This is a genomic window from Acidobacteriota bacterium (genome assembly GCA_012729555.1).
Classification (GTDB): domain Bacteria; phylum Acidobacteriota; class UBA6911; order UBA6911; family UBA6911; genus UBA6911.
In genome coordinates, this window is record JAAYCX010000051.1 from 1 (window position 1) to 56,563 (window position 56,563).

At 66.9% G+C, this 56,563-nt stretch carries 50 protein-coding genes, 1 tRNA gene and 1 pseudogene (1 of these 52 cut by a window edge); 29 read left to right on the forward strand and 23 right to left on the reverse strand.

Annotation, left to right across the window (positions count from 1 at the left end):
- Positions 1-242 (forward strand): hypothetical protein (locus GXY47_09915; GenBank protein NLV31459.1); only part of this gene is annotated, 242 nt, incomplete at its 5' end.
- Between the two features lie 24 nt (positions 243-266).
- Here the strand turns inward: GXY47_09915 and GXY47_09920 are convergent.
- A complete protein-coding gene (locus GXY47_09920) occupies positions 267-959 on the reverse strand; it encodes a hypothetical protein (protein ID NLV31460.1) in 693 nt (230 codons plus the stop codon).
- 543 nt (positions 960-1,502) lie between these two features.
- Here GXY47_09920 and GXY47_09925 point away from each other — a divergent pair.
- The 3 genes from GXY47_09925 (at position 1,503) to GXY47_09935 (ending at position 3,275) form a co-directional block, all read left to right on the forward strand.
- Positions 1,503-1,925, forward strand: coding sequence for a hypothetical protein (locus GXY47_09925; protein NLV31461.1), 423 nt, complete (start codon positions 1,503-1,505; stop codon positions 1,923-1,925).
- 30 nt (positions 1,926-1,955) lie between these two features.
- Positions 1,956-2,216 (forward strand): hypothetical protein, encoded by a 261-nt coding sequence (locus tag GXY47_09930; protein NLV31462.1) that lies wholly within the window; start codon positions 1,956-1,958, stop codon positions 2,214-2,216.
- Positions 2,217-2,390: 174 nt separating this feature from the next.
- Complete coding sequence (locus GXY47_09935) at positions 2,391-3,275, forward strand: hypothetical protein (GenBank protein NLV31463.1); 885 nt, start codon at positions 2,391-2,393, stop codon at positions 3,273-3,275.
- Between the two features lie 44 nt (positions 3,276-3,319).
- Here GXY47_09935 and GXY47_09940 read toward each other — a convergent pair whose 3' ends face one another.
- Positions 3,320-4,009, reverse strand: coding sequence for a twin-arginine translocation signal domain-containing protein (locus GXY47_09940; GenBank protein ID NLV31464.1), 690 nt, complete (start codon positions 4,007-4,009; stop codon positions 3,320-3,322).
- A gap of 85 nt (positions 4,010-4,094) precedes the next feature.
- Here GXY47_09940 and GXY47_09945 point away from each other — a divergent pair, with 85 nt between their 5' ends.
- On the forward strand, positions 4,095-5,030 hold the full coding sequence (locus GXY47_09945; GenBank protein ID NLV31465.1) for a hypothetical protein: 936 nt from the start codon (positions 4,095-4,097) through the stop codon (positions 5,028-5,030).
- 2 nt (positions 5,031-5,032) lie between these two features.
- Here GXY47_09945 and GXY47_09950 read toward each other — a convergent pair whose 3' ends face one another.
- Positions 5,033-6,061, reverse strand: a complete 1,029-nt coding sequence (locus GXY47_09950; protein NLV31466.1) for a 6-phosphogluconolactonase — start codon at positions 6,059-6,061, stop codon at positions 5,033-5,035.
- Between the two features lie 21 nt (positions 6,062-6,082).
- Positions 6,083-7,438: a phosphoglucosamine mutase gene (locus GXY47_09955; protein ID NLV31467.1), complete on the reverse strand. Its 1,356-nt coding sequence runs from the start codon at positions 7,436-7,438 to the stop codon at positions 6,083-6,085.
- Positions 7,439-7,512: 74 nt separating this feature from the next.
- On the opposite strand from GXY47_09955, the pseudogene GXY47_09960 reads away from it, so the two are divergent.
- Positions 7,513-7,590 (forward strand): annotated as a pseudogene (locus tag GXY47_09960) (RDD family protein).
- Positions 7,591-8,713: 1,123 nt separating this feature from the next.
- Here GXY47_09960 and GXY47_09965 read toward each other — a convergent pair.
- Entirely contained in the window at positions 8,714-10,045 is a 1,332-nt protein-coding gene (locus GXY47_09965) for a family 43 glycosylhydrolase (protein NLV31468.1), read from the reverse strand.
- A 286-nt stretch (positions 10,046-10,331) separates the two neighbouring features.
- On the opposite strand from GXY47_09965, the gene GXY47_09970 reads away from it, so the two are divergent.
- The gene (locus tag GXY47_09970; protein NLV31469.1) at positions 10,332-10,811 is read left to right on the forward strand and encodes a hypothetical protein; all 480 of its coding nucleotides are present in this window, start codon (positions 10,332-10,334) and stop codon (positions 10,809-10,811) included.
- A gap of 17 nt (positions 10,812-10,828) precedes the next feature.
- Complete coding sequence (locus tag GXY47_09975) at positions 10,829-13,540, forward strand: AMP-binding protein (protein NLV31470.1); 2,712 nt, start codon at positions 10,829-10,831, stop codon at positions 13,538-13,540.
- Between the two features lie 4 nt (positions 13,541-13,544).
- On the opposite strand, the gene GXY47_09980 is transcribed toward GXY47_09975, so the two are convergent.
- Genes GXY47_09980 through GXY47_09995 form a run of 4 tightly spaced genes read right to left on the reverse strand, consistent with a single transcriptional unit; the run spans position 13,545 to position 17,112 of the window.
- Positions 13,545-14,627, reverse strand: a complete 1,083-nt coding sequence (locus tag GXY47_09980) for an NADH-quinone oxidoreductase subunit H (GenBank protein ID NLV31471.1) — start codon at positions 14,625-14,627, stop codon at positions 13,545-13,547.
- A complete protein-coding gene (locus tag GXY47_09985; GenBank protein ID NLV31472.1) occupies positions 14,617-16,248 on the reverse strand; it encodes a molybdopterin-dependent oxidoreductase in 1,632 nt (543 codons plus the stop codon). The genes GXY47_09980 and GXY47_09985 overlap by 11 nt, the downstream gene beginning before the upstream one ends.
- A gap of 7 nt (positions 16,249-16,255) precedes the next feature.
- On the reverse strand, positions 16,256-16,795 hold the full coding sequence (locus tag GXY47_09990) for an NADH-quinone oxidoreductase subunit C (protein ID NLV31473.1): 540 nt from the start codon (positions 16,793-16,795) through the stop codon (positions 16,256-16,258).
- On the reverse strand, positions 16,786-17,112 hold the full coding sequence (locus tag GXY47_09995; GenBank protein NLV31474.1) for an NADH-quinone oxidoreductase subunit A: 327 nt from the start codon (positions 17,110-17,112) through the stop codon (positions 16,786-16,788). Before GXY47_09995 ends, GXY47_09990 begins: the two co-directional genes overlap by 10 nt.
- Before the next feature lie 145 nt (positions 17,113-17,257).
- Here GXY47_09995 and GXY47_10000 point away from each other — a divergent pair, with 145 nt between their 5' ends.
- Positions 17,258-18,508, forward strand: a complete 1,251-nt coding sequence (locus GXY47_10000; protein ID NLV31475.1) for a hypothetical protein — start codon at positions 17,258-17,260, stop codon at positions 18,506-18,508.
- A 9-nt stretch (positions 18,509-18,517) separates the two neighbouring features.
- Here GXY47_10000 and GXY47_10005 read toward each other — a convergent pair whose 3' ends face one another.
- Positions 18,518-19,546, reverse strand: a complete 1,029-nt coding sequence (locus GXY47_10005; protein NLV31476.1) for an RDD family protein — start codon at positions 19,544-19,546, stop codon at positions 18,518-18,520.
- Positions 19,547-19,697: 151 nt separating this feature from the next.
- On the opposite strand from GXY47_10005, the gene GXY47_10010 reads away from it, so the two are divergent.
- From GXY47_10010 to GXY47_10020, 3 genes are read left to right on the forward strand one after another with little or no spacing between them, the layout of a single operon-like run.
- Complete coding sequence (locus tag GXY47_10010) at positions 19,698-20,027, forward strand: hypothetical protein (protein ID NLV31477.1); 330 nt, start codon at positions 19,698-19,700, stop codon at positions 20,025-20,027.
- A 45-nt stretch (positions 20,028-20,072) separates the two neighbouring features.
- A complete protein-coding gene (locus tag GXY47_10015) occupies positions 20,073-20,723 on the forward strand; it encodes a sigma-70 family RNA polymerase sigma factor (protein NLV31478.1) in 651 nt (216 codons plus the stop codon).
- Positions 20,724-20,759: 36 nt separating this feature from the next.
- Positions 20,760-21,530 (forward strand): hypothetical protein, encoded by a 771-nt coding sequence (locus tag GXY47_10020; GenBank protein NLV31479.1) that lies wholly within the window; start codon positions 20,760-20,762, stop codon positions 21,528-21,530.
- Here the strand turns inward: GXY47_10020 and GXY47_10025 are convergent.
- The gene (locus GXY47_10025; GenBank protein ID NLV31480.1) at positions 21,527-22,339 is read right to left on the reverse strand and encodes an rRNA pseudouridine synthase; all 813 of its coding nucleotides are present in this window, start codon (positions 22,337-22,339) and stop codon (positions 21,527-21,529) included. The genes GXY47_10020 and GXY47_10025 overlap by 4 nt on opposite strands.
- Before the next feature lie 103 nt (positions 22,340-22,442).
- On the opposite strand from GXY47_10025, the gene GXY47_10030 reads away from it, so the two are divergent.
- Positions 22,443-23,747 carry a mechanosensitive ion channel family protein gene (locus GXY47_10030; protein NLV31481.1) on the forward strand — a complete coding sequence of 435 codons (1,305 nt, stop codon included), beginning with the start codon at positions 22,443-22,445 and terminating at the stop codon, positions 23,745-23,747.
- Between the two features lie 18 nt (positions 23,748-23,765).
- Here the strand turns inward: GXY47_10030 and GXY47_10035 are convergent, their stop codons facing one another.
- Positions 23,766-24,695 (reverse strand): serine acetyltransferase, encoded by a 930-nt coding sequence (locus GXY47_10035; GenBank protein ID NLV31482.1) that lies wholly within the window; start codon positions 24,693-24,695, stop codon positions 23,766-23,768.
- 124 nt (positions 24,696-24,819) lie between these two features.
- On the opposite strand from GXY47_10035, the gene GXY47_10040 reads away from it, so the two are divergent.
- Both GXY47_10040 and GXY47_10045 read left to right on the forward strand, forming a co-directional pair.
- Positions 24,820-27,453 carry a glycosyltransferase family 1 protein gene (locus GXY47_10040; GenBank protein ID NLV31483.1) on the forward strand — a complete coding sequence of 878 codons (2,634 nt, stop codon included), beginning with the start codon at positions 24,820-24,822 and terminating at the stop codon, positions 27,451-27,453.
- 25 nt (positions 27,454-27,478) lie between these two features.
- Complete coding sequence (locus GXY47_10045) at positions 27,479-27,877, forward strand: YjbQ family protein (GenBank protein ID NLV31484.1); 399 nt, start codon at positions 27,479-27,481, stop codon at positions 27,875-27,877.
- Here the strand turns inward: GXY47_10045 and GXY47_10050 are convergent.
- The gene (locus GXY47_10050) at positions 27,855-28,952 is read right to left on the reverse strand and encodes a sensor histidine kinase (protein NLV31485.1); all 1,098 of its coding nucleotides are present in this window, start codon (positions 28,950-28,952) and stop codon (positions 27,855-27,857) included. The genes GXY47_10045 and GXY47_10050 overlap by 23 nt on opposite strands.
- Complete coding sequence (locus tag GXY47_10055; protein ID NLV31486.1) at positions 28,949-30,352, reverse strand: sigma-54-dependent Fis family transcriptional regulator; 1,404 nt, start codon at positions 30,350-30,352, stop codon at positions 28,949-28,951. Before GXY47_10055 ends, GXY47_10050 begins: the two co-directional genes overlap by 4 nt.
- A 310-nt stretch (positions 30,353-30,662) precedes the next feature.
- On the opposite strand from GXY47_10055, the gene GXY47_10060 reads away from it, so the two are divergent.
- From GXY47_10060 to GXY47_10070, 3 genes are all read left to right on the forward strand, one after another.
- Positions 30,663-31,430, forward strand: coding sequence for a 4Fe-4S dicluster domain-containing protein (locus GXY47_10060; protein ID NLV31487.1), 768 nt, complete (start codon positions 30,663-30,665; stop codon positions 31,428-31,430).
- 17 nt (positions 31,431-31,447) lie between these two features.
- Entirely contained in the window at positions 31,448-33,502 is a 2,055-nt protein-coding gene (locus GXY47_10065; GenBank protein NLV31488.1) for a hypothetical protein, read from the forward strand.
- Between the two features lie 168 nt (positions 33,503-33,670).
- Positions 33,671-35,494: a hypothetical protein gene (locus GXY47_10070; protein NLV31489.1), complete on the forward strand. Its 1,824-nt coding sequence runs from the start codon at positions 33,671-33,673 to the stop codon at positions 35,492-35,494.
- A gap of 67 nt (positions 35,495-35,561) precedes the next feature.
- Here GXY47_10070 and GXY47_10075 read toward each other — a convergent pair whose 3' ends face one another.
- Genes GXY47_10075 through GXY47_10085 form a run of 3 tightly spaced genes read right to left on the reverse strand, consistent with a single transcriptional unit; the run spans position 35,562 to position 38,787 of the window.
- Positions 35,562-36,893 carry a hypothetical protein gene (locus tag GXY47_10075; protein NLV31490.1) on the reverse strand — a complete coding sequence of 444 codons (1,332 nt, stop codon included), beginning with the start codon at positions 36,891-36,893 and terminating at the stop codon, positions 35,562-35,564.
- Positions 36,890-38,182: a hypothetical protein gene (locus GXY47_10080; GenBank protein ID NLV31491.1), complete on the reverse strand. Its 1,293-nt coding sequence runs from the start codon at positions 38,180-38,182 to the stop codon at positions 36,890-36,892. The genes GXY47_10075 and GXY47_10080 overlap by 4 nt, the downstream gene beginning before the upstream one ends.
- Complete coding sequence (locus GXY47_10085; GenBank protein NLV31492.1) at positions 38,179-38,787, reverse strand: hypothetical protein; 609 nt, start codon at positions 38,785-38,787, stop codon at positions 38,179-38,181. The genes GXY47_10080 and GXY47_10085 overlap by 4 nt, the downstream gene beginning before the upstream one ends.
- 140 nt (positions 38,788-38,927) lie before the next feature.
- Here GXY47_10085 and pgi point away from each other — a divergent pair, with 140 nt between their 5' ends.
- Positions 38,928-40,547 (forward strand): glucose-6-phosphate isomerase, encoded by a 1,620-nt coding sequence (gene pgi / locus GXY47_10090; protein ID NLV31493.1) that lies wholly within the window; start codon positions 38,928-38,930, stop codon positions 40,545-40,547.
- 3 nt (positions 40,548-40,550) lie between these two features.
- Here pgi and GXY47_10095 read toward each other — a convergent pair whose 3' ends face one another.
- A complete protein-coding gene (locus tag GXY47_10095; GenBank protein ID NLV31494.1) occupies positions 40,551-42,143 on the reverse strand; it encodes an MFS transporter in 1,593 nt (530 codons plus the stop codon).
- Between the two features lie 98 nt (positions 42,144-42,241).
- Here GXY47_10095 and GXY47_10100 point away from each other — a divergent pair, with 98 nt between their 5' ends.
- From GXY47_10100 to GXY47_10110, 3 genes are all read left to right on the forward strand, one after another.
- On the forward strand, positions 42,242-42,631 hold the full coding sequence (locus tag GXY47_10100) for a hypothetical protein (protein NLV31495.1): 390 nt from the start codon (positions 42,242-42,244) through the stop codon (positions 42,629-42,631).
- A 123-nt stretch (positions 42,632-42,754) separates the two neighbouring features.
- Positions 42,755-43,939 (forward strand): hypothetical protein, encoded by a 1,185-nt coding sequence (locus GXY47_10105; GenBank protein NLV31496.1) that lies wholly within the window; start codon positions 42,755-42,757, stop codon positions 43,937-43,939.
- A gap of 135 nt (positions 43,940-44,074) precedes the next feature.
- Positions 44,075-44,151, forward strand: a tRNA-Arg gene (locus GXY47_10110).
- An 81-nt stretch (positions 44,152-44,232) separates the two neighbouring features.
- Here GXY47_10110 and GXY47_10115 read toward each other — a convergent pair.
- The 3 genes from GXY47_10115 to GXY47_10125 form a co-directional block, all read right to left on the reverse strand.
- Entirely contained in the window at positions 44,233-44,523 is a 291-nt protein-coding gene (locus tag GXY47_10115; protein NLV31497.1) for a HigA family addiction module antidote protein, read from the reverse strand.
- 11 nt (positions 44,524-44,534) lie between these two features.
- On the reverse strand, positions 44,535-44,816 hold the full coding sequence (locus tag GXY47_10120) for a type II toxin-antitoxin system RelE/ParE family toxin (GenBank protein NLV31498.1): 282 nt from the start codon (positions 44,814-44,816) through the stop codon (positions 44,535-44,537).
- A 156-nt stretch (positions 44,817-44,972) separates the two neighbouring features.
- Positions 44,973-45,371 (reverse strand): hypothetical protein, encoded by a 399-nt coding sequence (locus GXY47_10125; GenBank protein ID NLV31499.1) that lies wholly within the window; start codon positions 45,369-45,371, stop codon positions 44,973-44,975.
- A 421-nt stretch (positions 45,372-45,792) separates the two neighbouring features.
- Here GXY47_10125 and GXY47_10130 point away from each other — a divergent pair, with 421 nt between their 5' ends.
- From GXY47_10130 to GXY47_10145, 4 genes are read left to right on the forward strand one after another with little or no spacing between them, the layout of a single operon-like run.
- Positions 45,793-47,109: a TolC family protein gene (locus GXY47_10130; protein ID NLV31500.1), complete on the forward strand. Its 1,317-nt coding sequence runs from the start codon at positions 45,793-45,795 to the stop codon at positions 47,107-47,109.
- Positions 47,106-48,443, forward strand: a complete 1,338-nt coding sequence (locus tag GXY47_10135) for an efflux RND transporter periplasmic adaptor subunit (protein NLV31501.1) — start codon at positions 47,106-47,108, stop codon at positions 48,441-48,443. Before GXY47_10130 ends, GXY47_10135 begins: the two co-directional genes overlap by 4 nt.
- Positions 48,444-48,470: 27 nt before the next feature.
- Positions 48,471-51,602: an efflux RND transporter permease subunit gene (locus GXY47_10140; protein ID NLV31502.1), complete on the forward strand. Its 3,132-nt coding sequence runs from the start codon at positions 48,471-48,473 to the stop codon at positions 51,600-51,602.
- A complete protein-coding gene (locus GXY47_10145; protein NLV31503.1) occupies positions 51,599-52,276 on the forward strand; it encodes a hypothetical protein in 678 nt (225 codons plus the stop codon). Before GXY47_10140 ends, GXY47_10145 begins: the two co-directional genes overlap by 4 nt.
- A 36-nt stretch (positions 52,277-52,312) precedes the next feature.
- On the opposite strand, the gene GXY47_10150 is transcribed toward GXY47_10145, so the two are convergent.
- Both GXY47_10150 and GXY47_10155 read right to left on the reverse strand, forming a co-directional pair.
- Entirely contained in the window at positions 52,313-52,672 is a 360-nt protein-coding gene (locus tag GXY47_10150; GenBank protein ID NLV31504.1) for a hypothetical protein, read from the reverse strand.
- Positions 52,606-53,397: a metalloregulator ArsR/SmtB family transcription factor gene (locus GXY47_10155; GenBank protein ID NLV31505.1), complete on the reverse strand. Its 792-nt coding sequence runs from the start codon at positions 53,395-53,397 to the stop codon at positions 52,606-52,608. The genes GXY47_10150 and GXY47_10155 overlap by 67 nt, the downstream gene beginning before the upstream one ends.
- A gap of 195 nt (positions 53,398-53,592) precedes the next feature.
- Between GXY47_10155 and GXY47_10160 the strand changes: the two genes are divergently transcribed.
- The 3 genes from GXY47_10160 to GXY47_10170 all read left to right on the forward strand — a co-directional run.
- Positions 53,593-55,305 (forward strand): hypothetical protein, encoded by a 1,713-nt coding sequence (locus GXY47_10160; GenBank protein NLV31506.1) that lies wholly within the window; start codon positions 53,593-53,595, stop codon positions 55,303-55,305.
- 29 nt (positions 55,306-55,334) lie between these two features.
- Entirely contained in the window at positions 55,335-56,267 is a 933-nt protein-coding gene (locus GXY47_10165; protein NLV31507.1) for a PDZ domain-containing protein, read from the forward strand.
- A gap of 153 nt (positions 56,268-56,420) precedes the next feature.
- Positions 56,421-56,563, forward strand: the 5' portion of a protein-coding gene (locus tag GXY47_10170) for a hypothetical protein (protein ID NLV31508.1). It continues 112 nt past the right edge of the window; only the first 143 of its 255 coding nucleotides appear in the window; it begins with the start codon at positions 56,421-56,423; its stop codon lies beyond the right edge, outside the window.

Genomic DNA, 56,563 nt, shown 5'->3' on the forward strand with positions numbered 1-56,563 from the left:
CGGTCTACGCGGGGAGCGCGGGGGGCATCATCGCCACCGTCCAGGTGCTGGGGGCCGTGGTCGTGCCGACGTTCATCATCACGCCGCTGGCGGGCACCAATACCACCATGCTTTTCGGCCTGGCGGCGATCTGCATGGTCCTGATGACGCTCCCCGTATTCTTTTTGCCCGAAGTGGGCGCCCGGGCCCTGGCCGCCCGCGCCGTCCCCGCGCCCGTACCCGCGCCCGCTCCGGTGGAATGACGATCCGGCACGGGGCCGTTCCGATCATTTCCACACCTTCACGACCCGCAGGAAGCCGGTTCCCGCGGGGGTGGTGAACTTTCCGACTTTCGTCAGGAAACCGGCCCAGTCCTGGTCGTTTTCATAGGCGTCGAGGTAGGAGACCAGGGCGGCGAGCGACGGCGCCGAAATCACCGTCAGGTGGCTGCTGTCGGTGCCGGCGCGGCCGGCCAGGAACTTCATCGCGCCGGGGCACCGTTTCCCGATCCCGGAGCGCATCAGTTCCCCGCTCGCCGCGACGTACTCGCGCTGGGGTCCGGCGACGTTCACGCTCACCGTGTAGCTGTAGTCCCCCGCCTTTTCGGTCCTGCCATTGTTGAGGAGCTGCGCGTAGAGGGCGTCCCCCCTCTGTGTCGCGACCGTGGAAGCGCGGCGCTCGAAGCGCGAGAATTCGGCCGACTTCGCCACGCCCTCCTGCGCGGCCTGGAAGCTCGCGTAGTCCGGGTAATTGATGACCAGGTAATGCGTCGTCGGGTCGGTGCCGTTGACCACCGCCGCCAGGAGCGTGGCCGTCTGGCCGAACCTGGAATCGCGGGTGGCGTACCAGGCGTCCAGAGCCTCCACCATCGTGGTTTCGTCGCTGACGACATAGGAGAGCACCTGCTCCACCTGCGCCGGAGCGCACACGCAGAACAGCAGAAAGACGGACAGCAGCAATGCAGGCATCGGTCTTTTCATTGGAATTCTCCCCGTTTCGGGACGGCCCGGAGCTGCCGCGGAAGGATGAGGATCGGCCCGCGGTCGCCGGCCGCCCGTTGATCAGCACAATCCAAGGCAAGGAGCTGGAGCGCCGGTGCATCCGGCTTCCACCTCCGGTTCGTGGCAAGAAACCTGATTGATTACATGATGGGCCCGCCGGGATGCCGAATCAAGCCGGATCACCGGGCGCCCCTGCCCCGGGATTCCACAAGGGGGGAAGGAAGTGTTCAGCCGGGGCGACCGCCCGATCCTCCCTTGCACTATAGGAATCAAATCCTGTTTTGCAGAGAAGAAAACCGGGCCGTGGCCGAATGGGTGCCACTGGACGGGGAGCAAAAACCCGGGCAAAGGATGCCGGGGACGCACTTGCCTGCGTTACTGCATGCCCGGATAGTGGTATGCTGGATTAGGAGCGGCTGCTTGATTCCGCGGCCCAACAGAACCGACAAATCCTGGCCGGGGGCCCCAACCGGGAAAGTGCCGATGAACGGAAACCGTGATTTCAGAGACCTGCTGCGGTGCCTGAACGAAGCGGACGCGCGCTACCTGATCGTCGGCGCCTATGCGGTGATCTATCACACGGAACCGCGCTATACCAAAGACATGGACATCTGGACGGACCCGGCACGGGACAATGCCGCCAAGGTCTGGGACGCTCTCGTGCGTTTTGGGGCGCCGCTGGCTGATTTGACTCCCGCCGATTTGAGCGATCCCGATGTGGTATTCCAGATAGGCATCGAACCCAACCGCGTTGACATTCTTCCGGCCGTCGAAGGACTCACTTTCCAGGAAGCGTGGGAGCGGCGCGCGATCGGAACCTATGAGGATCAGGAGATCTTTGTATTGGATTACGAATCCACGCTGCGCGCCAAGAAAGCCTCCGGGCGCGAGCAGGACTTGCTCGATGCCCGCAGGCTGGAAGCCATAAAGAAGAACCCGGTCTGAATGCAGTCGAACCCTGTGAACGGAAGGATCATGGACGAACCACCGACCAAGACCGATGACGGGCACCGCGTAATCATGTCGCGCGTGGTGCGGCGCAAGCAACAGGATGACAGGTCCTTCGACATCGAGTTCTGGGGGAAGGTGGGGGATGCGGGGCGTTTTGCGGCCGCCTGGCAGATGGTCAGGGAAGTTCGGCTCATGCGTGGCCAGAGCGGCGACCTGCCGGAAATGCAGAAAAGTGTAACGCGCATCCGGCGCCGATCCCTGGAACCGAAGCCATCAAATCCCTGAAATCGGGGGCATCCTGCCTTTCCCATTTCATGGCTCCTCCCTCCCGGGCGCAGGGCCGGGCCGAGGGATGCGTGTGCGACGTCCCCATTTTGATCCCTTTGTAGTACCATGGGCGGTATCGGCAGCCATTTTCGACACCTTTGTGGATGCAGGCAATATCTCGAGGAGACTTCCATGACGAGAAACGGATTTCGATGGGCGATGTCAGGGGGAGCGGTATGTCTTCTGCTCTTGGCCGGCGGGGCCGCGGCGGCGGCGCAGACGGCGGCGGACGCGTGCACGCGCGCCGATCTCTATGCCGCCACCGACGGGTTCTTCGCGGCCCTGGAGGCGCACGACCCGGCGCTCGCGCCCCTGGCCCCAGGCGTGAGATACACCGAAAACGGGCTGGAGGTGGCCGTCGGGAAGGGGGTGTGGGAAACCGCCGGCAAGGCGACGTTCAAGCGCCGGATGGCCGACACCCGCAAATGCGGGACGCACACCCAGGCCATCCTCGACGAGAAGGGGAACCCGCTGCTTTACGGCGTGCGGCTCAAGGTCGACGGGGGGAAGATCTCCGAGATCGAGGCGATCCTGGCCCGCGGGAAAGAGGTGCTCGACGTTCCGGCCATCCTCGCCACCGCGGACCATGACTGGGAAGCGGTCCTGCCGCCCGAAGAGCGGAGTTCGCGATTGTCGATGATCGCGGCCGCCGACGATTATTTCGAACTGTTCGTGAAGGAGCAGAAGCCGCACGTATCGGAGCTCGCCTACTCCGCCGCCTGCGACCGCTGGGAGAACGGTGCACAGACCACCAAGGGGGGGATGAACCAGGGGGTGGCCATGCCCGAGCACAACTGCTCCCCCAAAGGTTTTGCCGACATGAAGCACCCCTTCCGGCGCTTCCTGGTGGACGAGGAGACGGGGGTGGTGGTCGCCTACGTCCTGTTCAACAACGTCTGGCCCGACTTCCACATGTTCCGCATGCGTAACGGCCGGGTGGAGTGGATCCAGGCCTATTTCGAGTACGGCAAGACCTACAAGACGATCGGCTGGCCCTACGAGCCGCCGTGCGAATAGGCCCCGGGGGCCCGGATCCGGTCCGATCCGGGACCCCATCCCGGTTATCTCTTCTTGGGCGACTTGGACGGCCCGAACATCTTGAGGTTGACCGGCCCTCCCCAGTCGAAGGTGGTCAGGTCGAAGTTGGGAAGCCTTTCGGCGTCCAGGCTGGGCCCCAGGTAGAGCGCGTGGAAGAGCACCGGCTTGTGGATCGCCCGGAAATTGAGCGGGCTGTGCATCACCCCCTTGGGGATGTAGATGATGGTGGTGGAGGTGATGGTGTGCTTCTCGAACTCCTCCCCCATCCAGAAATCGATCTCCGCGTCGAAGCTCTTGCACAGGTCGGGCAGCTCGGCGCCGAGAAAGATGAGGAATTCGTCGTACTTGTGGGTATGGGGCGTCTCCCAGCAGACGGGGGCCTGGAACACCTGCCACCCGATCGTGGCGGTCGCGCCCGGCAGCGCGGAAGCGCCGCGGAAGTAGGTCTGCGGGCTGGCGATCTCCGGAAAGGGGGGAATGCTGTTGAGGGAGACGAAGTCGTTGGCCTTGGGCGGCTCCCCCTTGTCGCTGAGGAAGAATTTCCCGTACTTCGTCCCGTCGGTCGACGGGGCGTCGGCCGCGGCCAGGCCGGGCCGGGGCGCGAGCGCATCCAGCAGCAGCCCTCCGAGCGCCAGGCCTCCGGCGCCCGCGGTGATTTCCTTGACAAACCCCCTGCGCGTGGTTCCCTTTTCCCCGGTGCCGACAGGATCCATAATCTGTTCTCCCTTTCATGGATGATGGTGGACGAAATTGATCAAGCAATGGGGCCATCTTAGCACATTTGGGGTAGAGTACGGGATGCCGGAACGTAAAGGGGGGGTGAAGGTGGAAACGGACGGAATAGTCGGAATCCTGAGGCAGGCGGGGCCGCTGACGGGGTGGGAGCTGCTGGAACAATCGGGGATGGAGGCGCTCGCGCTCTGGCGCGGGTGCCGGGGCGCGGGCGGGATCCGGATGGAGTGCGCCGGCCGACGCTACCTCCGGCTCGACCGCGGCGTCGACGGCTACGCGCGCCTCTCCCCCTCCATCCGGAGGGAGTTTCTGACCTACACGGTCCTGGGGCCGGAAGAGCGGTCGGGCGAGGTCGCAGAGCGGGCGCGCCGGCTCCGGGCGGAGATCGCGGAGATCAGCCGGGCCAAGTTCGAGCTGGCGCGCGAAGCGGTCGCCGCGGTGACGGACGCCCTCCCGCCGTGGGAAGGGATCCGGGAGCGCGTCTGCTTCATCATCGCAGGGGACGTGACCTACGGGATGGCCCATGCCGTGCCGCGCCCCGAGATCAGCACCGGGAGGATGGTGCGGGGTTCGGACCTGGACATCATCGTCGTCGCCCGTGACGACGTGCCCGCCGAGGCCCTCTCGGCCCTGGACGAGGCGATCCTGCGCAAGAAGCACTACCTCCTCGTCCACCCCAACTACCAGGAGGAGATCGATTACCTGGTCAAGACCCTGTCCCGGGTGCGGGAGCAGCTCGAGTTCGACACCTTCCCCCATATGATCGCGGGCAAGATCCTCGACGAGGGGGAGTTTCTCTTCGGGAGCGAAGCGGTTTTCCGGGAGGTCAAGGACCTGGTCGGGGAAACGGGGATCCCGGCGAAGATCGCGGCGCTCGAGGCGCGCGCGGCCGAGAGCCGGCGGGAGGCGGAGGCCCGCCTGCTCGGGCCCGACGCGGCCCCCGGCGGGCGGGCCGACCTCGGCCTGTTCTACACCAGCGAGGAGGGGGACGAGATCTACTGACCTCAGCCCAGCCGGCCGGAGCCGGGATCGCGGAAAAATTTGAGGTCCTCGACCGGGACCGACGCCCGCGCCTCGCCCAGGTCCTCGAGTTCGATCCCCCGCCCGCGCAGCTCCGGCGCCCGGTCGAGGAAGCCGGCGGCGGCCAGGCGGTCGACGACGAAGATCATGTTCCCCCCGGAGCGGGCGAGGGTGTGCCCGTAGGAGATCGGGACCGAGCAGTCCGGCTCCATGAAGAGGGCGTCCGCGACGGCGTCCGCCTTGCGCCTGCCGCTCGCCAGCAGGAGCACCGTCCTCGCCCGGTAGACCAGTTCCGCCCCCATGGTCACGGCGTAGGCCGGGGACTCGGCCCGGCTCGCGAAATGCCCGTCGGCGACGGCGTTATGGACGGTGTTGTCGTCCAGCTTCACCAGGAGGACCTCGTTCCCCTCGAAGGGGATGCCCGCCTCGTGGAACCCGACGTGCCCCCGCCCCCCGACGCCGACGACATGCAGGTCGATGCCGCCCGAGCGGGCGATCTTCCCGGCGTAGGCGTCCAGGATCGTTTTCCTGACCCAGCGGAGATACTCCGAACCGGCGTCGGCCCGGATGACGACGGCCTTGCCCCGGTCGCTCCCCTCGAGCGTCCAGTCCCCGGGATGGGTGTTCAGTTCCGATTCGAGCCTGTCCTGGTCGATCAGGGCGGCGCAGGGGACGTTGACCTCGCGAAACTTGGTCGCGAGCAGCCCGAACAGTTCCTGGATCATGAAGAAGCCGTAGCTCTCCCGGTGCAGCGCCCTCTGCTGGGCGTTCTCCCCCGGCAGCCCGATGTATTCATCCAGGTTGAAGCTGGTGATCCGTGAAGGGTCGATCTCCCCGGCGTTCGCCGCCTTGGCCAGGTGCTTGTACAGCCCCGTGGGCGAATTGCCGGTGGCCAGCCCCAGAACGTAGGAGGACTGCGCGGCGAGGGTGCGGCGCACGTCGCCGATGACCAGGCCGGCGGCCACCTCGCTCATATGATCGAAATCCCGGGTGACGATGACCTTGAAGGGCATGTGGGTTTCCTCGGGCCGGGGTTACCGGCCGATGCACTGTTTGACGGCGTCCGCCAGGGCCAGGGTCAGCCGGCCCGTCATCTCCTCCGTGGGACCCTCCACCATGACGCGGCACATCGACTGGGTCCCGGAATAGCGGATGAGCACGCGTCCCCGCTCGCCCAGTTCCGCCTCCGCCTCCCTGACTTTCGCCTGCAGTTCGGGAAGGGTCTCGAGCGGGGGCTTGTCGCTGACGTCCACGTTGACGATCTTCTGCGGCGAGAGGCTCATGACCCCGGCCAGTTCCGACAGGGGCCGGCCGCTCCACCGCATGGCCCACAGCAGCTGCAGCGCCGAGATGATCCCGTCGCCGGTGGTGTGGTGGTTCAGGAAGATGATGTGGCCGGACTCCTCCCCGCCGAGGACGCCCCCCTTCTCCTGCATCATCTCCAGGACGTAGCGGTCCCCCACCTTGCTCACCCCCTCCCGGATCCCGAGCCGTTTCATGGCGGCGAAAAAGCCGAAGTTGCTCATCACCGTCGCCACGACGAGGTTGTTCCTGAGCAACCCCAGCTCCTTGTACATCCGGGCGCAGACGGCCATCACCTGGTCGCCCGTTATCTGGACGCCGCGCTCGTCCACCGCGATGAGCCGGTCGCCGTCGCCGTCGAACGCGAGCCCCACGTCCGCGCCGGTCTCGCGCACCCGGGCGGACAGGTCCCCGGTGTGCTGCGAACCGCAGTCACGGTTGATGTTGATCCCGTCGGGGGCGCAGTGGATGGCCGTCACGTCGGCCCCCAGCTCCGAGAAGACCGCCGGCGCCAGCCGGTAGGTGGCCCCGTTGGCGCAATCGAGCACGATCTTCATCCCCTCGAGGGTCTGGTCTTCGGGGAAGGTGTTCTTGCAGAAGACGATATAGCGGCCGCTCGCGTCCTCGATGCGCTTGGCCCGGCCGATCTCCTCCGCCGTCGGCCGGATGTCCCTGATCCGGCCGGAGGTGATCAGCTCCTCGATCTCGTCCTCCTCGGCGTCCGGGAGCTTGAAGCCGCTGCGCGAGAAGATCTTGATCCCGTTGTCCTGGTAGGGGTTGTGCGAGGCCGAGATCACCATCCCCGCGTCCGCCCTCATACTGCGGGTGAGAAAGGCGATGCCGGGGGTGCTCAGCGGCCCTACCTGCAGCACGTCCACCCCCATGGAGCAGATGCCGGCGGTCAGGGCCGATTCCAGCATGTAGCCGCTGACCCGGGTGTCCTTGCCGATCACGATCTTGTGCCGCTGTTTCGGGTGCTTCTTGCAGACATAGGCCGCGGCGCGCCCGATTTCGAGCGCCATCTCGGCCGTCATGGGGTGAACGTTCGCGATCCCCCTTACACCGTCCGTGCCAAACATGCGTCCCATTCATTCATCTCCGTTTTGGATGTTGCTCCAGAGGGCGCCGGCGCCCTCCACGATCTTCTCGAGCCACGCGCTCCCCTCCGCGCGCGCCCGCGGGGGGAGGCCGCCCACCGCCCGGCAGTGCCCGGGGGAGACGTCCGCCTCCTCCCATTCCTTAAGGAAAGAGTCCCGGTGCCGGGCCCCTTCCCCCTCCGCCGGACCCTGCTCGAGCCGCGCCTTCATTTCGGGCCACCGCCCGGCGAGCGCCTCCTGCTCCCTCCGGATCGCGGCCGGCAGTTCGGCCCCGGTATCGGCCCCGGCGTGCCCGAGGGAGTATGTCATCTTATCGGCCAGTTCCCCGAGTCTTTTCACCCGTTCCTGGAGCCCCTCCCCGATCCGGGCCAGGGCGCCGGCGTGGCACGCCTGCCGGAAGGGGTCGCCCCCCATGCTCCGGGAGCGCACGTGGAGGTACCACGCCCGGAGGGCCCAGAGGCTCCCGATATAGAGGAGGTTGTTGACCACGACGCGGCGGACCCCGCGATAGATCCCGGGGGCGAAAGGGCGCGCCCCCGCCGCCGCGGGGGGCGCCGCCGCGATCCTCCCCTCCTCCAGGATGTCCCCGCGCCAGACGGTGCCGGCCGGGATGACGCTCCCGTAGGCGATCCGGGCGGGCCCCACCAGCCCCCCCTGCCCCCCGAGGAAAATGGGGGCCCGGTCGAGGAAGACGCCGCGCGCGACGTCGCCGACGAGCGAAGGGGTGGCCTTGTCCTGGCGGGGGGTGAAGTTGAAGTGGATGTAGGAGGAACCGATCTCGCTGTGGTTCTTCCGGCTGGTGCCGCCCGCCATCAGGGCATCGCAGAAGTTTATCAGGCTCCCGGCGGTGACGTAGGGGAGAAAGATGGTCTGTTTCAGGCCCACCGCGTGGGCGCCCCCGGCCTCCTCCTCGAGGAGGGTCCCGGGGCGCACGTGGGCCCCGCTCCCCATGTTGGCCCCGTCGAGAAAGGTGGCGCCGGAGAAATACCCCCCCTTCAGCTCCACCCCGTGGCCGAGCTGGCACTCCTCGATCGTGACCGGGGCTTCCCGGCCGATTTCCGAGCCGGGGCCGATGGAGGTGGCGGCGCCCGAAACCCTGCACCCCGCATGGATCCGGACCCCGGCGGCGATCCGCTCCGGGATGACCGTCTCGTCGATCTCGACCGTGTGCGGGGAGGGGATCACCACCCCCCGCTCCAGGAGTTTCCTGACCGGCGGAGCCTGCTCTGCCGTTCGCGTCATCGGACCTTCCCCTCCACGTGGCGCCTATTCAAACCGGACCCAGTCGACTTCCACCCTGCCGGCCTCTTCGAGCGACAGCTCCAGCTCGCGGACTCCCGAGGGGGCCGTGGGGAGCGCGGCCTCGACCAGGCCCCATCCGGCCCCCTTCGGAACGGCCGCCCTCACCGTGAGGGGCGCTCCCCCCTTCCCGATACGGAGCGCCACGGCGGCGCCCGATTCCGACCTCGCCCGGATCTGCAGCGTCTTCACCTTCCGGCCGTCGAAATCGACGTCGGCGAAGCGGACGTACGCCCCCTTCTCCTCCAGCACCGTCTTCCACCCGTCAAATGGGTTCTTTTCATCCAGGAAGGCGATCGAGGCCCCCGACGCGCTGACGGCGCTCCAGCGGTCGAGCTGGATTTCGCGGTCGGCCGGGACGATGCCCACCCCCCGCAGGGTGGGGATCACCTTCCGGATCGTGCCGTCCCCGTTGAAGGAGAGGCGGTCGGCCCGGATAGAGCGGTTCTTGTCGAAGGAGGGGGACAGGTCGTTGTGGTGGTAGAACAGGAGCCACTCCCCCTTGTATTCGAGGATGGAATGATGGTTGGTCCAGCAACCGGACGGGTGCTCGTCCATGAGGACGCCCTTGTATTCGAAGGGGCCCAGGGGGCCGGGGCCCATGCCGTAGACGAGGGCCTCCGTCTTCTCGATCACATGGGGGAAGGTGAAGTAGTAGATGCCGTTGCGCTCGAAGAGGAAGGGCCCCTCCTTCATCCCCTCGGGGAACTTCCCGATCACCTGCGGCCTGCCGTCCAGCCCGAGCATGTCGGGCCTGAGCCTGGCCCCGAGCAGCCCCTGGCCGACGCCGGCCCAGTAGAGGTAGGCCTGCCCGTCCCGGTCGATGAAGACGTTGGGGTCGATGCCCGAAACCCCCGCGATCGGCTTCGGCTCGGGCGCGAAGGGCCCGTGGGGCCGGTCGGAGACCGCCACTCCGACCGTCATCCCCGCGGCCCCCTCCCCCCCCTTGGAGATGGCGGGAAAATAGAAGTAGTACTTCCCGTCCTTAAAATAACAGTCGGGCGCCCACATGCTGTTCTTGGAAGCGTCCACCCAGGGGACCGTTTCCTGGTCGACGATGACGCCGTGATCGGTCCAGTCGACCAGGTTCTCCGAGGAAAAGACGTGATAGTCCTTCATGCAGAACCACTCGGTGCCGCACTGGACGTCGTGGGACGGGTAGACGTAGACCCTCCCCTCGAACACCCTGGCGGTCGGGTCGGCGGTGAACTGGTCCCGGATGAGGGGGTTCTGCGCCATGGCGACCGCGGCGCCCAGGAGAAGGAAGCATGGGAAAAGACCCGGATCCGCTTTTTTCATCATCGGCCCTCTCTTGGAGTTGATTCGCCGCCTGGATGCCGGAGGGATCACGGTTCCTTCCGGCGCGGCAGGAGGATCTCAGTATACATTCCCCGGAATGGAGTTCCGATTGTTTTTCTCCCCCCCGCGTCCGGCCGGGCGGGACGCCCGTCCCCTCCCCCGGAGGCGGAACGGACCCGGTCCGGGTCCCATGACGGCGGCCGATTCTTTGCGGCTTTGAGTCTTTGCGTCTTCAGGGTACACTCGATAGAGCAGGCCGGCGCCTGCCAGGAGAGAAACCGATCCCATGAAACGCCCGATTCGACTCCGGATGCTCCTCCCCCTCCTTGCCGCGTTCCTCCTCGCGCCCGGGCCGCTGCCGGGCCAGAACGGGGGGGATGCGCGCCTCATCCGCGAGATCGAGGACACCCTGATCGCCCCCTGCTGCTGGAACCAGCCGATTTCGCAGCATTACTCGGAGGTGTCCGAGCAGATGCGGCAGGAGGTCCGCGCCATGGTGGCCGCGGGGAAATCGAAGCGCGAAATCCTCGATCACTATGTCGCCATCTACGGCGAACGGATCCTGGCCGCGCCGCGCGCGCGGGGGATCAACGCCCTGGCCTATCTCCTCCCCTGGGCCGCCCTGATCGCCGGCGGGGGGTATCTCCTGGCGCTGCTGCGGAAGCGGCGCCGGGCCGCCCTGGCCGCCCCGGCCGCGCCCCCCCCGCCGGCGGACGCCCGTTACGACGCGGTGATCGACAAGGAGCTCGAGGAACTGGACACCTAGGTCCGGGCACGACAGCCATGGCACAACTCCCCCGCACGGAACCCCACACATTCAACGAGCAGTTCGAAGCGATGGCGCGCCGCGTCCCGGACCGGACCGCCTTCCGGCTCAAGACTCCGGGGGGCTACACCTCCGTCTCCTACCGCGAAGCCTACTCCCGGGCCCGGGGGGTCGCCGTCGGCCTGGCCGGCCTCGGGCTGGAACCGTCGAGCCGCGTGGCCGTTCTCTCGGAAAACCGCCCGGAATGGGTGACGGCCTACCTCGGGGCCTATCTCTCCGGGATGGTCGCCGTCCCCCTCGACACCCAGATATCGCCCGAGGAATGGCGCCGGCTGATCGAGGACTCCGACTCGCGGGTGATTTTCGTGAGCGGGCTGCTGCGCGAGAGGCTCGAGCAGGCCCTCGAGGGAGGGGGGACGCACCGCGAGGTGATCTCTTTCGACCCGCTCCCGGAAAAGCAGGGAACGCGCCGGGAACTCGCGGGATTCCTCGAGTGGGCGTCGGCTCTCCCCGGCCCTCCCCCGCTTCCGCGGTGCGCCCCCTCGGATGTCGTCACCATCATCTACACCTCGGGGACCACCGGGACCCCGAAGGGGGTGTGCCTCACCCACGGGAACATCCTCTCCGAAATCGAGAGCGCCCTCGGCGTCATCCCCCTCCGGGACGACGAGGCGTTCCTCTGCCTGCTGCCGCTGCAGCACGTGCTGGCCTCGGTGATCAACGTCCTGATCCCCCTCTACCTCGGGGGGCAGGTGGTGTTCGCCGACACTCTCCGGCGGACGGAAATCCTCGCGGCGCTCGAGGAGGCCGGGATCACGATCCTGGTCACCGTGCCCCAGTTCTTCTATCTTTTCCACAACCGGATCCAGGAAGAGCTGGGAAAAAAGCCGGCGCTCGCGCGCCGCGCCTTCCGGGCTCTGCTCCGGCTGAACCGCTTCACGATGGGCGCGCTCGGCCTCAACCTGGGACCCCGCCTCTTCGCCCGCATCCACCGCGGTTTCGGCCCGACGCTGCGCCTCTTCATCAGCGGCGGCTCCGCCTTCGACCCGGCGGTGGCACGGGACTTTCACGACATGGGGTTTACCATTCTCCAGGGGTACGGCCTGACCGAGACGACGGGCGCCTGCGCGGTCACGCCGATCGAACGCAACGTGATCGGCTCGGTGGGCCCGGCGCTCCCGGGGACCGACGTGCGCATCGCCGACCCGGACGAGGCCGGCGTCGGCGAGATCCTGGTCCGCGGCCCCGTCGTCATGCGGGAGTACTACCACAACCCCGAGGCCACGCGCGAAGCCGTCCGCGACGGCTGGTTTCACACGGGGGACCTCGGGAGGCTCGACGAGCAGGGAAACCTCTTCGTCACCGGGCGCAGCAAGGAAGTCATCGTGCTCCCCAACGGGAAGAACATCTACCCGGACGAGCTGGAAACGTATTACGGGCGGTGCAGCGCGATCCAGGAGATCGCGGTCATCGGGGTGGTCTCCCCGCAGGAGCGCGGGGAACGGTTGCACGCGGTCATCGTCCCCGATTTCGATTACCTGAAATCGAAAAAAATGGCCAACACGCGCGAAATCCTGCGCGACGAAATCGCCGCGCTCTCCAACCGCCTTCCCAAATACAAGCGCCTGATGAGCTACCAGCTGCAGTCCGAGCCGCTGCCGCGCACCACGACACGCAAGATCAAGCGGATCGAACTGAAACGGCTGGTGGAGAGCGGGCAGCTGCGGGAGGGGGAAATCGCGGCGGAGCCGGCCGCGGCGAGCGCAGGGGACCGGGCCCTGATGGAATCGGCCGTCGGGCGGGAGGTCGCCCGCTGCCTCGGCGAGACCTATCACCGGGATGCGGCCCTCTCTCCCTCCATGAACCTCGAACTGGACCTGGGATTCGACTCCATGGAAAAGGTCGAGCTGCTCGCCAGCCTGGAGCAGAGGCTCGAGCTGCGCCTGCCGGAGGACTTCGGCGCGGAGATCTTCACCCTGGCCGACCTGATCCGGCGCCTGGAACAGGAGGCGGTCGCGGGCACGGGCGCGGGAGCCGCCTCCCGCCAGAGCTGGGAGACGATCCTCGCGGCCGGGTCCACGGAAGACTCCCTGCCCGTTTCGGGCCCGGTCGTCTCCCTGGTCAAATACCTGCTCGCCCGGCTCCTCTACTTCGTCCTGTTTCTCCCGCTCCTGCGGCTGGAAACACGGGGCCTGGGAAACCTGCCGGCGCGCGGGCCCTACCTCGTCTGCCCGAACCACCAGAGCTACCTCGACGCCTTCGTCCTGGTCTCCACCCTCCCCTACGGACTGTTCCGGAGGATGTTCTTCGTCGGCTACAGCTTCATGTTCACCTCCCGGCTGATGAAGCTGGCCGCCCGGCTCACCAACATCGTTCCCGTCGACCCCGACGCCCACCTCCTGCGCGCCATGAAGGCGGGGGCCGCCGGCCTCAGGCGGGGGCTGATCCTCTGCATCTTCCCCGAGGGGGGGCGCTCCTACGACGGGAAACTGCAGGACTTCAAGAAGGGGGCCGCCATCCTCGCGCGGGAACTGGGCGTCCCCATGGTCCCCGCCGCCATCGACGGGACCCACGCCGTCTGGCCCCGCGACAGCCTCCGCATCCGCCCGCACAAGGTCCGGATCACCTTCGGCGCCCCCATCCCGCCGCCCCCCCCGGCCGGAGACGACGCCTACGCGGAGGATACCGACAGGCTGCGCCGGGAGGTGGCCCTCCTGCTCGCGCAGTGAGTCCTCACCTCAAAAGGAGGAGGACGAGGGCGGTCACGAAGATGTTGAGGATCGAGGCCGGCAGCAGGAACTTCCACCCCAGCCGCATCAACTGGTCGTAACGGAAGCGGGGAAGGGTCCAGCGGATCAGCAGCAGGAACCAGCAGAAGAAGAGGACCTTCAGCCCCAGCGCCGCCGCCTGCAGGAGGACCACGGCCAGGTGCGGCAGCGCCCAGTGCGCCCCCCCCGGAAGGTGGAAACCGTCGGGCTGGAGGAAGGGGACCTGCCAGCCCCCGAAGAAGAGGGTGGCGATGAGGGCGGCGATGAGGATCGTCTCGATGAAGTCGGTCATGAAGAAGGCGCCGAACTTCATGCTGCTGTATTCGACGAAATAGCCGACGATCTCCGATTCCCCTTCCGGCAGGTCGAAGGGCACCCGCTTGGTCTCCGCCATCCCGGCGGTGACGAAGAGGAGGAATCCCAGCGGCTGCAGCACGATGCCCCATTTGGGCAGCCAGCCCCAGAGGAGTTCCCCCTGCACGCGGTTGATCGCCTGCAGGTCGAGGGTGCCGAAAATCATCAGGAGGCCGATGAGGGTGGCCCCCATGGTGATCTCGTAGCTGATCATCTGGCTCGAGGCCCGCAGCCCCCCGAGAAACGCGTACTTGTTGTTGGAGCTGATCCCCGCCAGGAAGGTGCCGTAGATCCCGAGCGACGTCATGGCGAGGACGAACAGGATGCCGGCGTGGAGCGGCAGCACCTGGAGCGGGATGTCGCGTCCGGCCAGGGTGAGGGTGTCGCCGAACGGGATGACGGCGAAACTCATCAGCGCGAAGAAGAGGGCGACGCAGGGGGCGACCGTGTGCAGCAGCCTGTCCCCGCCCGGCGGCACGTAATCCTCCTTGAAGAACATCTTGAGGGCGTCGGAAAAGATATGGGGGAGGCCGAAGGCGCGCACGCCCAGGATGGAGGCCCGGTTGGCGCCGAGGCGGTCCTGCATCACGGCCGACTGCTTGCGCTCCATCCAGGTCAGCAGCGACGTCAGCCCCAGCACGGCGCCCAGGAGGAGGAGGATCTTCACCAGTACCGCGGTCAGGTCAAACAGCATGGTCGTTTCCACGATTCGCGAGCCACCGCCCCGCGGGCCCCAGGGATTGCCAGCCGAGGGAGGCGAACTCGGACACCTGCGCCGCGATCTCCCCGAACAATTCGGCCGCCCCGGCCGCGGCGGGGACCGCCTCCGGCGCGGCCGCGAACCGGGCCAGGATCTCGAGATCGGCCAGCGCTCGGCCGATCGGCGCGACGGCGGGATGGAAGCGCTGGACCCTCCCCTGGAAATTGACGAAGGTCCCCTCCTTTTCCGCGTACACGGCCGCCGGGAGCACCACGTCGGCCAGCCGCGCCGTGGGGGAGTCCCAGGACCCCTCGAAAACCACGCAGTCCACTTCCCGGAGCGCCTCCCCCAGGCGCCCGGGATCGTACCAGCGCGAAAGATCGTGGCGGAAGATGTGGAGGTAGCGGATGCGCCCCTCGAGGCAGCTCTCGAGCAGGTCGCGGCAGTCTCCGGCGTCGGGAAAGAGGATGTCCATCCCCCGGGTGTTCGGGTTCTTGTCGGCCCTGATGAGGAAACCGTCCCCGGAGGCCCCCGGGGGGGCGGGGGCGCGCCCCGCGACGCGGTCGATCCCGAACCGGTCCCGGAACAGCCGCCGGGCGAGGAAGAGCTCTTCGTTGCTCATCTGCGGAGAAACCATGACCGCCGCGGCCCCGGGCCCGTTCTCCCCGAGCGCACCCTGGAGCGCGCCGGCCGCCTCCCCGAGCGCCTCCGCCCAGGAGACCTCGTGCAACCCGTCCCCCCGCCTGAGCGCCGGCGCCTTCAGCCGGTCGGGGGCGTCGATGGAGGGATAGGAATACCGGCCTTCGTCGCAGATCCAGAAGCCGTTCACCTCCGGGTTCGGGCGCGGTTTCAGGCGGTGAACCCTGCGGTCGTGGTAGCGCGGGTTGAAGCGCCGGTTGAAGTGGATCTCGATGTTGCACCCCCGGCTGCACCCGGGGCAGACCGAGGGCGCGCTCCCCAGGAACCAGACCCGGCACTGGAAGCGGAAATCGCGGTCGGTCAGGGCGCCGACGGGGCAGAGGTCGGCCACGTTCCCCGAGTAGGGATTGTCCAGCGTCGTCCCGGGGAAGACGTCGATCACGCTCCGGTGCCCCCGGGCGAGGACGCCCAGCTCCCCGGTGCGGGTGATGTCGCGCGTGAAGCGCACGCACCGGGTGCAGAGGATGCACCGCTCCTGGTCCAACATGATGTGCGGGCCGAGGGTGACCGCCTTTTTCCGCCTGGTCTTGTCCTCGTCGTGGCGCGCGTCGTACCGCCCGTGCTCCATGTAGTAATTCTGGAGTTCGCACTCGCCCGCCTGGTCGCATACGGGGCAGTCCAGGGGGTGGTTGGCCAGCAGGAACTCCAGCACCGAGCGGCGGTTTTCGAGGGCCTGGGGCGTGCGCGTCCGCACGATCATCCCTTCGGCCACCGGGGTGGCGCACGAGGGCTGCAGCTTGGGGACTTTCTCGATCTCCACCAGGCACAGCCGGCAGCTCCCCACGACCGGCAGCCCGGCGTGGTAGCAGTAGTGGGGGATCAGGATGCCGGCGGTCCTTGCCGCCTCGAGCACCATCGTCCCCTTCGGCGCCCGGATTTCCTGCCCGTCGATGGTCAGAGACACGGATTCCGGCATGCTCTCCTCAGATCTTGGGTCCGATAAGGGGCTGGCGTCGGTCGACCGGGTAGTCCTTGCGCAGCGGGTGCCCCTCGAACTCTTCGTACATCAGGATACGCCTCAGGTCGGGGTGCCCCCGGAAGCGGATGCCGAACATGTCCCACACCTCGCGCTCCAGCCAGTTGGCCGACCCCCACAGGGGGGTCAGGGAATCGACCACGGGTTCCGGCTCCCCCGCCGCGACCTCGAGGCGCAGGCGGCGCTTGTGGCGGAGGGAGAGGAACTGGTAGACGACGGTGAACCTCGCGGCCCCCTCCCCCCCCGCAGGGGCCCCCGCAGGGGCCCCCGCCGCCGGCGCCCCCCGGTCGACGGCCGTGATATCGACCAGGAAGTCGAATTCGAGGCGGGGATCCTTTTTCAGGAATTCGACCGTGCGGATCAGGAATTCGGGACGGACCACGGCGGTCGCTTCCCCGAGGGGCGCGCGGGTGCCGACAACGGCCTCGGGAAACCTTTCGGTCAGCAGCGTGAGGGCGATCTCCGGCGTTTCCCCTTTCATTCCCATTCGAGCGCGCCCATCTTCCAGGCGTAGGCGAAGCCCGCGCCGATCACCACGACAAAAAGGAGCATCTCGACGAAACCGAACCATCCCAGCCCCCGCAGGGCCGCGGCCCAGGGGAAGAGAAAAGCGAGTTCGACGTCGAAGACGACAAAGAGCATGGCCATGATGTAGAAGTGAACGGGCACGGCGCCGCCGGGATGCCCGTCGGAGGGGATGCCGCATTCGAAAGGCGTATCCTTGACGGGATGTCGCTTCCGGGGCCCGAGAAAAACGGACGCCAGGATGAACGCTGCGACGACGCCTGAAACCAGGAGCGCCATGAGGGCCAGGGGAATCAACGGATTCATGCCGATAAATGTAGCATCGCGCACGCCCGGAAATCAATCGATTCGGCCCCGCGGCGGGGAGGAGCCATTGACTGCCCCGCCCCGTGTCACTATGATCTGACCACTACGGGGGACGACGATGAAGATTCAGGGGGTCCTGGGCGTGGCGGTGATCCTGGTTTGCGGCGCGTTCGCGCCGGGAGAACCGCTTGGGGAAACGGCGGAGAGGCTCGTCGGCACGGTGGCGCGCCTGAGGGGTCTCACTCCCCGGGCTCCCATCCCGAAGGAACTCAAGACCCGGGAGGAGATCCGCGCCCTTCTGGGTGAACGCGCCCGGGCGGACATTGCCCCCGACCTCATGCTCCGGGAGGAAAGGATGCTGCGCCGGCTCGGCCTCATCCCCGAAGGGGTTCCCTACGGAGAGACGCTCGTCCGGCTGCGCTCGGAGCAGGTCGAGAGCCTCTACGACCCGGGGCGCGGGACGCTTTTCATCGCTTCCTGGCTGCCGGCGCCCGAGCAGGAACATGTCCTGGTGCACGAAATCGCCCTGGCGCTGCAGGACCAGCATTTCGGCGTGGCGGCCGCCCTCGCCGGGAGCGCGCGGGAGACGAACGGCGACCGTTCGCTGGCGCTCGAGGCCTTCATCGAGGGGGACAGCACCGCGGTGATGCTCCAGCACCTCGTGGCCCCGCAAAAGCGGCATTTCGCGGACCTGCCGAACCTCGCCTTCGTCATGCAGACGCAGATGGAGGCGATGAAGTCCCATTACGAGGTCCTGAAACTCGCCCCCCGGTTCCTGCAGGAGACCGTGATGTTCCCCTACGGCTACGGCCCCTCTTTCCTGCAGCAGGCCTGGAAACGGAAACCGTCGTGGGACGCCGTCAACGCCATCTATGCGGATCCGCCGGGGTCGACCGAACAGATCATGCACCCGGAAAAATATTTCGGGACCCGCGACATCCCCCGGCCGGTGGATGCCGGGCCCTGGGCCGCCGCCCTGGGGGAGGAATGGAAGGTGGCCCACGCGCGGGTGATGGGGGAATTCGGGCTGGGCCTGCTGCTCGGTCAGCACCTTACGGACGAGCGGGCGCGCAAGGGCGCCCGGGGCTGGGGGGGGGACCAGGCGCTGCTCGTGGAAAACAGGGCCGGGAAAACGGCCGTCCTGATCCTGACCGAATGGGATACGGAGGACGAAGCCGCCAAGTTTTACGAGGCGATGCAGGCCTGGTTCCACAGGCGCAGCCCCAAAGCCGTACCCGGGGGAAAGGATCCCGAAGGGTTCTCCCTGGTCCAGGACGGGGAGGTTCAGGCGCTCCGGCGCGAGGGTCTTTCGGTCCGGGTGATCGTGGGGCTCCCCGAATCCGAGGCTCCGAAACTCGACGTCTTCTGACCCGTCGAATCAGTTCCGGACGACGCGGGTCCCGGAGATCCGGTCGTGCAGGCAAAGGTTGTCGCGGCTCGCCAGGGCCCACAACAGCCCGAGTCCGATCCCGAACAGGGACAACAGATAACCGCCGCACCGGCCGAAAAACTGCCCCTTCGATGGCCGTTCCCCGTCCCTCCCCACCACGCGCAGGTCCGTGATCATCATTCCGATCGTCTGGCTGGAGGCGAAGAGGAAGAAAATGGAATAGACGAAATAGGCCAGCAGGAAAAGGCCCGAGAAGTGGACGACGCTCACGGCGTCCATCATGATGGCGCCCGTAAGGCCGTCCGCGGCGAACACCATTACCCCGACACAGGTCACGATGCAGATCAGGTCCACCAGCCCGGACAGGGTCCGGGAGAGGAGGATCAGCTTTCCTTCCGAATCCTCGAACTCCCCCGCGGCGGCCGCCGGCTCATAAACGGCCCGGGGTGGTGCGGGAGGAACGGGGAGCGGACCGGGGGACGCCGGACCGGCCGGCTTGCGGGAAACGGCCGTATCGATAAGACTCCGGATCTTTCGGGGATCCGCGGGGGCCGGCGGCACCGCCTTCAGGGGCTCGAGCTTTTTCTGCAACGGGACGGGGGCCGGCGGCCGGGGGGCTGGTTTGCGCGCCTTCATCCGCTCCATGATCTCGGCCCGCAACGCGGCGGCGGCGGCGTCGGGGGACGGGCCCCCGGGCGCCCCGGCCGGATCCAGGGGGGAACGGACCGGGGTGGCCGACGCGGCCGCCTCCTTTTTCTGCTTGATGGCGCGCAGGCGCTCGGAAAGCTCCTTGCGCCAACCGGGGATCTCCTCCGCCGCGGAGATCCCCGGGCCGTCCGCATCCCCGGGCTCCGGCACATCCTCCTGCTCCTCCCGGCCGGCATCGGCGCCGTCGGCCGGGGGCGCGCCGGGATCGGCCGGCCCGGGCTCCGGGGTCTCCACCGCGATACGGTGGCCGCAGCGCGGGCAGGAACCCGTCGCGTCGATCTCGATAACCAGACAGTGAGGACAATTCATAAGCCGCTCCCGCGCGCCCCGGAAAAGTGGGTCCCTCGCCGGCCGGAGGCTCGGCGCTCTCGGGCAGAATCGGGGTGATTATAGCACAGCGGGATCCTGTCGCCCCCCCCGCCCTTTTGCTATAATTGAAGGCGGGGAGGCCGCAGCCTTGATGACGTTGAGAAGGCGGTCGCTGGTGATGGTGGGGTTCCTGGCCTTCGCGGCGGCCGCCTACGGGATAGCCAGGCGTTCGGCTCCCGCCATGGTTCGTCACGTGGTGGAGCAGTCCCTGATCCAGAAAGCGCCCGCCGACGTCGGTGAAGAGTCGATCCGGCGGAGGCTCGACGAGCTCCTCCGGGCGGCTCCAAACGAGGAGGCACGCATGCGAACCCTGCTCCGCATTTCACAGGATCTGGAGAAGGTACAGGAATTGACCCGTGACGAGTGGGCCCGGCTGTGGCCGCAGCCCGAGTCCGGAGATCCCCCGGGAATTCGTCATTGAGGAACTTTTTCCCTCCGGAAGGCGTCTGATAGATAAGGACATGAAATGAGCCGAAGAGCATTCATGAACGGGGTGATGTATCCGGAAGAGCTCGTGCTGTCCGAGAACGCCGGCGGCGTCGCGCACGGGGCCGTCCTGGACCAGGCCGGGTCGGAAGCCGATCTCGGCTTCGACCAGATATTCGAGCGTTACCGGTCGATGGTCTACGGTCTCGCCGTGAACATCCTGGGTGACCGGGAGGAAGCGCTGGACGTGTCCCAGGAGGTTTTCCTCACGGTGTACCGCAAACTGGACACCTTCAGGGGGGAATCCTCCCTGAAGACCTGGATTTACCGCATCGCCGCCCGCCGGGCGGCCAACCGGTTCCGCTGGTGGAACCGGTTGAGGCGCAGGGGCACGGTTTCGCTGGAGGAGCACCTGGTCCAAAACCCCAACGACGAGCTCTTCTACAATCTGCGGGCCCAGGGCCGAACGCCCGAGGAGGCCCTGGCCTTCGAGGAGGAACATGCCGAGGTCGAGCGCCTGCTCCGGGACCTCCCCCTGCCGCAGAGGATGGCCGTGGTGATGCGCGACATCGAGGGGTTGTCGTACGAAGAGATCGCCGAAACGCTCGAGGTGTCGCTCGGCACGGTGAAATCCAGGATCGCACGGGGGAGAGAGGGGCTCAAGCGCCGGTTCAACGGAGCCGGGAGATAACCAGAGGCTGTCATGGAATGCAGGAAAGTAGTACCTTTGCTGTCGGAATTTCTGGATGAAACACTCGACGCGGGCGACGCCGTGGAAATCTCCAAGCACCTCGGCGGGTGCATGGGGTGCCGGAAGGAGTACGACGCGCTCGCGGCGGTGCGCGCCCGGCTCCGCTTGGCGGGGAGGATCCCGGAACCCGATTACCTGGGGGACCTGGTGCGGCTCCGGATCGCCGACGCGCGCAGAAACCGCTGGAGCGTCCAACTGCGGGAGGCCGTGGAGTTGCGCTGGTCCAGGATCCGCACGACGGGGAGGCTCTGGTATCTGAGCCGCGCCGCGGGCACGCTGATGACGGCCGTACTCTTCGCCCTGATCCCCTTTTCGATCGACCCGCCGGGGGTCCAGGCCGACGACCCCCTCCCCGTGCGGATCATGTTCACACCCCGGGAGCGGAGCCAGATGGCCGCGTCCTTCCAGGTCAAGATGGGAATGGCCCCCGGCGGCGCGCGTGAGGAAATCATCCGGCCGAAAAGGCCGGCCACCCGGCCCGCGATCAACGACCAGGTCCTGTCCGATTTCGGGGAACGCATCTCCCAGGACGGGGAGGATTACGTCTTTTCGGTGCTGACGACGGTCGACCGCACCGGGCAGGCCGAGGCGGAAATGGTGGTCGAACACCCCGACGACCGGACCTTCCTCGAGAGCTTCAACAAGGTCATCTCCTCCCGCCGCCTGGCCCCGGGCCGCGCGCGCGACGGTGAAACCATCGACTCCCGGATGCTGATGATCTTCAGCAAGATATCGGTGTACGACTAGTCCCCGCCCTCGGGCCGGCGCTTTTCCCGGCGCTCGCGCCGGCGGTCCCGCCCCCGGCGCCCTTTTCGGGGTGCCGCCTCCTGCGGCGGGGGGCCGAGCAGGGCAACCTCCCGCGCGCTCAGGTCGCGCCAGCGCCCCGTCGGCAATCCCTCCAGGGTGCAGGGGCCGATGCGGGTCCGGACCAGCTTGAGCACCACGAGCCCCACCGCCTCCAGCATCCGGCGCACCTCGCGGTTTTTCCCCTCGGTCAGCACGATCTCGAGCCAGCTGTATTTCCCCCGGTCTTCGATCCGGGCGACACTCTCCGGCCGCGCCCGTTCCCCCCGCCCGAGTTCCACCCCGGCCCGCATCCTCGAGATCGTCTCGTCGTCGACCAGGGCGCTGGCCTTGACCAGGTAGGTCTTCGGCACCCGGGAGGCCGGACTCCTGACGAAATCGGCGAAATCGGTGTCGTTGGTGAGGAGGATCAGCCCCGAGGAATCCTTGTCCAGGCGCCCCACGGGGGAGACCCAGGGGAGGCTTTCGTCGAGGCAGTCGTACACCGTCCTCCTCCCGCCCGGGTCCCCGTGGCTCGTGATCACCCCCTTGGGCTTGTTGAAGAGGAGATAGACCCGGTGCGCCGGGCGCAGGCGGTTTCCGTCGAGGTGCACCGCGTCCACGCGCGGGTCGAGCCAGGCGTCGGGGTCCCGGGCGGCGCGCCCGTTGACCTTGACTCGACCCGCGCGGATGGCCGCGCACGCGGCGCTCCGGGACGCGAACCCGAAGCGCGAGAGCACGCGGTCGAGCGTCATCTCCCTTTTCGATTCCATCCCGCCCCCCTGGACCCGCGGCGGACCGGACCGACTCCCGGAGGCGCGCGGGATGCTTTATGGTACCATCATCCCGAATCGAACCGAACTGGGGGTACATATGATGGCACACCTCTCCGTCCTGTTGGGCATCGACGCCCGCTACGTGGTCTACCCTCTGATCGCCGTGATCGCGGCCGGCATCCTCCGCTTCGGCCTTCTCCGGACCCTGCGCAGGAAAGCGGCGCGGACCGCGACCACCCTGGACGATCACGTCATCCGTTACCTGGAGTCGCTCGTCACCCCGCTCCTCACCGTTGCGGTCCTCTATTACGTCGCCCACCTGATCCCCGTCCCCTCGGCGGCTGCCCGATATATCCACAGGGGACTGGGAGTCGCCGCCATCCTGATCGCCGCGGTCCTTACGGCAAGACTGATCACCGTCCTGCTCGCCGATATCGGCGCCCGCAGGGAAAGCTGGAGCCGTTTCCTGCAGCCGCTCGCGACCCTGGCCAAAATCCTCCTGGGCCTCCTTGTCGTCGCCCTCTCCATCAGGACGCTCGGCCTCAACTTCTCCGGCGAGGGGGCGCGCCTGGTCCGCATCGTGGGGATCCTCGTGGGCGCCTACATCCTCCTCCGGATCATCGGCCTCGCCGCCCTCCACCTGGAGCGGTTGGTGGAGGGGACCGAGTCCGGGGTGCTTTCGGAAGCCCAGCGCCGGGCCAGGACGCTGGGGAAGATCATCAACAGCATCGGCTGCGTCCTGGTCATAGGGGTGTCCGCCATGCTGATCCTGGACCAGTTCGGGATCAACATCATGCCCATCATCACCGGGGCGGGGATCGCGGGATTGGCCGTGGGGTTCGGGGCCCAGAACCTCGTGCGCGACGTGATCAGCGGTTTCTTCCTCATCCTCGAGGACCAGATCCGCGTCGGCGACGTCGCCCGGATCAACGGCACCGGGGGGGCCGTGGAGGCCATCCGGCTGCGCACCACCATCCTGAGGGACATGGACGGGACGGTCCACATCTTCCCGAACGGGGAAATCAAGGCCGTCTCCAACCTGACCAAGGAATACGCCTATTACGTGGTCGACCTGGGGATCGCCTACAAGGAAAACGTGGACGAGGTGATGGAGGTGTTGCGCGGAATCGGGGCCGAACTGGCGGAGGACCCGGAGTACCGCCCCTACATCCTGGAGCCGCTGGAGGTCCTGGGGGTGGACGATTTCGGCGACTCCCAGGTGACGCTCAAGCTCCGGATCAAGACCCTCCCGCTCAAGCAGTGGGCGGTGGGGCGCGAACTGCGCCGGCGGATCAAGAACGGCTTCGACGGCAGGGGGATCGAGATCCCCTTCCCGCACCTGAGCGTCTACTGGGGCGAAGCCAGCCGCCCCTTCGAGGCATCTGTGAAGAAACAGGAGCCGTGACCACCCCCGGCCGAGGTGTCATTCCCGGCCCTTGTCGCGCACCGGCCGGGAGTTGGGCCCCCGCCCCTGGGAGAGGACGCTCTCCGGGGGGATGCTTTCGGTCAGCCACACGTTCCCGCCGATGACGGAGCGCGCCCCGACGGTGATTCTCCCGAGGATGGTCGCGCCGGCGTAGATGACCACGTCGTCCCCGATGACGGGATGGCGGTCGACCCCCTTGATGGGCACCCCCTTCTCATCGAGCGGGAAGCTCTTCGCCCCGAGCGTAACCCCCTGGTAGATCCGCACCCGGTCCCCGATGACGGCGGTCTCCCCGATCACCACCCCCGTGCCGTGATCGATGAAGAACCTCCGGCCGACCCGGGCCCCGGGGTGGATGTCGATCCCGGTGACGCTGTGGGCGTTCTCCCCGATGATCCTGGGGATCACCGGCACCTCGAGGTCGTAGAGTTCGTGGGCGACGCGGTGGTTGGTGATCGCGAAAACCCCCGGATAGCAGAAGATGGTTTCGCCCGGGCTCTTGGCCGCCGGGTCCCCGTCGTAGGCGGCGCGCACATCCTCCATGAGGAGCGCCATCACCTCGGGCACCCTTTCGAGGAACCGGCGCGTGATCCCCGCGGCCCGGGCCCTGCACTCGACCGGGTTGTCGTCGCCTCCGGGGCACACGAAACAGAACCCGCGCCGGATCTGCTCCTCGAGCGCGATGGCGACGCGGTCCAGGATCGCACCCACATGAAGGGTCAGCGCTTCCGGGTTGAATTCGGCCAGGTGGAAGAAGCCGGGAAACAGGACGGACCGGAGCTGCTGCATGATCTCCAGGCAGCTCGAGCGTGACGGGAGCCGCGCCCCGCACTCCTTCGGAACATTCGGCAGGAACTCGTGCCGCCGGCTCACCTCGACGAGCCGCCGGGCGATTTCGGAAATGGGCACCCCGTCTCTTCCGCTCATTTGCATCACCCCCTGTCCTTTCGATCCCTTTCCGGACTAATATATCATTTTCCCCGGCACCCGGCCCCGCTGGACAGGAAATACCGGAACGGGCGCCTCTTCGCACGGAGGCAGAGACGAAGCCATGAAACCGATCCACACCTTCACCGTGATCCCCAGGCTCCCGGCGGCGCTCGAGCGCCTGCGCGATCTCGCCTACAACCTGCGCTGGGCATGGAACCACGACACCATCGAGCTGTTCCGCCGCCTCGACCGCGACCTCTGGGAGGAGAGCGGGCACAATCCCGTGCGCATGCTGGGATCGCTCGACCAGAAGCGCGTGGAGGAAGCCGCGGCGGACGACTCCTTTCTGGCCTATTTCGAGCACGTCCTCGCCGATTTCGACGCCTACATGGAAAGCCGCGGGAGCTGGTTCCGCAAAGCCCACCCGGAAGCGGAAGACTCCGTGATCGCCTACTTTTCCGCGGAGTTCGGCCTGACCGAGTGCCTCTCCATCTTCGCCGGGGGCCTCGGCATCCTCTCCGGAGACCACCTGAAGGCTTCGAGCGACCTGGGATTGCCGCTCGTGGGCGTCGGCCTGTTCTACCAGCAGGGTTACTTCCAGCAGTACCTGAACGCTTCCGGGTGGCAGCAGGAGGCCTACGCCGACAACGACTTCCACACCCTCCCGGCCGCTCTCCAGAGAAGGCCCGACGGCAGCGAACTGAGGATAGAGGTGCCCCTGCCCGGACGGAACGTGGCCGCCCGGATCTGGCGCGTCAACGTGGGGCGCGTGGGGCTCTACCTGCTCGACACCAACATCCCCGAGAACGCCCGGGACGAAGACCGCGACCTTACCGACCAGCTGTACGGGGGGGACCTCGAGTACCGGCTCCGGCAGGAGATCCTGCTCGGCATCGGGGGATACCGGGCCCTGGAGGCGCTCGGCATCCGCCCGACCGTCTATCACATGAACGAGGGGCACTCGGCCTTCCTGTCGCTGGAATTGACCCGCAACCTGATCCGGGACCGATCCCTCTCCTTCGCCCAGGCCCGCGAACTGGCCTCCGCCGCCCTCGTCTTCACCACCCATACCCCCGTGGCCGCGGGGCACGACTATTTCCCCTCCGCGCTGATGGAGCGCCACTTCTCTTCCTATGCCGCGGAACTGGGGATCTCCCTGGAGGATTTCATCGCCCTGGGCCGGCGCGACCCCGCGCGCAGGGACGAGAGCTTCTGCATGACGGTGCTGGCCCTGCGGATGGCGGCCTCCAGCAACGGCGTCAGCCGCCTCCACGGGGAGGTCAGCCGCGGGCTCTGGAAGGACCTCTGGCCCGACGTCCCCGAGCGGGAGATCCCGATCACCCACATCACCAACGCGGTCCATTTCCAGTCCTGGATTTCGCAGGAGATGAACCAGCTGTACGAGCGTTACCTGGGTCCCGGCTGGAAGACGCAGCCGTCCGCGGAGAACGTCTGGGACCGGATCGAATCGATCTCGTCGGAAAGCCTCTGGCGCACCCACGAGCTCCGCCGGGAGCGCCTCGTCGCCTTCGCCCGAAGGCAGCTGCGCCTGCAGCTGGAGCGCCGGGGGGCCCCGCAGGCGGAGATCGCCGCGGCCCAGGACGCGCTGGACCCGGAGATCCTGACGATCGGTTTCGCCCGCCGCTTCGCCACCTACAAGAGGGGGACCCTGCTGCTGCGTGACCGCCGCCGCCTGGCCGCCATCCTCAACGACCCGAAGCGCCCCGTCCAGGTGATCTTCGCGGGAAAGGCCCACCCCAGGGACGACGAGGGAAAGGAGCTGATCCGCCAGATCACCGCCCTGGCGCGGGAACCGGAATTCCGGCGCCGCATCGTCTTCGTCGAGGATTACGACATGAGTGTCGCCCGCTACCTGGTCCAGGGGGTCGACGTCTGGCTCAACACCCCCCTGCGCCCCAACGAGGCGAGCGGCACCAGCGGCATGAAGGCGATCGCCAACGGGGTGCTGAACCTGAGCACCCTGGACGGGTGGTGGGACGAAGTCTGCCGTTCGCGGACCTCGAACCACCCCCTGGTCGGCTGGGCCATCGGGAAGGGGGAGTCGTACGCCGACACGGAATACCAGGCCCAGGTGGAGGCCGAAGCCCTGTACGACATCCTGGAGCGCGACGTGGTGCCCACCTTCTACGACCGCCGCGCCGACGGGGTGCCCCACACGTGGATCCGGCTCATGAAATCGTCCATTGCCGACCTCTGTCCCTGGTTCAACACCAACCGGATGGTCCGGGAGTATGCCGAACGGTTCTACCTGCCGGCCCACGAACGCTTCCGCCGGCTCGAGGCCGACGGCGCCGCACGGGCGATCGCGCTCGCGGCGGCGCTCGGACGCATCCGCGCCGCCTGGCCGGGCCTGGGGGCGGACATGATCGAGACCTCACTCCCCTCCGAGATCGCCGTCGGCGAACGCATCCGGTTCCGCGCACGGGTCCGCACCGGTCCCCTGTCCACGGACGACCTGAGGGTCGAACTCTACGCCGGGCGCCTGAACGCGCACGGGGAGATCGAGAAACCCCTCGTCGTCGAGATGCAGCCCGCGCAGGAGGAGGCGGGAGCGACGATCTACGAGACCACCGCCGTTCCCGACTGCGGGAGCGGGAGGCACGGCTACACCGCGCGCGTCCTGCCGCGCCACCCCGAACTCCGGAACGCGTTCATCCCCGGCCTCATCCTGTGGGCCAACGGGGCGGCCGGGGGTACGGACAGGGCGCAGGGCCCGGAGGGGAAAACCGGCTGATCCCGCGCACGGGGAGGGGGAAACCATGGAAACGTTTTCGGTCCGGACCCGGGAGCACACCCAGTTCCTGGACATCACCCGGAACCTCGAGACGGCCGCGGGGGCGGCGGGGATCCGGCGCGGAGTGCTGACGGCCTTCGTCCCGACCACCACCGCCGGGATCACCATCAACGAAAACGCCGACCCGAGTGTCACCGCCGACCTGGCCGCGGCCCTCGAGCGCTCCGTCCCCTGGCGGGCGGGTTACGCGCACGGCGAGGGGAACGCGGCGGCACATGTAAAGGCAAGCCTGATGGGGTCCTCGGTGCAGGTCCTGGTGGAAGACGGGCGCCTCGCGCTCGGCACGTGGCAGGCGGTCTATCTCTGTGAATTCGACGGCCCCCGCACCCGCGACGTCTGGGTCACGACCGTGCCGCACCCGTAGGGAAAACCACGCGGAAGCAGGCCCCGCGCCCGGGCGGCGAGGAAACCCGGATCTCCCCGCCGTTGTTGCGGACCAGCTGGTAGGAGATCGACAGGCCCAGCCCGGTCCCCTCCCGCCTGGTGGTGAAAAAGGGGTCGAAGATCGACTCCATCTTTTCCGGATCGATCCCGGGGCCGTCGTCCTCGACCGCGATCTCGAGCGTGTCCCCCTCGAGCGCGCCGTGCATCCGGACTTCCCCGCCTTCCGGCTGCGCCTGGACGGCGTTGAGGAGGATGTTGATCAGCACCTGCTTCACCTGCTCCGGATCCACGTCGAGCGTGGCCGCGGGAGCGTCCAGCCGCCCGACGATCGAAACCCCCCGGCGCCGGGCTTCGTCATCGCACAGGCGCGCCGCCGCCCCGGCGATCTCGCGCCAGTCGGCCGGCATCCGCCGCGGGGGCGCGGGGCGGGAGAAGGCGAGGATTTCGCCCGTCAGCTTCTCCAGCCGGGCGACCTCCTGCCGGGCGATGCGCGCGAATTCGCCCCGCGGGTCGCCTTCCGGAAGGTCCTGCCCCAGGATCTCCACCGCCCCCTGGATCGATCCGAGGGGATTGCGGATTTCGTGAGCGATCCCGGCCGAAAGCCGCCCGAGCGACGCCAGCCGGTCCGAGTGCCGGATCTGCTCGAAGGCCTGGTTCAACCTTCCGTAGGCCTCCTCGAGATCGGATCCGGTCTTCTCGAGCCGCTCCCTGGTCATCCGTTGCGCCCGCGCCAGGTACCCCAGCAGCACGGCGATCACGAGGTACATGAGGATCTCGGCGTACTGCTGGAAGGCGTAGGTCGGATGGTGGCCCCAGTCCCGCCAGATGTGAACGAGGTAGAGCAGGGCCAGGCCGGCGGCCGTGACCACCCCGCCCAGGATCTCGAACCAGAAGCTGGCCAGGATGACGGGGAGGTAATAGCCGCGCTGATAGACCTGGTGCAGGTACATGTGCTCGGTACCGGTCCAGTAATGGAGCGCCGTGATCGCCAGCACGGAGGCGGCGATGATGCCCTTCTTCGTCCAGGCGCCCCTCCCCCTGCCGGCCCGCGTCATCCCTCCTCCGCCCCGTCGCTGCCCGGCAGGCCCCGGTACGGGCCCAGCCCGTACTTCTGCATCCGGTAGACCAGCACGTTGCGCGATACATGCAGAAACCGCGCCGCCCTGGTCTGGTTCCCCCCCGTCCGCTCGAGCGCCTCCGCGATGACGTCCTTCTCCAGTTCCTCGAGCACCACCCCTTCGGGCGGAAGGCTGATGGAGGCCCGGCCGATCGTCAGGCGGGGCTCCAGGATCTCGCCGGGCAGGCACTCCATGTCGGCCTCCTCCCCCCGGGAAAAGACGACCAGGCGCTCCACGACATTTTCAAGCTCGCGGACGTTTCCCGGCCAGTGGTGGGCTTCCAGCTTGTGGAGGACGGCCGGCCCGATCCGGAGGGGCGGGCGGTTGTAGCGGCGGCAGATCCGCTCGGCGAACAGCTGCACGAACAGGGGGATATCCTCCCGGCGCTCGCGCAGCGGCGGCACCTCGAGCGGCGCCACGTTCAGGCGGTAGAACAGGTCCTGCCGGAACAGGCCGTCCGCGGCCATCCGCCGGAGGTCCCTGTGCGTGGCGGCGATGATGCGCACGTCCACCTTGCGCGGGAGCGTTTCCCCGATGACGTCGATCTCGTGCTCCTGCACCACCCGGAGGATCTTCGCCTGCAGCTGCTGCGGCAGGTCGCCGATTTCGTCCAGGAACACGGTACCGCCGTCCGCCGCCTCGAACTTGCCGGTCCGGTCGGCCGCGGCGCCGGTGAAGGCCCCCTTGCGGTAGCCGAACAGCTCCGACTCCAGGAGCGCGTCGGGGATGGCGCCGCAATTGACGATCACGAACGGCTTGCCCGCGCGCGCGCTGTTGTAATGAATGGCCTTGGACAAAAGCTCCTTCCCGGTCCCGCTCTCCCCCGCGACCAGCACCGTGGTGTCGACGGCGGCGAGGCGGCCGGCCTGCCCGATGACGCGCCGCATCGCCTTCGCCCCCCCGACCAGGCCGTCGAACCGGAACGCGGCCGTCACCGCCTCCCGCAGGTTGCGGTTTTCCTCCACCAGGCCGGCGAAGGCGAGGGCCTGCCGGAGCGTATGCAGCAGGGTGTCCCGGTTGAGGGGCTTGGTCAGGTAATGGAAGGCCCCGGCCTTGACAGCCTCGACGGCCGAATCGATCGTGCCGTAGGCGGTGACCACGATGACGGGCGTGTCGGGAGACCTGCGCCTGATTTCGAGCAGGAGCTCCTGGCCCGGGATGCCGGGCATGTCCAGGTCGGTCAGGACCGCGTGGCAGCGATGGCGGGAGAAGAGCTCGAGCGCCCGCTCGCCCCCTTCGGCCTCGAGCACCTCGTAGCCCGCCTGCCGGAGCTGGTATTGCAGCACGCGTCGGAAACTCGCGTCGTCGTCGGCGATCAGGATCAGGGGCGCGGGCATGGCAAAAGGTCTCCTGGTTCCATATTAGGGCGTACCGCGGCCGCGGCCTACCGAAATCTCGCGCCGGACTCCCGCGGCGGCCCGGGCCGCCCCCTGGGCGCCCCTTCAATTCGCTTGACCCGCCGCCCCGCATAACCTTAAAATAGAAGGGCACATGAGCCTTGTTTTTCCGCATGATCAAATGAGACCGGACACCCTCCCCGGTCCCGTCCGGCTTCCTCCCCATGAAAAAAGGAATCCCCGAGACTGAGACAAACGGTCGCATGGTTCGTAAGTATATGTGAATGGTTTTCCAAAGAGGTGTTCATCCATGGCTGGAGACAAAAAACCTGAAACTGAAAAAACCGAGAAAAGGTTTTCCCGGCGCGCTTTCGTCGTAGGCGGCGGAACCGCCCTCGCCGGAGGAGCCCTGACCGCCGTATCCGGCGCCACCGCGATGGCGGCGCAGGGTACCAAGAAAAACGCCATCGACTATCCCCTTTCCACCAAGTACCTGGTCTACGACAGCAAGCACTGCGCCGGGTGTCTCAACTGCATGATGGCCTGCTCGATGGTGCATGAAGGGGCGACCAGCCTGTCGCTGGCCCGCATCCAGGTCCACCGGGCGGTGCTCAACCGGTACCCCCAGGATATCGTGCAGAACATCTGCCGGCAGTGCCCGGAACCGCTCTGCGTGGACAACTGCCCCACCGGCGCCTGCCACGTCAGCGCCGAAAACGGCAACGTCCGGCTGATCGATCAGGAAAAATGCATCGGTTGCCAGACCTGCATGCGCTCCTGCCCCTACAGCCCCCACCGCCCGATCTGGAACCCCGTGACCAGGAAGGCCACCAAGTGCGACCTGTGCGTCAACACCCCCTACTACAACAAGAAGGGGGGGCCCGACGGGACCCAGGCCTGCGTGGAAATCTGCCCGGCCAACGCGCTCGCCGTCGTGGACAAGCTCCCGGACCAGGCCGACAACCGGGGTTACGATCGTAACCTGCAGCCGCCGCCGAAGAAGGCGCCTCCTTTCGGAGCATTCCCTAAAGAGAAACCCAAAGCCAAAACCGAGGCGCCCAAAGCGCCCGCAAACTAGGGAAAGGAGGGGACGTTATGGCTACACCAGGATTTGGTGGAAAGATTCTGCTGGTCAACCTGTCCACCAAGGAAATCAGGGCGCTCGATTCGGAAAAGTATGAAATGTACGGCGGCGGCCACGGCACGGCCACGGCCCTCTTCTGGGAGTTCTGCGTGGCCCCCGGAGACTGGGACCTGCAGGACGCCTTCCACCCCAGGAACATGGTCGCCCTGATGACGGGGGCGATGGCGGGCACCGGCACCCCGGCCGCCTCGCGCACCAGCGTCTCGGGCCTCTCCCCGCAGTGCTACCCGGTCCAGTGGTTCTGCCACAGCAACTTCGGCGGCGCCTTCGCCACGATGATGAAATTCGCCGGCTGGGACGGCGTGGCCGTCATCGGCAAGGCGGAATCCCCCGTCTACATCAACATCGTCGACGACAAGGTCACCCTGGAAGACGCCAAGGCCTTATGGGGGCTCGATTCCTGGAAGACCCAGGAGGAGATCTGGAAGCGCACCGGCGTCCGCTTCGGCGAGGAGTGGTGGCGCCTCGACGGGGGCTACTCCGTCCAGCGGCCCCAGATCGTGACGATGGGCCCGGCGGGCGAAAACCTGACCCGCGTGGCCTCTCTCATCCACGGCGGCGGCAGCGGCGCCGGGCAGGGCGGGTTCGGCGGGGTGTTCGGGTCCAAGAACCTGAAGGCGGTGGCCGTCGTCGGCACCGGGAGCATCAAGATCGCCGACCCCAAGGGGCTCAAGGACGCCCGGGAATGGTGGGACAAGACCTGGCCCCGGATGGGCGGGGGCTTCGGCGGTTTCGGGCCCGCGTCGGTGTCCTCCTGCTGCGCCGGCTGCGGCATTCCGCGCATGTGCCACAACCGCGACCGCACCTACAGCGTGGACTCGGACGACTGCGCGGAATCGACCTGGTATTCGCTCGTCGACCACCAGACCCCGACGGAGATCAACCAGAAGGGGACCGACATCTGCCAGCAGCTAAGCCTGAACGCCATGGAAACCTGTTTCATGGGCCCCATGGCATTCCCGACCGACCACAACAAGGACTTCCCGATCCAGCCGAAGATTCCCGCCTACACCGCCCTGGGCTGGTACATGAAGAAGATGTACGACATGGGCATCATCGGCCCCGGCACGAAGTACGACACTTCCCCCCTGCCGATGGACGCCTTCAAGAGCGAACAGTTCATGGAGATCTACGGCATCGCCCTGGCCAACCGGATCGGCATCGGCGACATGCTGGCGGAAGGGACGGCGCGCTTCGCCGAGAAGCTCGGAAGGACGGACGATTTCAACACCCTCTGCCGGCTGACCATGTGGGGGTACCAGGACCACTGGTCCATGCCCGGGGTCGAATGGGCCTACGGCAACCTGCTCGACTCGCGCGACATCAACAACCACGACATGTCCGTGGGGCGCAAGCGCGGGATCACGTGCGAGCAGTTCGTCAACATCCTCGCCGAGCGGACGCTGGGGAACGACCCCTTCTGGTTCGACTACACCTGGGAGGGGGACCGGGCCTACAAGACCGGGATCTACTCCGAATCCACCGCCAAGTGGGTGGCCTGGCACCAGCACTACTGGAACTACTACAAGGAATCGGTCGGCTTCTGCGACTGGGGCTACTCCCAGCTTTACAACCAGGCCCACGCCAAGGGTTACGGGCACACGCCGGAGATCGAACCCAGGTACCTCAACGCCGTCACCGGGCGCAACCACACCTTCCAGGACGGGCTGGAAATCGGCCGGCGCGCCTGGAACCTGAAGCGGGCGATCTTCGTCCTGCAGGGGCGCCACCGCAAGATGGAAAACTTCACCGGGTACTACTACCGGCCGGGGGCTTCCTACTGCGGCTACGCCACCGAGCTCCCCATCTATGACGGGTCCCAGTGGGACTGGCAGAACTGCCGGGAGCTCTTCTTCACCCGGGAAGGGGTGGACACCTTCAAAACCCTCTTCTACAAGGAAGAGGGGTGGAACCCCGATTCGGGCTACCCCACCCGCAAGACGCTGGAGGATCTCGACATGAAGTATGCGGCCGACCTCCTCCAGTCCAAGGACAAACTGGGGTAGACCCTGTCCCCACGGATCCGACCAGGCCTCCGGAGCGAGAGTTCCGGAGGCCTTTTTTTTTGCTGCCGCCGCCCCGCCGTTTGCGATAACGTATCAGTCCTCAGCCATCCTGAAGAATGGAAGGATAGAACCCGCCCCGGACGCCGGGGCCCAGACAGGGAGCAGCCGATGAAAAAAACGATCGTTCGTCTCTGTATTCTACTCGCCGCCGGAGCCCTGGCCGCCGCCTGTTCCAGGGGCCCGAAGCCGCCGGACCGCGCGGCCCTCGTCAAGATGATGGAGCGATATCTCGACGCCGTCGTGCGCCACGACCCCACCGGGCTCCCCTTCGCGCGCGACGTCAGGTTGGTGGAGAACATCCAGCCCGTCCAGGTGGGCAAAGGGCTCTGGGAAACCGCCACCTCCGGCCCGACCGAGTTTAAAATCTATGTCGCCGACCCCGCAGCCGGGCAGGTGGGATTCATGGGGGTGATCGGCGACAAGGGGAAACCGGCCCTCCTGGGGGCGCGGCTCAAGGTGGTCGGCGGCAGGATCACCGAAATCGACCACATGGTCTCCCCCCTGACGGGCGAGCTCCCGGCAGGCCTCCTCGAGCCGCGCGCGGGACTGGTGACTCCCCTCGATCCCTCCGAACGGGTGTCACGCGGCGAGATGCTCCGGGCGGCCAACGCCTACTACGACGCGATCGAGCAGAGCGACGGCGGCGTGGCCCCCTTCGCCGACGAGTGCCAGCGCCGTGAAAACGGCGTCACCGCGGCCAACAACCAGGATCCCCCTCCGCCGGGGCCGACCCCCTTCGGCGCCATGGCCGCCTTCGGCCGGATGAAGTGCGCCGAGCAGCTCTCGACCGGGATCATGGGCTACATCACCGACATCAACCAGCGGCGCCCCGTCGCCGTGGACGAGGAGATGGGCCTGGTCATGGTCTATTCGGTCTTCAACCACGACGGCGAACCGAACCCGCTCAAGATCCGCAACATGCCCGGCGTGACCGAGAGCCCCAACGACTGGGGGGAGTTCACCGTCCCCGCCGCCCACATCTACAAGATCCGAAACGGCAGGATCCATGAGATCGAGGCGATGGCCATCGTGGGCGTCCCCTACCGGGCGAGCGACGGCTGGAACCTTACCCGGCAGGGCCTCGTCGACCTCATGGAGGACTACCTGGCCGCGCTGGCCCGGCACGACCCCTCCGGGCTCCCCCTGGCCCGCGACGTGAAGCTGGTGGAAAACACGCGTAAGATCCCCGTCGGGAAGGGGCTCTGGGAAACGGCGAGTTCCGGGCCGACCGACTTCAAGATCTACGCGGCCGACCCCGACAGCGGGGAGATCGGCTTCATGGGCGTGATCGGGGAGAAGGGAAAACCGACCATCGCCGCCGTCCGGCTGAAGGTGGCCGACCGCAGGATCACGGAGATCGACCACCTGGTGGTCCACGGCGACGGGCCGCTCAACCCGAACATGTCGAACCTGCGCCCGGCGCTGCTCGAGCGGGTGCCGAAGCTCGAGCGGGTGCCGCGCGGGAAGATGCGGGAGATCGCCAATTCCTACTACGAGGCGATCGTGCAGGACGACGGCAATGTCGCCCCCTTCGCCGACGAGTGCGAGCGGAGGGAGAACGGCGGCACGAGCGCGGGCGACCGGACCCCGCCGCAACCGGGCGAGGACGACTTCTCCCCCTTCCGCCGGATGACGTGCGGCGCGCAGCTCTCGACCGGCGTGATGAGCTACATCACCGACATCGACAGCCGCCGCATCCTCGCCCTGGACGAGGAGAAGGGGCTGGCCTTCGCCTTCTCCATCTTCCGCCACGACGGGGAGCCGAAGGTGATGAACATCGTCGGCGTCCCCGGCATCACCGAGCGCAAGAACGACTACGGTCCCTTCGACCTCCCCGCCGCCCACGTCTTCAAGATCCGCAACAACCGGATCTACGAGATCGAGGCGGTCGGCTACATGGACAAGCACGGCATCCCGAGCGGCTGGGAATAGCGCCGCCCGGTTTCTTTCCGCATTCCAGGGGCGGGCCATCGGGCCCGCCCTTTTTTTCGGGGATGGCCTACTCCGCGCCCGAGAGTTCCAGTTCGTAGACGAAGTCGGGACGGCCCTCGCCGCGCAGGTCGCTGACCCGGAGATAATAGGTCCCCGGGGTGGAAATGTAGAAATTCGAGATCCCCGAATCCAGGACCACCCCCAGCTCCAGGTCGTCGTTGTACGTCATCCGGGCGCAGTCCGAGTCGAGGATTTCGAGGAAGGAATCGAGAAAGATGTCGGGGCTGGTGGGGTCCCCGGACAGCGACAGGCGCTGGGCCAGGATCCCGGCCGTGATCCTGGCCCCCGCGCCCGCCTGGAACCGGTAGACATCGACGTCGCCGTAGGGGCTGAGGGAGGCGCGGATCACGCCGTTCGATATCGGGCTGGCCGTCGTCGGGCCGCAGGCGTCGTTGCGCCCCGGCGCCGCGCTGCGGACCGTGACCGCAAGGGTCTCCGCGGCCGTCGAGCCCGTGGAGTCGGTCACCCTCGCCCCGAACTGGAAGGCGGTGTCGATCGTGACGGCGGGCGCCGTCCCCGTCATCGCGCCGTCGGCGGAAAGGGCGATCCCCGGGGGGGGCGCGCCGGACGCGAGCGCCCAGGAATACGGGGGAATCCCCCCCTCGGCCCGGAGCGCGTAGTCGTAAGTCCTGCCGGAAGCGCCCGGAGGGAGGCTCCGGGTCGACACGTAGACGCCGGGCGCGGCGACGGAGAGGGCGATCTGGCCGCTCGTCCCCCCGCCCGGGGAGGGGTTGCGCACCTGGACCGGCACACTCCGTGCCGCGGCCAGGTCCGCCGCGGTCAGCGCCACCGCCAGGCGGGTCGAATTGATGAAGGTGCCGGTCCGGCCGGCGCCGTCGATCTGGACGACGGAGCCGGACACGAAATTCTCCCCGTAGAGAACCAGGGTCGTGGCGGGACTTCCGGCCGTGATCCGGAGCGGGTTCAGGGAATAGAGGACCGGGACCGGGTTGTTGATGGCAAAGCTGGATTCGGCCGAGAATTCGACGCTGGGGGAATAGTTGGCCACCACGATCTTGGCCGTCCCAGCCGTGGCCACGTCCGCCGAGGAGATGTCGGCCCGCACCTCGGTGGCGCTCACATAAGCGGTGGGGCGCTCGCTGCCGTTCCAGCGCACCTTCGCGCCGCTCGTGAAGTTCTTTCCCTTCACCGTCAGGGTGAAGGTGATGGAGCCCGCCTGGACTCCCGCGGGCGAAAGGTAGGTGATCGTCGGGCGCGTGTCCGCCTGGGGCGGGGTTATGCCGCCCGCGGGGGTGGAGGACCCGCCCCCCCCGCCGCATCCGGCGGCGAACAGGATCAGGAGGAGCGCCGTCGCGCCATGAAGCCGGGCCCGCATCATTCGCCCTCCCCCTCCCAGGCGTCGTAGCGCGGCCCGGTCCCGATGAGTACGATGTCGGTCCCGGTCGAGAGAACCTGCCCGGGCCCGACGCTCACGGTCGTGCGCGTGCCGCAGTCGTCCGTCGGCCGCGGCGGATGGTGCAGGTACTGGAGATCGCAGCTCCCGGGCATCTTGTACTGGAAGCCGAGATAGTCCCCGATGGGACCCACCCCGCTTTCGTAAACGAAGGGAAGGGGATCCGAATTGAGGATCGCCTCCACCTCGACCGTGTAGGTCCCCGGGGGGAGGCCCGGAATATCGTAAAAGCCGATCAGGTTCCGGTCGTGCGACCCGTAGAAGAAGCTCGTGTCCATTCCGAAGGGGACCAGGGGGTTTCCGGCCCCCGCCGTGAACCGGTACCCCGAAACCGAGGAGACCGCGGTGACGCGCGCGTCGGCCGTGTTCCGGGCGATCACGTTATACCCCTGCGCGGGAGTGACCCCGTCGGAGAACACGACCCGCCCCTGGATCCGGCCCGTGGAGGCATGGAAGGAGGATTCGGGGTAGAGGGAGGACACCATGGAGATATCGTCCGTGTTCAGGGTCGCCTGCCCGTCGCCCACCAGGAGCGGAAACATCGTCGGCACCCCCGAAAGGTCCTCGGCGGAACAGTCCGTGGCACACCCGACGTTGATCTGGGAATGCCCGAGGCCGATCAGGTGCCCGAATTCGTGCACGAAGACACCGTGAAACTCGTCGAGGGTCACCGACTGGTGCCCCGCCGAATCGGGCTCGCCGTCGATGAACCTCCCGTTCATCACCGCCCAGCCGCGCGTGTAGGTCCCCAGCCGGTCGTTGGTGCAGACCGCGCCGGCGAACCCGAGGACCGAATTCTTGTCCATCCCCAGGGCTTCGATGATGCTCCCGTCCAGGTCGTAGACGATCGAGCCGGGGGGCTGCGAGGGATCCGAGCACATGCCGAGCATATTCTGAAAGCTGAGGATATTGACGGCGGTGATGTCCGAGGAGAGTTTCCCGTCGTTCTGAAACCCGATCGAGGCGGAATCGACATCCTCCCAGACCCGGAACGCCGCCGAGACCATGGCGTCGGCCTCCGCGTTGGTCCGGTTCCCCAGCCCCCCCTGGTCGGTCTTGTAGCGGATGACGCTTCCGGCCCAGCGGTAGGGCTCCCCGGGAGTAACGGCGCTGGGGCCGGTCACGTACAGCGGCCCCCCGGCGAAAGCGGAAAAGAGCATTCCCGCCGCGAGCATCGCGACGGCAAAACGGATCGTTCGGGCGCAGCTCTTCATGGGATCCTCGGCAGCGCCGTGAAGGCGTGGACCACGGGCATCAGCTCCCCCAGCCGGACCGGGCCGCGGCCGACCCCGAGGAGGCGCTTCTCCTTTTCGGTCAGCCCCGCCCCCCGCGCCGCCGCCGCACTATCCCGGAACAGCCCGGCGTTGTCCATTTCATTGGCCACGATTTCCTCCCCGCCGGAACCGTAGGTGATGTGGAAGCGCCCCTGCCCGATCCCGACCGGGCTGCTCAGCCCGTACCGGGAAGCCGCGGGGAGGAACAGGAGCAGCCTTTGCCCCTCCCCGTATCCCTGCTTCCCCTCCCGCGCCCGGAGTCCCAGGAAGATCTCCCGGAAGGTATAGGTGCGCCCCCCCGGTCCGCGCAGCATGTTCTCGACCTCCAGAGTCACTTCCACCGTCGGGATGTTCGGGTACCCCGGGAGGGGCGCGTGCGTCACCCGGGCCACCCTCCCCTGCACGATGACGTCGGCCCGCTGCGTGAGGTAGGCCAGGTTGACCTGACGCGTGGCATACTGCGCGCAGAGCGGGCGCGGTAACGCCGCCAAGGCCAGCAGCAGCGCCAGAAGCGCCGCGAATCTTCCGCCTCCATTCCTTTGCATCTTCCCCCGCCTCGTTCCCTCGTGGCGCCGCCGGGCGCAGCCGCCCCCGGCCCGCTGGGGCCATCGTATAATGGCCGAATTCCCAAGTCCATGATATTAATGAAAATGGAAAAACCCGATTTCCGCGGAGGACGCCGCCCATGAACTCCCAGCCGTCTCTGAAGAATCTCCCCGAATGGAACGCCCTCGAGGCCCATGCCGCCGAACTCGGACCGGTTCACCTGCGGGAGCTGTTCGCGCGCGACCCGCTCCGCGGCGAGCGCTTCGCGGCCGAGGCGGCGGGCGTCTACCTGGACTACTCCAAAAACCGGGTCACCGAGGGGACCCTCCGGCTGCTCGTCGCGCTCGCGGAGGCGCGCGGCCTCCGTGCCCGCATCGAGGCGATGTTCCGGGGGGAAGCGGTCAATGCCACCGAAAAGCGGGCGGCGCTGCACGTCGCGCTGCGGGCGGAGCGGGGGGAACGGATCTTCGTCGACGGCACGGACGTGGTTCCCGGGGTGCACTCGGTGCTCGACCGGATGGCCGCTTTCGCCCGCCGGGTGCGCGCCGGGGAGTGGACGGGCCGCACCGGCCGCCCGGTGCGCCGCATCCTCAACATCGGCATCGGCGGGTCCGACCTCGGCCCGGCGATGGCGTACGAGGCTCTGAGGCACTACAGCCGGCGGGACCTGGATGTCCGCTTCGTGTCCAACGTCGACGGCACCGATTTCGCCGAGGCGGTCCGGGACCTCGACCCGGCCGAGACGCTGTGCATCGTCTGCTCGAAGACCTTCACGACGCTCGAGACCCTTCGCAACGCCCGGAGCGCCCGCGCCTGGGTCACCGGGGCGCTCGGCGAAGAAGCCGTCGCCCGCCACTTCGTGGCCGTCTCGACCAACGCCGCCGAGGTGAAGAGATTCGGGATCGACGAGGCCAACATGTTCGGCTTCTGGGACTGGGTCGGCGGCCGCTACTCGATCGAATCTGCCGTCGGCCTCTCCACCATGATCGCGATCGGCCCGGAGCGCTTCCACGCGCTCCTCGGGGGCTCGCGCGCCATGGACCGGCATTTCCGCTCCGCCCCCTTCGAGCGGAACCTGCCCGTGCTGCTGGGGCTGCTGACCGTCTGGTACAACAACTTCTTCGGGGCCGCGACCCACGCCGTCCTCCCCTACGACCAGTACCTCCGGCGCTTCCCCGCCTACCTGCAGCAGCTGGCCATGGAGAGCCTGGGCAAGAGCGTGACCCTCGGCGGGGAGCGGGCGGGTGTCGACTCCGGCCCGGTCTACTGGGGAGAGCCGGGGACCAACGGGCAGCACTCCTTCTTCCAGCTGCTGCACCAGGGGACCCGGATGGTGCCGTGCGACTTCATCGGTTTCTGCCGTTCGCCCAACCCGCTCGGGGACCAGCACAACCTGCTGATGGCCAACCTGTTCGCGCAGACCGAGGCCCTGGCCTTCGGGAAAACGCTCGCAGAGGTGCGGGCCGAAGGGGTGCCCGACTCCCTGGCGCCCCACAAGGTGTTCGAGGGGAACCGCCCCAGCAACACGCTCCTGCTCGACCGGCTGACGCCGGCGGCGCTCGGGGCGCTGGTGGCGCTGTACGAGCACGGCGTCTTCACCCAGGGGGCGATCTGGGGCATCAACCCGTTCGACCAGTGGGGGGTGGAACTGGGCAAGGCCCTGGCCGGCCGGATCGCGCCGGAACTCGACGGAACAGCCGAACCGGAACACGACAGTTCCACCAACGCCCTGATCCGGCGCTACCGGGAACGGAGATGAGGGCTAGCCCGGCGGCGGCTCCGAGCCTATGGGAACCTCGGGGATGGTCAGGATGATCAAAAAAGCCCCGAGCATGGTGAAGGCGCCGAGCCAGAACACCCGCCGGAGCCCCGCGTGCATCGAGGTCCGGATGGCCTCCACCGTCGGCGCGAACAGGCCGGCCCCTTCCCCGCCGAGCGCCCGGAAACGGGTTTCCAGCTCCCCCATCTTCTCCCGCGACAGGAGGACCTGGGAATCGGTCAGGGTCGCCATGGTTTCGGCGTCCGCCACCCGGCCGAGAGCCTCCGGGAGGGTGCGGGCCAGCGTCCGGGCGTAACCGGCGTTCATGACCGCCCCGAGGATCGCGGGCGAGATCGCCACCGCCATCATCAGGCAGAAAAAGATGGCCCCCATGGAGGAGCCGAGCAGCCGCCGGGGAACGGCGTTCTGCACCACCATCGTGTTCACGGTCGGAATGGCCCCGAGCCCGAGGCCCGCGAGGGCGGAAACCGCCAGGCTCATGAGCGCCGGGGTGTCTTCCCCCAGGAAGGCGACGGCGAACATGTCGAAGGTCACGATGCCGAAGCCGAGGACGTACATCCACTTGTACCGCTTGGTCCGGCCCAGCAGAAACCCCACCGGGACGCCGATGAAGGCCATCAGCACGCTGTAGGGGGTGAAGATCCAGCCGCTTCTGGCCGCGCCGATCCCCTGCACCCCCTGCAGGAACATCGGGAAGTACATCATCATGGCCATCTGCCCGAAAAAGGATAGGAAGGAGGAGGCCGCGACGGTGTTGAACGAACGGTTGCGGAGCACGAGGGGGTCGAGCACCGGTTCCTCGGCGCGGTATTCGGTCCGGAAAAAGAGGACCCAGCAGACGAGCGAAACGGCCAGGAGTCCCACGATCTCGGGCGAGCCCCAGGCATACCGCTCCCCCGCCAGCGAGATCCCCACGATCAGGGCCGAGGAGGCCAGCACCATCCAGACGCTGCCGACGTAATCGATCCTGCGCTTCACCCGCGCCCCGGAGGGGGCGGGGATGCCGAAAGGCACCAGCGCGAGGCAGAGGGCCAGGAGCGGGACGGTAGACCAGAAGAAGTAGCGCCACCCCCAGGTGTCGGCGAACCACCCCCCCAGCGCGGGGCCGAACATCGCCGCGACCCCCATCGGGAGCTGGAGCATCCCGATCCACTTGCTCCGCTCGACGGGGGGGAACATGTCCCCGACCACCGCGAAGACCAGCGGCATCATCGCCCCGGTGCCCAGGGAGCCGACGCAGATGGCGGCGACGAGGAGCACGAAGCTGGAACTCAGGGCGCTCAGGACCGACCCCAGCAGGGCGAACGCGATCGCGATCAGCATCATGATCCGGCGGCCGTAGATGTCCGAGAGCTTGCCGAAAATGAGGGTCACGAAGGCGCCGACCAGCCCCGGCAGCGAGACCGACCAGGCGTAGAGCCCCATGCCGTCGAGGTCGGCCGCGATCTTGGGCCGGGCAATGTTGAGGGCCTGGAGGAAATAGGCCATCGTGAAGTAGACGAGGAAAAGGGACACGAGCCCCACGACCAGGCGCCTCCGGTCGTAGACGTAGGGCTCTAAGGGTTCCTGGGACATCGGATCTCTCCTCCGGATGCGGACTCACGATATGGGTGACGCCGGGCGATGAACCCTACTATAATCCGCAGCATGTCCATTCACCTAAGGAGAAAAGCATGAAGCGTACACTGTTCCCCCTGGCCGCCCTCGCCCTCGGCGCCGCGGGAGTGCTGGCCCCGCCGGCACCCCTTGCGGCGGAGCCCTCCGCCCGGTACGAGGTCCTGAGCCCCTGGGCCGAGGTCGATCCCGTCCCCCTGCGGGGCCTTTCGCCCCGCCTCGATTCCCTGGCGGGAAAAAAGATCGGAATTTTCGCCAACTACAAGCGCGCGGCGCTGCCGGTGGCCGAGGCGATCGAAAAGAACCTGAAGACCCTCCACCCGGACATCCAGACCGTCCTCTTCCATTCGACCGAATGGAACGTCACCGAGGTCGAGACCGCCGACCGTGAAACGTTCACCGCCTGGGCCAAGGGGGTGGACGCCGTCGTCGGCGTCATCGGCGATTGAGGATCCTGCACGAAGTTCCTCGTCTATAACGGCATATCGATCGAGGACTTCGGCACGCCGGTCGTGTTACTGGCACATCCAGGATTCGTAAGAGACGCACAGAGCGCAGCCTCCGGCAAGGGAATGCCGGGCATCAGGGTGCGCCCCATCCAAATAGCCAACGAAACCACCGTGGCCGCCGACATCGAAGCCGGCGCCTCCGGGGCGATGCCCGGCATCGTCGCCGCCCTGACCGATCCGCTGACGGCCGGGGAGCGCTCCCCCAAAAGGGATGCGGCCGCTCCCCCCCGCGTCGCCTTCGCGGGGGATTACGAGGCGGTCAACCGCTTCTTCTACCGCAAGGGGTGGACCGACGGGCTCCCCATCGTCCCCCCGACCGAAAAGGCCGTGGCCGAAATGCTCGAGGGGACCGACCTGCCGCCCGACCACCTGGTGGCCCGCGTCATCCCGCGCCTGGGAAAGGCGACGGTCGAGAAGATCGCCGTCAACGCCGTCATGGCGGGGGCGCTGCCGACCCACATGCCGGTGCTCCTGGCCGCCGTGCGCGCGCTCATGAACCCGAAATCGCGCTTCGACACCTTCGAGGTGAGCACCGGGTCGTGGGCCCCCTTCTTCGCCCTCAACGGCCCCGTCCGCAATGACATCCTCGTCAATTCCGGCTCGGGCGCCCTCAGCCCGGGCGACATCGCCAACGCCGCCATCGGCCGCGCCGTGGGCCTCATCGTCAAGAACATCGGGGGGGCCCGCAAGGGGATCGAGGACATGGGCGTCATCGGCAACCCCTCCAAGTACAGCCTCGTCATCGGCGAAAACGAGGAGGAGAGCCCCTGGACCCCGCTGCACGTCGACCGCGGTTTCCGCAGGGAGGAGAGCACCCTGACCCTCTTCTTCCCCAACGGCTTCGCCCAGTCGGTCCCGCGCGCCACCAGCGCGGAGGGGATCGCCCGGGCGCTCGCCGACATGGGGCCCTGGAGCATGTCGTGCCTCATCGTCATCCCCTCCCACGCCCGCATCCTGGCCGACGAAGGGTGGACGAAGGAGAAGCTCCAGGAGTACATCCTCCGAAACGCCGCCGACCCCTTCGCCGCCATCGGCGAAAAACCGGACGTTTTGTCGGCGCCCCCGGCCCTCAACCGCGGCGGGTTGCTGATCCTGGTCGCCGGCGGCCCCGGCGCCTGGATGGGGATGCTGCGCAGCGTGGGGGGGATCGAAAACGACTTCGTCACCGAGCCGATCGAGTTCCCCAAAAACTGGGACTCCCTGGTAAGGAAGTACAGGAACGTCCGCCCCACCTACGAAGACTACTAGGCCCCTCCCGGCCCGCGGGACACCCTTCCCGCGGGCCGGACTCCCCCGGGGTCCGGGACCTCCCCCCGCCCGCCGCCTTGAAAATGGGGTTGCGCGGCGGCGCGGGACACTGTAACTTATGGAGGCTTACAGGATGCGCCCGTAGCTCAGTTGGATAGAGCGTTTGACTACGAATCAAAAGGTCGCACGTTCGAGTCGTGCCGGGCGCACCATTAAAATCAAGGACTTAGCAGGATTTCCCCAGACAGTTCCGGCCTTGGAAGCCGTTTGCCAGGGCCATCGGAAAGCAGGGATCAGGCGGCCGTCCTGACCCTGACCCTCTCCAGTTTGGCCGTCGCTGTCGCCAAACGGAGATCGTGTTCGGTCTGAAGGTTCATCCAAAACTGCGCCGGAAGGCCGAAATATTTTCCCAGCCTCAGGGCGGTCTCGGCGGAGATTGCCCTCTTGCAGCGAACCACGTCGTAGATGCCCGGAAAATCGAGATCCTTTGCCAAACGGTAAGCCGTAATCTTCATGGGCTCCATGAATTCGGTCTTTAGAATCTCGCCCGGATGGACCGTCCAGATCTTCTTTGTCTTTCCCATCGAGTCCTCCGCTAATGATAGTCGACGATTTCCGCATCGTAAGCCCTGCCCTCCCGCCACGCGAAGCAGATGCGGCATTGATCGTTGATCCGGATGCTGTAACAACCCTTGCGTTGCCCCTGCAACGCCTCCAGCCGGTTTCCGGGAGGCACCCTCAAATCATCCAGCGTCACGGCGGCATGCAACAAGAAGAGCTTCTTAAGTGCCCTCATTCTCAGATTGGCGGGAATCCTTCGACTTCGCCCCGTTCGCCAAAGCTGCTCCGTATCCGCATCCCGGAAGCTCTCTATCATGCACCAATACTACCGCGCTACAGTAGTATTGTCAAGCACTACTATTTCTGGGTATGGCCTGAGAATCGATATCACCCCGGGCAATACCTCAGAAGGAATACGGCGCTGGCGCAGGTCCGCCCGGACCAATTTCTCTTTTGCCGGCTCCCGGTCGCCTTACTTGCGCCTGAGGTCCGACAGGGTATAATCGGCCCCCATCCCCATGCGCCCCGCGGCCTCATCCAGCGCTTCCTGCAGGTCGCCCACGGCGATCCCAGCCTCCTTTTTCACCGCAAACCGTACCGTTTTGCTTTTCTGGTCGACGGCGACGGCCCCGATTTCCTCGAAATTCCGGAGCGTCCGCTCGATCAGCGGTCCGCACCCGTCACAGACGATCGAGTTCACCGTGGCCGTGTAGGTTCCGGGCATCAACATATCCCCGACATCTCCGGGTTGGACGTGGGCTCCCCCCGGGTGCTCCTGCCGGTCACACGCGCTGCCGAAGCCCAGCAGCGCCAGGACGGCGCAGGCAAGCGCGAGAACCCCGAGCCTCGATCGTGTTCTTCCCTGGATCATTGTCATACCTCCCCCCTTTTTTTAGTGAACCTTGCGTCGCGCCCTCGGAACCGGCGCCCTGACGCGTTCACGCCGGTCCATGCAATCGGCGTGCCGCACCGCCCGGGAAGGCCGCGTCGGGGGAAGGGCCCGCATTCACGGCACTATCCATCCGGATCGCGCCGGGGCGGCGGCGCCGCACGGCCCGCGGAGGCGTGTCAAATTCAACAGCACTGTTGAATTTGACACAGTCCTGAAGCCTCCGCCGCCGGCCGCAGCCTTGCCCGGAGCCCTGAACGAAGACCGTTCTTCCGCTGTAACGCACAGGGGTCTATGCATTTGATCGTCCCCCGATTGGATGGACGGCTCCCGTCCCGCCGCGGTGGCCCCCGATTTGCTCCGATACCGGCGCAGAGCCGGGAGGTGCAGGATGAACCGGAAGATGAAACAATCGGTATCGATGATGGTGATCGGCTTCACGATCCTGACGGCGGTTCCGCTCAGGTCCCGGGATGCGCCGATCGCATCGGAGTACTCGGCCGGCGATCCCCGGCTCGCAATCTACCTGGAGCAGGCCCTTTCCCGCAATCCGGGGATCCTGCAATCCTTCGCCCGCTACCAGGCGGCCAGGGCCCGCCTGCCGCAGGTGAGTTCCCTGCCGGACCCGCTCCTGAATGTCACCCACTACCTCCGCAGCCCCGAGACGAGAGTCGGGGCGCAGACCACCACGTTGTCCCTTTCACAGAAACTGCCATGGTTCGGCAAGCTGTCGGACCGGAAAAAGATCGCGGCGAAGGAGGCGGCCGTCTACCGGTACATCCACGAAGCGGGGACAAAGGACGTCGTCCGGGAGGTGAAGCTCGCGTATCACGGCCTGGGCTATATCGATCGGGCCCTCGATATAACCAGGGAGGAGATATCGGTGCTGGAACGCCATGAGGCCCTGGCCCGCGCCCGGTACGAGCAGGGGGTCGGCCTGCAGCAGGGGGTCGTGAAACTGCAGGCCGAAATCACGCGGGAGCGGAACCGCCTGGAGGAACTCGGGCGACAGCGGGTGGATCTCGAGGCCGTCCTGAACTCCCTGAGGGATCTCCCCGCGGATTCCCCGGTCGAGAAGATACCTCCGCGAAGGAGGGCCGACTTGCGGATCGACCGCGAGGAGCTCTACCGGATCGGTCGGGACAACAGCCCGGAGATTCAGGCCGCCCTCCTCCGGATCGAAAGGGACGAAAAACGGATCCATCTGGCCAGGAAGGATTACTGGCCCGATTTCACGATCGGCGCCGGGTTCACCAATGTCACCGGCCGTTCCGATCCGGCCGGGATCCTGAACCCTCCCGGGCAGGACGGGAAAAACATCTACGGCCTCTCCGTGGGGATCAACATCCCGGTCCGGCGCAGGAAATACGACGCGGCCGTGGCCGAGGCGACCGAGGACACCCTGGCTTCCCGCGAAGGCTACCGCGATGCCGTGAATGTGATGGAGGCCTCCATCAGGGCGATCGCGTTCCGGATGGAGACGCTGGACCGGCAGATCTCCCTGGTCGGAAACACCCTGATGCCGCAGGCGGAACACTCCCTGCGTTCGACCGAGGCCGCCTACGGCACGGGGGAGGTCGGCGTCCTGGAGCTCCTCGACGGCGAGCGGATGCTGCTGGATGTGCGGCTCGGCCTGGAGAGATACACCAGCGACTACGCCAAATCGATCGCGGACCTGGAGCGGGCGATCGGGGCCCCCATCGAAGGGAGGAACCCATGAAGTCCAAAACGAGCACCTGGCTTGCGTCCCTCCTGGCGTTCCTTTTGGGCGCAGGCTTGCCCGCCCTCCTGCTCTGGAACCCGGGCCATTGGGAATGGGCCGAACGCATCGTGTCCGGCCGGCACGGCCCCCCGGCTCTGGGAGCCGAATCGCAAGGGACGCGGCTCTGGACCTGCGGCATGCATCCCCAGGTGATCCAGGACGAACCCGGGACCTGTCCCATATGCGGCATGGACCTGGTCCCGGTGCACGAGGAGGGGGCAAAGGAAACCACGGGAATCCACGTGGATCCGGGCTTCCTCCAGAACTTCGCCGTCCGGACGGCCCCGGTCCGGAAAGGATCGATCCCGGTCGTGATCCGCACCATCGGGACCCTCGACTACAACCAGAAAAACATCGTATCCGTGAGCACGAAGACCGAGGGGTGGATCGAAAAGGCCTACGTCAACTACATCGGCCAGCCGGTGAAACGGGGCGATGTCCTCTTTGATATCTACAGTCCCCGGCTGGTGACGACCCAGCAGGAATACCTGGCGGCCCTCGCGTACGTCGAAGAGCTCAGCCGGGGGGGGGATGAAAATGCGGTCGCGCGCGCGCAATCGCTTCTGGAGGCCACCTCCGGGCGTCTCCGCTTCTGGGACATCACGGGGGAACAGGTCGAAGAGCTGCGGATCCGCAAAAAGCCCGCACGCACCCTGAAGATCTTCTCTCCCGTTTCCGGGGTCGTCATCGAGAAGATGGGGGATTCGCTCGAAGGGATGAAGCTGTCGCCGGGGATGAACGTTTTCAAGATCGCCCGGCTTTCGGACCTCTGGGCCCGAATCGAGGTCTACGAGCATCAGATCCGGTACCTCCGGCTCGGGCGGACCGTGAGCCTCACGCTGGACGCGTTCCCCGGCAGGCGCTACACGGGGAAGATCATCCAACTCGACCCGACCCTCGATCAGAAGACGCGCACCCTGGCCGCCTACGTGGAGATACCGAACCCCGACCGGGAATTGCGCCCCGCCATGTACGCGGATGTGGAAATCCGCGTCCCGGCCGTTCCGGGCGCGCTGAAGGTGCCGAGCGAGGCGATCGTGCGCACGGGAGAGAGAAACGTGGTGATCGTGGAAAAGGAGAAGGGCTTCTTCGAACCGCGGGAAGTGGAGCTCGGCGCCGAAGGGGAGGGATTCTCCCAGGTGACCGCAGGCCTTCATGAGGGAGAGACCGTGGTCGTTTCATCGCAATTCCTGATCGATTCGGAAAGCAACCTGAAGGAAGCGATCGGCAAGATGCTGGCAGGCCGCGACCGGGAACCAGGGGATCCGGCCGCCGCGCCCCGCCCCCGGTGAGTTCAGGAGGACCGGATGTTTGCGAAAATCATCGAGTGGTCGATCGAAAACAAGTTCCTGGTCCTTTTGACAACGGCCCTGCTGGCCGGGGCCGGGATATATTCGGTCCGGAACACGCCCCTGGACGCCATCCCCGACCTTTCCGACGTCCAGGTGATCCTCTATACCGAGTACCCCGGCCAGGGCCCCCGTATCGTCGAGGACCAGGTCACCTATCCCCTGACGACGCAGATGCTGGCGGTGCCCCACGCCAAGGTCGTACGCGGGTACTCCTTTTTCGGGTTTTCCTTCGTCTACATCATTTTTGAGGACGGGACCGACATGTACTGGGCCCGGAGCCGTGTCCTGGAATACCTGAACTATGTTTCCGGCCGGCTCCCCCGGGGAGTTACGCCGACGCTGGGACCCGACGCCACCGGCGTAGGGTGGGCCTTCATGTACGCGTTGAAATCGGACCGGCACGACCTCGGCCAGCTCCGTTCCATTCAGGATTTCTACCTGAAATACGAGCTGACGGGCGTACAGGGGGTGGCCGAGGTCGCCACCATCGGCGGCTTCGTGCGCCAGTACCAGATCACGGTCGACCCGAACAGGCTCCGGGCCTACGGCATCCCCGTCTCGAAGATCCGCGCGGCCGTAGAGCGCAGCAACAACGATGTAGGGGGACGGCTGCTGGAAATCGCGGAAAAGGAGTTCATGATCCGCGGCCTCGGCTATATCCGGTCCCTGGACGACATCCGGAAAATCTCGCTGGGAGTGGACGGGCAAGGCACTCCGGTGCTCCTGGGGGACCTGGCAACGGTTCAATACGGGCCGGAGATCCGCCGCGGCATCGCGGAGTGGGACGGGGAGGGGGAAACGGTGGGCGGCATCGTCGTCGTCCGCTTCGGCGCGAACGCGCGCCAGGTCATCGAGGACGTCAAGGAAAGGCTCGCCGCCGTCAAAACGGGCCTCCCGGAGGGCGTGAGCGTGGAAATCGCCTACGACCGTTCGGACCTGATCGAGAGGGCCGTCGACAATCTCCTGCGGAAGCTGCTCGAGGAGTTCATCGTCGTGGCGCTCATCTGCATCGTCTTCCTGATGCATTTCCGCAGCGCCCTCGTCCCCATCATCACCCTGCCGGTGGCCGTCCTGGTTTCGTTCATCGTCATGCACCTCCAGGGGATCAACGCCAACATCATGTCGCTGGGGGGGATCGCGATCGCCGTGGGGGCGATGGTGGATTCCGCCATCATCATGGTGGAAAACGCCCACAAGCACCTGGAACGCGACGCCGGCAGGAAGCCGCACTGGCGCATCATCGCCGATGCGGCGACCGAGGTGGGACCGGCGCTCTTCTACTCCCTGCTCGTGATCACGGTGTCGTTTCTGCCCGTCTTCACGCTCGAACAGCAGGAAGGGCGGCTGTTCAAGCCGCTGGCGTTCACCAAGACCTACGCCATGGCCGCCGCGGCTTTTCTCTCCATCACCCTCGTTCCCGTCCTGATGGGGTACTGGATCCGCGGCCGGATCCGGAGCGAGAGCAGAAACCCGGTCAGCCGCTTCCTGGTCCGGGTCTATCACCCGATGCTGGAATTCGTGATGCGGTTCAAATGGCCGGTGCTGGGATTCGCGCTCCTGGCGATGGCGCTGACATGGATACCGTACAAGCGGCTCGGCTCCGAATTCATGCCGCCGCTGTGGGAGGGGGACCTGCTGTACATGCCCACGACCCTCCCGGGGGTCTCGGCCACCAAGGCGCGGGAGCTGCTGCAGCAGACGGACAAGATCCTGAGGACATTTCCCGAGGTCCGCCACGTGTTCGGCAAGATCGGTCGGGCGGAGACGGCCACCGACCCGGCGCCCCTCACCATGATCGAAACCACCATCATGCTCAAGCCCGAAAAGGAGTGGCGCCCCGGGATGACGGTGGAAAAACTGACCGCGGAACTGGACGCCGCCATACGGGTCCCGGGGCTCACCAACGCCTGGACCATGCCGATCAAAACCCGCATCGACATGCTCTCCACCGGGATCAAGACTCCCGTGGGGATCAAACTGGCGGGCCCGGACCTGGAGGTGCTGGAGAGGCTGGGCAAAGAAGTCGAGAGCGTCGTCCGCACCGTGCCGGGAACCCTGAGCGCCTATGCGGAACGGGTCATGGGGGGGAACTACCTCGATATCGAGATCGACCGCGACGCCATCGCCCGATACGGCCTCACCGTCGGCGACGTCGAGGACGTGATCCAGACCGCCGTCGGCGGCATGAACATCACCACGACGGTCGAAGGGCTGGAGCGGTATCCCGTGAACCTGAGATACGGCCGGGAGCTGCGCGACAGCGTGGAGAGGCTCCGCGGCGTCCTCGTTTCGACCCCCACGGGTCAGCACATCCCGCTGGGGCAGCTGGCCGGTCTGAGGTTCGCCGTCGGGCCCCCGTCGATCAAGAGCGAGAACGCGAAGCCCAACGCCTGGGTGTACGTCGACCTCCGGGGCGTGGATGTCGGCACCTACGTCGAAAACGCCAGGAGGATTGTCGGGGAGCGCGTGAAGGTTCCCGCCGGGTACACCGTCGCCTGGAGCGGCCAGTACGAATACATGGAGCGGGCCCGGCAACGGCTGATGTACGTCATTCCGCTCACGATCGTCCTCGCGGTGGTGCTCGTCTTTCTCAACACCCGGTCGGTCGTCAAGACGGGCATCGTCTTTCTTGCGGTGCCGTTTTCGCTCGTGGGGGCCGTCTGGCTCCTGTACCTGCTCGACTACAACATGAGCATCGCGGTCTGGGTCGGCATCATCGCCCTCGCGGGCCTCGACGCGGAAACGGGGGTGGTCATGCTGTTGTACCTGGACCACGCCTTCGAGAAGGCCCGGAAGGAGGGCCTCCTCAGGGACAGGAACGATCTTGCCGACGCCGTATACGAGGGCGCGGTCAGGCGGGTGCGCCCCAAAATCATGACGATCGGGACGACCATCATCGGACTCCTGCCGATCCTCTGGAGCAGCGGGACCGGATCGGACGTCATGAAACGCATCGCGGCGCCGATGGTCGGAGGGCTGGTGACCTCCGGCATCCTCGAGCTGCTGCTCTACCCCGTGATTTTCTATCTTTTGAAGGCGCGCGCCCTGCCGCAGGCCGGGCCCTTCAGGGGATTCCACCATTTGAAGGAGGCCCGATGAGATACCTTGTCCTGTGGCTCTTTCTCGCGCAGCCGCTGGCCGCGCAGACGTTCAGCGTGACCCATGAAAAACGGTTCCGGGGCGACGGCCGCGGGACGATCGAGGTCACCGACGATGGGATCCGGTACAGCTCGGAGCGGCCCGAGGACAGCAGAAACTGGCCCTATCGGGACATTCAGCACCTCGACCGGATCAGCCCGCGGGAATTTGTCCTGCTGAGCTACGAGGATGAAACCCGGTACCTCGGCCGCGACAGGTCCTACCGTTTCGTCCTGACCGAAGGGGAACTCACCGATGCGATTTTCGAAAAGATCAGCCGCAGGCTCGGCCGCCCGGTGACCGACCGCGTCGTGCCCGGCACCGCCGCCCCCGGGCATGCGGTGCCGGTCAAACACAACCACACCTTCGGCGGCTGCGAAGGCGTTCTCCGGTTCACCGGGGATGCCATCCTCTACGCCACGGACAACGCCAGGGACGCCCGCGCCTGGAAGCTCGGCCGGGACATCGAGTCGGTGTGGTCCCGGGACCGGTATCACCTGGAAATCCACGTCCATGAAAACAACCGGCGGGAATTCGGCCGCACCCGCGTGTACGATTTCTCCCTCAAGGCCCCGCTCGACCCGGCGCTGTACAGAGGACTGAAGCTCAGGCTTTACGACCTGGAAGCCGAATGATGGGGGACCTCCCCGGTTTCCACCAAAGCCCCGGATCTAGAAGGTGAGGACCTTGTCGCTCTCCACCGTCCACCGGGCGAACTCCTTCATGTTGCTCAGCTGCACCCCTTCGATGAAGGGGACCTTGTCGATGCCGCGGGCTTCGCTGCAGCCGCCGCAGCTCTTGACCTCCCCCCCTTTCAGGATCACCGATCGAAGCATCCGCTCGATGTTGTAATAACCGGTGGGGGTGCCCTGCCCGGGGAGGGCGCAGAAAACCGCATCCGCCAGGAGGAAGATCCTGACGGCCGCTTCCCCGCCGTGCTCCTTCTGCAGAGTCATGGCCATTCTCAGGGCGTTGTAGGCTTTCTCGGTCCCGTAGGGGGCGTCGTTGATGATGATGAGGATCTTCTGCATCTCTTCCACTCCTCGATAGAGGATTCGTTGGTTCCGGAAACGGAATGGGAGGCATCGTCCCCGGCCGCGACGGGCAGGCCGCGCGCCTTCCAGTCGGCCACCCCTTCCTCCAGCCTCGACGCCCTGTAGCCCCGGGCCTTCAGCCTCTCCACCGCCTCGAGCGCAAGCACGCAGTAGGGGCCGCGGCAGTAGGCGACCACCTCGCGGTCGACCGGGAGTTCCGAGAGCTTCCGCTCCAGCTCGTCGAGCGGAACTGACAGCGCACCCGGGAGGTGCCCGGCGCGATATTCCTCGGGCGGGCGGACATCCAGGACCGTGACACCCCCGTCCCGGATTTTGGCCAGCAGTTGGCGTCGATCCACCGGGTCGAGGTCCCCTCGGGCCTCCATGAAACGCCGGGTGATCTCCCCGATCTCGGCCAGGCGGGCCTCGGCCAGCAGGCGCAGGGCCCGGAAAAACTCGCACACCTCCCCGTCCGCGAGCCTGTAAGTGACATAAAGTCCCTGCTTTTCGGCCTCCACGAGCCGTGCCTCGCGCAGTACCTTCAGATGCTGCGATACGTTGGGGAGCCCCATGCCGGCTTCCCGCGCAAGGACCTCCACCGTGCGCGGCCCCTGGCACAGCAGATCGAGCAATTCGAGCCTGCCGCCGTGGGACACCGCCTTCCCGATGCGGGCGAATTGCTCATAGATGGCCGTCTTGAAGCGTCGATTCGGGTTCGTCATGATATTTCAGTATTTTGCTTTATATTGAATTATTGAGTTCCGGTCAACGCCTTTCCTCATCGGGGCGGTCCTTTTCTTCGTTTTTCGCATGCCTTCATCAGGGTTTTCCCTTATTGGCACCGCGGATGACGCCGGGCTAGAATTTCATGCATCTGGGTAGGAAAAACGGCATTTGCCCCCCCCATGGAGGCAGTCATGCGCGATATCGTTTTGATAGTCGGCCTGGGCGTTTTCCTGTCCGCGTGCTCGGGCGGCGGCACGGATCCGGACGGCAACGACCCACCCCCGGTTTCGAGTGCGGCCACTGTCCTTGCGGCCAACGACCTGGGGATGCACTGCATCGACTCGGAGTTCTCGATTTTTTCGATCCTGCCCCCCTACAACATCGTCAACGCGCAGGTGGTCCGGCGGGACGGCTCCGGGCGCCCCTACCTGGCCGATCACACGGAGGTCAGGGTCACCTTCGACGCCGTCGCCGACCCCGCGGGGTCCGTCAACAGTTTCAGCCTGGGGAAAACCAATTTCTGGCAGTACGCCGGGGCGCTCTTCGGCATGACGCTCCCCGCAGGGGAGGGCCTGACCGGGGTGTACATGCCCCGGGAACAGCCCTACACCAACGGCCCCCAGCCCATGCCGTACCATCTCCAGAAAGCGGTCTTTCACGCCGAGGGGATCCCGATCACCCCCCTGGACGACGACCTGGAAAGCAACCCCTACCCGCTCCTTCGCATTGCCGCCGCCGATGCCGTAAGCGGGGCCGCGCTCGGCCACCTGGACGTGGTCGTCCCGGTTTCCGCCGAGACCGACTGCAAGACCTGCCACAAGACCGGGGCGATGGCCGCGAGCGACCCGGGCACCGCGTGGTCCCTGTCCCCGGACCTGGAGGTCCAGAGCAAGATCAACATCCTGAGGCTCCACGACGCCGGGCACCAGACCTCCCTGGAAGCCTCCCAGCCGGTCCTGTGCGCGGGGTGCCACTATTCGCCGGCGCTCGACCTGGCCGGCACGGGGCCGGCCGGCGCGCAGATCGGCAACCCGAATTTCTCGGGTGTCATGCACGAATTTCACGGAGGACTCGAGGCGAACGGCCAGCCGGTCTTCCCCCCGGGCGCGACGGTGCAGGAGACGTGCTACCAGTGCCACCCGGGCAACGTCACCCAATGCCAGCGCGGGGCCATGAAGACGGGCGGGATGGACTGCCACGCCTGCCACGGGGATATGCTCGCGGTGGGGGGCAGTTACGCCCTGCTGGCGGGGGGCAGCATCGACGGCACCAATGACGGCAACGCACGCAGGCCGTGGAAGGACCTGCCCCGCTGCCAGTCGTGCCACACGGGAGACGCCCTCGGCTACCTTGCCGGGTCCGCCCTGGCGGCCGATCCCGACTGGCCCTTCAGGCTGCGCCAGGCCTACAGGACGGGAGACGCCGCCGCTTCCCCGCTCCTGGCGGCCAACAAGCGTTTTGCCGAGAACACGAACGCCCTGTACCGCGCGAGCAAGGGGCACGGGGGGATCCTGTGCGAAGGGTGCCACGGCAGCACCCATGCCGTCTGGCCCAACGCCTCGGCGGCCGCGAACGACAACCTGGCCGCCGAGATGCTGCAGGGGCATGCGGGCCCGGTCATCGAATGCACCACCTGTCATGCGCCCTCGAGCCTGGCGCGCACGACCAGCGGTCCCCACGGCCTTCACAACGTCAACGACTCCCGGTGGTACGACGAAGGGCACGAGGAGTTCTACGAGAACAACAAGAACGGGTGCAAGGCGTGTCACGGGGCGAACCTGACCGGGACGCCGCTCGCCCGGGTGCCGGTCGCCCGGGCATTCAGCGTGGAGGGAAAAACGTTCAGTTACGCCCGGGGAGACATGGTGCGCTGCGACCGCTGCCACGGCATGCCCGATCTCTGATCCCCGCGGCGGCCGGGAATGGGAAGGCTATGAGATTTCCTCACGCTTCGCACGCGGTCCTGCTGCTGGCGGGACTGGCCGGCGCCTGGCTGGTCTTCCGACTGCCGGCGCACCCGACGATTACGGAGGCGGCGGGGACCGTTGTGTCGATCGGAGAGACGGCCGGTCAAACGGCGCCGTCCCTGGCACCTCCCTCCGCTTCCGCGGCCGGCCTCCGTGAGGGGTGGAACACGCGTGCCGCGGTCCGGTACCTGCTCGGGAGCCTCCAGAGGGGGGAGCGGTTCCGAGCCTATCGGCTGGCCGGGATCATCGCGGATCCTTCGGCCCAGGGCGCCAGCCGCGCCGTCATCGAAGACCTGGAAGCGGGGACCACCCGCGCCTACGCCGTCCCCGACCCCCTTCCCGATGGTTCCCGCCTGGCCGCTATCAGGAGCAACTATGTCGTCCTGGAAAAGAACGGCGTCAGGAAACGGTTGCGGCTCCATTCCCGCCGCGGTGCCCGGAACGGCCCGGATGCCCCGGAGGCCACCGGGGCGGAGGGGTACAGAAAGATCGGCGAACGCGAGTTCGACCTGAATCCGTACCGGGTGTTCGGGGGCGACCCCGACCGGGTCCTCGATTTCTCGCTGAAGGCGGCGCTCCGCGGGGACTCCATGGAAGGGGTGCGGATCTCCGGACTCGATCCCGCCGGTCCGGCCCATCGCCTCGGATTGAGGGAGGGGGACGTGCTGCTGGCAGTCAACGGCAGGCCGGTCGACAGTCTCCTCGACGGCGTCCGGGCCTGCCTCGACGCGCACGGGTCCGACGACGTCGAGATCAGGCTCCGCCGCGCGGGGCGGCCCGTCACCCTGACCTACCATCTCTTCTGGCAGGGCCGCGGCTCGTGGACTGCAGCCACCGTGCTCCGATCGCGCGCCGTCGCCTCCCTTCTCGACGACGCCTCCGTTCTGCACCTTTTCTAGAACGGTTGGTCTCGCGGGGCGCGCTGGAGGCTGCTCCAGCACAGCCAAACGCGCGTCCCCCTGGCTCATCCCTGCCACGCGGGCGTTCCATCGCTTCCGACGCCACGGAAAGTTCTCCATGGCATGATTTTAAATGCCCTGGTATGATAAAGCATGAAAGGAACCACTATGAAAACAGCACCCTTTGCCACCAAACTACCAGCGGACCTGATTGCCGAGCTCGATGATGTCTGCAAGGCCCTCGGGCTGAAAAAGAACTTTGTCCTCGAAGCCGCCTTGAGGGAAAAACTCGAGGA

Excerpts from the sequence above, each read along its gene's own strand:
- GXY47_09920 (NLV31460.1), bottom strand. The coding sequence starts at position 959 with ATGAAAAGACCGATGCCTGCATTGCTGCTGTCCGTCTTTCTGCTGTTC.
- GXY47_09930 (NLV31462.1), top strand. The coding sequence starts at position 1,956 with ATGGACGAACCACCGACCAAGACCGATGACGGGCACCGCGTAATCATG.
- GXY47_09935 (NLV31463.1), top strand. The coding sequence starts at position 2,391 with ATGACGAGAAACGGATTTCGATGGGCGATGTCAGGGGGAGCGGTATGT.
- GXY47_09940 (NLV31464.1), bottom strand. The coding sequence starts at position 4,009 with ATGGATCCTGTCGGCACCGGGGAAAAGGGAACCACGCGCAGGGGGTTT.
- GXY47_09945 (NLV31465.1), top strand. The coding sequence starts at position 4,095 with ATGCCGGAACGTAAAGGGGGGGTGAAGGTGGAAACGGACGGAATAGTC.
- GXY47_09950 (NLV31466.1), bottom strand. The coding sequence starts at position 6,061 with ATGCCCTTCAAGGTCATCGTCACCCGGGATTTCGATCATATGAGCGAG.
- GXY47_09955 (NLV31467.1), bottom strand. The coding sequence starts at position 7,438 with ATGGGACGCATGTTTGGCACGGACGGTGTAAGGGGGATCGCGAACGTT.
- GXY47_09965 (NLV31468.1), bottom strand. The coding sequence starts at position 10,045 with ATGAAAAAAGCGGATCCGGGTCTTTTCCCATGCTTCCTTCTCCTGGGC.
- GXY47_09970 (NLV31469.1), top strand. The coding sequence starts at position 10,332 with ATGAAACGCCCGATTCGACTCCGGATGCTCCTCCCCCTCCTTGCCGCG.
- GXY47_09975 (NLV31470.1), top strand. The coding sequence starts at position 10,829 with ATGGCACAACTCCCCCGCACGGAACCCCACACATTCAACGAGCAGTTC.
- GXY47_09980 (NLV31471.1), bottom strand. The coding sequence starts at position 14,627 with ATGCTGTTTGACCTGACCGCGGTACTGGTGAAGATCCTCCTCCTCCTG.
- GXY47_09985 (NLV31472.1), bottom strand. The coding sequence starts at position 16,248 with ATGCCGGAATCCGTGTCTCTGACCATCGACGGGCAGGAAATCCGGGCG.
- GXY47_09990 (NLV31473.1), bottom strand. The coding sequence starts at position 16,795 with ATGGGAATGAAAGGGGAAACGCCGGAGATCGCCCTCACGCTGCTGACC.
- GXY47_09995 (NLV31474.1), bottom strand. The coding sequence starts at position 17,112 with ATGGCGCTCCTGGTTTCAGGCGTCGTCGCAGCGTTCATCCTGGCGTCC.
- GXY47_10000 (NLV31475.1), top strand. The coding sequence starts at position 17,258 with ATGAAGATTCAGGGGGTCCTGGGCGTGGCGGTGATCCTGGTTTGCGGC.
- GXY47_10005 (NLV31476.1), bottom strand. The coding sequence starts at position 19,546 with ATGAATTGTCCTCACTGTCTGGTTATCGAGATCGACGCGACGGGTTCC.
- GXY47_10010 (NLV31477.1), top strand. The coding sequence starts at position 19,698 with ATGACGTTGAGAAGGCGGTCGCTGGTGATGGTGGGGTTCCTGGCCTTC.
- GXY47_10015 (NLV31478.1), top strand. The coding sequence starts at position 20,073 with ATGAGCCGAAGAGCATTCATGAACGGGGTGATGTATCCGGAAGAGCTC.
- GXY47_10025 (NLV31480.1), bottom strand. The coding sequence starts at position 22,339 with ATGGAATCGAAAAGGGAGATGACGCTCGACCGCGTGCTCTCGCGCTTC.
- GXY47_10030 (NLV31481.1), top strand. The coding sequence starts at position 22,443 with ATGGCACACCTCTCCGTCCTGTTGGGCATCGACGCCCGCTACGTGGTC.
- GXY47_10035 (NLV31482.1), bottom strand. The coding sequence starts at position 24,695 with ATGAGCGGAAGAGACGGGGTGCCCATTTCCGAAATCGCCCGGCGGCTC.
- GXY47_10040 (NLV31483.1), top strand. The coding sequence starts at position 24,820 with ATGAAACCGATCCACACCTTCACCGTGATCCCCAGGCTCCCGGCGGCG.
- GXY47_10045 (NLV31484.1), top strand. The coding sequence starts at position 27,479 with ATGGAAACGTTTTCGGTCCGGACCCGGGAGCACACCCAGTTCCTGGAC.
- GXY47_10050 (NLV31485.1), bottom strand. The coding sequence starts at position 28,952 with ATGACGCGGGCCGGCAGGGGGAGGGGCGCCTGGACGAAGAAGGGCATC.
- GXY47_10055 (NLV31486.1), bottom strand. The coding sequence starts at position 30,352 with ATGCCCGCGCCCCTGATCCTGATCGCCGACGACGACGCGAGTTTCCGA.
- GXY47_10060 (NLV31487.1), top strand. The coding sequence starts at position 30,663 with ATGGCTGGAGACAAAAAACCTGAAACTGAAAAAACCGAGAAAAGGTTT.
- GXY47_10065 (NLV31488.1), top strand. The coding sequence starts at position 31,448 with ATGGCTACACCAGGATTTGGTGGAAAGATTCTGCTGGTCAACCTGTCC.
- GXY47_10070 (NLV31489.1), top strand. The coding sequence starts at position 33,671 with ATGAAAAAAACGATCGTTCGTCTCTGTATTCTACTCGCCGCCGGAGCC.
- GXY47_10075 (NLV31490.1), bottom strand. The coding sequence starts at position 36,893 with ATGATGCGGGCCCGGCTTCATGGCGCGACGGCGCTCCTCCTGATCCTG.
- GXY47_10080 (NLV31491.1), bottom strand. The coding sequence starts at position 38,182 with ATGAAGAGCTGCGCCCGAACGATCCGTTTTGCCGTCGCGATGCTCGCG.
- GXY47_10085 (NLV31492.1), bottom strand. The coding sequence starts at position 38,787 with ATGCAAAGGAATGGAGGCGGAAGATTCGCGGCGCTTCTGGCGCTGCTG.
- pgi (NLV31493.1), top strand. The coding sequence starts at position 38,928 with ATGAACTCCCAGCCGTCTCTGAAGAATCTCCCCGAATGGAACGCCCTC.
- GXY47_10095 (NLV31494.1), bottom strand. The coding sequence starts at position 42,143 with ATGTCCCAGGAACCCTTAGAGCCCTACGTCTACGACCGGAGGCGCCTG.
- GXY47_10100 (NLV31495.1), top strand. The coding sequence starts at position 42,242 with ATGAAGCGTACACTGTTCCCCCTGGCCGCCCTCGCCCTCGGCGCCGCG.
- GXY47_10105 (NLV31496.1), top strand. The coding sequence starts at position 42,755 with ATGCCGGGCATCAGGGTGCGCCCCATCCAAATAGCCAACGAAACCACC.
- GXY47_10115 (NLV31497.1), bottom strand. The coding sequence starts at position 44,523 with ATGGGAAAGACAAAGAAGATCTGGACGGTCCATCCGGGCGAGATTCTA.
- GXY47_10120 (NLV31498.1), bottom strand. The coding sequence starts at position 44,816 with ATGATAGAGAGCTTCCGGGATGCGGATACGGAGCAGCTTTGGCGAACG.
- GXY47_10125 (NLV31499.1), bottom strand. The coding sequence starts at position 45,371 with ATGATCCAGGGAAGAACACGATCGAGGCTCGGGGTTCTCGCGCTTGCC.
- GXY47_10130 (NLV31500.1), top strand. The coding sequence starts at position 45,793 with ATGAAACAATCGGTATCGATGATGGTGATCGGCTTCACGATCCTGACG.
- GXY47_10135 (NLV31501.1), top strand. The coding sequence starts at position 47,106 with ATGAAGTCCAAAACGAGCACCTGGCTTGCGTCCCTCCTGGCGTTCCTT.
- GXY47_10145 (NLV31503.1), top strand. The coding sequence starts at position 51,599 with ATGAGATACCTTGTCCTGTGGCTCTTTCTCGCGCAGCCGCTGGCCGCG.
- GXY47_10150 (NLV31504.1), bottom strand. The coding sequence starts at position 52,672 with ATGCAGAAGATCCTCATCATCATCAACGACGCCCCCTACGGGACCGAG.
- GXY47_10155 (NLV31505.1), bottom strand. The coding sequence starts at position 53,397 with ATGACGAACCCGAATCGACGCTTCAAGACGGCCATCTATGAGCAATTC.
- GXY47_10160 (NLV31506.1), top strand. The coding sequence starts at position 53,593 with ATGCGCGATATCGTTTTGATAGTCGGCCTGGGCGTTTTCCTGTCCGCG.
- GXY47_10165 (NLV31507.1), top strand. The coding sequence starts at position 55,335 with ATGAGATTTCCTCACGCTTCGCACGCGGTCCTGCTGCTGGCGGGACTG.